Origin of the sequence: Streptomyces achromogenes subsp. achromogenes, assembly GCF_000720835.1 — a bacterium.
Classification (GTDB): Bacteria; Actinomycetota; Actinomycetes; order Streptomycetales; family Streptomycetaceae; genus Streptomyces; species Streptomyces achromogenes.
Genome location: NZ_JODT01000034.1, coordinates 56,608 through 114,278 on the forward strand (window position 1 = coordinate 56,608; position 57,671 = coordinate 114,278).

At 72.2% G+C, this 57,671-nt stretch carries 48 protein-coding genes and 1 pseudogene (2 of these 49 only partly in view); 29 read left to right on the top strand and 20 right to left on the bottom strand.

Going from position 1 to position 57,671, the window contains the following annotated elements:
- Positions 1-134 carry the beginning of a PA14 domain-containing protein gene (locus tag IH25_RS38695; protein ID WP_078844480.1) on the bottom strand. 2,134 nt of this gene lie to the left of the window's left edge, so the window shows 134 of its 2,268 coding nt (coding positions 1-134); the start codon lies at positions 132-134; its stop codon lies beyond the left edge, outside the window.
- A 368-nt stretch (positions 135-502) separates the two neighbouring features.
- Between IH25_RS38695 and IH25_RS0129305 the strand changes: the two genes are divergently transcribed.
- Complete coding sequence (locus IH25_RS0129305) at positions 503-1,438, top strand: Rossmann-fold NAD(P)-binding domain-containing protein (RefSeq protein ID WP_342447385.1); 936 nt, start codon at positions 503-505, stop codon at positions 1,436-1,438.
- 6 nt (positions 1,439-1,444) lie between these two features.
- On the opposite strand, the gene IH25_RS41965 is transcribed toward IH25_RS0129305, so the two are convergent.
- Complete coding sequence (locus IH25_RS41965; RefSeq protein WP_030617202.1) at positions 1,445-2,059, bottom strand: hypothetical protein; 615 nt, start codon at positions 2,057-2,059, stop codon at positions 1,445-1,447.
- Positions 2,060-2,647: 588 nt separating this feature from the next.
- On the opposite strand from IH25_RS41965, the gene IH25_RS0129315 reads away from it, so the two are divergent.
- From IH25_RS0129315 to IH25_RS0129335, 5 genes are all read left to right on the top strand, one after another.
- A complete protein-coding gene (locus tag IH25_RS0129315; protein WP_157847039.1) occupies positions 2,648-3,841 on the top strand; it encodes a right-handed parallel beta-helix repeat-containing protein in 1,194 nt (397 codons plus the stop codon).
- A 284-nt stretch (positions 3,842-4,125) separates the two neighbouring features.
- Positions 4,126-5,724 carry a GMC oxidoreductase gene (locus IH25_RS0129320; protein WP_030617210.1) on the top strand — a complete coding sequence of 533 codons (1,599 nt, stop codon included), beginning with the start codon at positions 4,126-4,128 and terminating at the stop codon, positions 5,722-5,724.
- A gap of 300 nt (positions 5,725-6,024) precedes the next feature.
- Positions 6,025-6,420: an SDR family oxidoreductase gene (locus IH25_RS37915; protein WP_245172910.1), complete on the top strand. Its 396-nt coding sequence runs from the start codon at positions 6,025-6,027 to the stop codon at positions 6,418-6,420.
- A gap of 161 nt (positions 6,421-6,581) precedes the next feature.
- A complete protein-coding gene (locus IH25_RS0129330; protein ID WP_030617212.1) occupies positions 6,582-7,496 on the top strand; it encodes an MBL fold metallo-hydrolase in 915 nt (304 codons plus the stop codon).
- A gap of 186 nt (positions 7,497-7,682) precedes the next feature.
- The gene (locus tag IH25_RS0129335; RefSeq protein ID WP_030617214.1) at positions 7,683-8,579 is read left to right on the top strand and encodes an RNA polymerase sigma-70 factor; all 897 of its coding nucleotides are present in this window, start codon (positions 7,683-7,685) and stop codon (positions 8,577-8,579) included.
- 465 nt (positions 8,580-9,044) lie between these two features.
- Here IH25_RS0129335 and IH25_RS37920 read toward each other — a convergent pair.
- Positions 9,045-9,454 (bottom strand): annotated as a pseudogene (locus IH25_RS37920) (DeoR family transcriptional regulator); the annotation flags it as partial.
- A gap of 312 nt (positions 9,455-9,766) precedes the next feature.
- Between IH25_RS37920 and IH25_RS0129350 the strand changes: the two are divergent.
- Entirely contained in the window at positions 9,767-10,906 is a 1,140-nt protein-coding gene (locus IH25_RS0129350; protein ID WP_245172911.1) for a serine hydrolase domain-containing protein, read from the top strand.
- Between the two features lie 41 nt (positions 10,907-10,947).
- Here IH25_RS0129350 and IH25_RS0129355 read toward each other — a convergent pair whose 3' ends face one another.
- Positions 10,948-12,447 (bottom strand): IucA/IucC family protein, encoded by a 1,500-nt coding sequence (locus tag IH25_RS0129355; protein ID WP_030617221.1) that lies wholly within the window; start codon positions 12,445-12,447, stop codon positions 10,948-10,950.
- A gap of 139 nt (positions 12,448-12,586) precedes the next feature.
- Between IH25_RS0129355 and IH25_RS0129360 the strand changes: the two genes are divergently transcribed.
- The 3 genes from IH25_RS0129360 (at position 12,587) to IH25_RS0129370 (ending at position 16,409) form a co-directional block, all read left to right on the top strand.
- Entirely contained in the window at positions 12,587-14,119 is a 1,533-nt protein-coding gene (locus IH25_RS0129360) for an IucA/IucC family protein (protein WP_030617224.1), read from the top strand.
- Positions 14,120-14,349: 230 nt separating this feature from the next.
- A complete protein-coding gene (locus tag IH25_RS0129365; RefSeq protein ID WP_030617228.1) occupies positions 14,350-15,612 on the top strand; it encodes a VWA domain-containing protein in 1,263 nt (420 codons plus the stop codon).
- A complete protein-coding gene (locus IH25_RS0129370) occupies positions 15,612-16,409 on the top strand; it encodes a hypothetical protein (protein WP_030617231.1) in 798 nt (265 codons plus the stop codon). The genes IH25_RS0129365 and IH25_RS0129370 overlap by 1 nt, the downstream gene beginning before the upstream one ends.
- An 82-nt stretch (positions 16,410-16,491) precedes the next feature.
- Here the strand turns inward: IH25_RS0129370 and IH25_RS0129375 are convergent, their stop codons facing one another.
- Positions 16,492-17,118 carry a winged helix-turn-helix transcriptional regulator gene (locus IH25_RS0129375; RefSeq protein WP_030617234.1) on the bottom strand — a complete coding sequence of 209 codons (627 nt, stop codon included), beginning with the start codon at positions 17,116-17,118 and terminating at the stop codon, positions 16,492-16,494.
- A gap of 81 nt (positions 17,119-17,199) precedes the next feature.
- Between IH25_RS0129375 and IH25_RS0129380 the strand changes: the two genes are divergently transcribed.
- From IH25_RS0129380 to IH25_RS0129410, 6 genes are all read left to right on the top strand, one after another.
- Entirely contained in the window at positions 17,200-18,408 is a 1,209-nt protein-coding gene (locus IH25_RS0129380; RefSeq protein WP_030617236.1) for a pyridoxal phosphate-dependent aminotransferase, read from the top strand.
- Positions 18,409-18,580: 172 nt separating this feature from the next.
- Positions 18,581-20,431 (top strand): trypsin-like serine peptidase, encoded by a 1,851-nt coding sequence (locus tag IH25_RS0129385; protein WP_245172912.1) that lies wholly within the window; start codon positions 18,581-18,583, stop codon positions 20,429-20,431.
- A gap of 28 nt (positions 20,432-20,459) precedes the next feature.
- The gene (locus IH25_RS0129390; RefSeq protein ID WP_030617241.1) at positions 20,460-21,071 is read left to right on the top strand and encodes a DUF4232 domain-containing protein; all 612 of its coding nucleotides are present in this window, start codon (positions 20,460-20,462) and stop codon (positions 21,069-21,071) included.
- Between the two features lie 78 nt (positions 21,072-21,149).
- Positions 21,150-21,749 carry a histidine phosphatase family protein gene (locus IH25_RS0129395; protein ID WP_030617245.1) on the top strand — a complete coding sequence of 200 codons (600 nt, stop codon included), beginning with the start codon at positions 21,150-21,152 and terminating at the stop codon, positions 21,747-21,749.
- A gap of 185 nt (positions 21,750-21,934) precedes the next feature.
- The gene (locus IH25_RS0129405) at positions 21,935-22,555 is read left to right on the top strand and encodes a hypothetical protein (protein WP_030617248.1); all 621 of its coding nucleotides are present in this window, start codon (positions 21,935-21,937) and stop codon (positions 22,553-22,555) included.
- A gap of 67 nt (positions 22,556-22,622) precedes the next feature.
- Positions 22,623-23,042 carry an acyl-CoA thioesterase gene (locus tag IH25_RS0129410; protein WP_030617251.1) on the top strand — a complete coding sequence of 140 codons (420 nt, stop codon included), beginning with the start codon at positions 22,623-22,625 and terminating at the stop codon, positions 23,040-23,042.
- A 78-nt stretch (positions 23,043-23,120) separates the two neighbouring features.
- Here IH25_RS0129410 and IH25_RS0129415 read toward each other — a convergent pair whose 3' ends face one another.
- The 8 genes from IH25_RS0129415 to IH25_RS0129450 form a co-directional block, all read right to left on the bottom strand.
- Positions 23,121-24,536 (bottom strand): nucleobase:cation symporter-2 family protein, encoded by a 1,416-nt coding sequence (locus IH25_RS0129415; RefSeq protein ID WP_245172913.1) that lies wholly within the window; start codon positions 24,534-24,536, stop codon positions 23,121-23,123.
- Between the two features lie 256 nt (positions 24,537-24,792).
- Positions 24,793-26,178, bottom strand: a complete 1,386-nt coding sequence (locus IH25_RS0129420; RefSeq protein ID WP_030617257.1) for an 8-oxoguanine deaminase — start codon at positions 26,176-26,178, stop codon at positions 24,793-24,795.
- A 67-nt stretch (positions 26,179-26,245) separates the two neighbouring features.
- Positions 26,246-27,658: a nucleobase:cation symporter-2 family protein gene (locus IH25_RS0129425; RefSeq protein ID WP_030617260.1), complete on the bottom strand. Its 1,413-nt coding sequence runs from the start codon at positions 27,656-27,658 to the stop codon at positions 26,246-26,248.
- Positions 27,659-27,722: 64 nt separating this feature from the next.
- Entirely contained in the window at positions 27,723-28,646 is a 924-nt protein-coding gene (gene pucL / locus IH25_RS0129430; RefSeq protein WP_030617263.1) for a factor-independent urate hydroxylase, read from the bottom strand.
- A 4-nt stretch (positions 28,647-28,650) separates the two neighbouring features.
- Positions 28,651-29,052 carry a hydroxyisourate hydrolase gene (gene uraH / locus IH25_RS0129435; RefSeq protein WP_030617265.1) on the bottom strand — a complete coding sequence of 134 codons (402 nt, stop codon included), beginning with the start codon at positions 29,050-29,052 and terminating at the stop codon, positions 28,651-28,653.
- 4 nt (positions 29,053-29,056) lie between these two features.
- Positions 29,057-29,569, bottom strand: coding sequence for a 2-oxo-4-hydroxy-4-carboxy-5-ureidoimidazoline decarboxylase (uraD, locus tag IH25_RS0129440; protein WP_030617267.1), 513 nt, complete (start codon positions 29,567-29,569; stop codon positions 29,057-29,059).
- 152 nt (positions 29,570-29,721) lie between these two features.
- Positions 29,722-30,033, bottom strand: a complete 312-nt coding sequence (locus IH25_RS0129445) for a helix-turn-helix domain-containing protein (RefSeq protein ID WP_220212459.1) — start codon at positions 30,031-30,033, stop codon at positions 29,722-29,724.
- A gap of 47 nt (positions 30,034-30,080) precedes the next feature.
- A complete protein-coding gene (locus IH25_RS0129450; RefSeq protein WP_037655829.1) occupies positions 30,081-30,344 on the bottom strand; it encodes a hypothetical protein in 264 nt (87 codons plus the stop codon).
- A 149-nt stretch (positions 30,345-30,493) separates the two neighbouring features.
- On the opposite strand from IH25_RS0129450, the gene IH25_RS0129455 reads away from it, so the two are divergent.
- The 3 genes from IH25_RS0129455 to IH25_RS0129465 all read left to right on the top strand — a co-directional run bounded on the left by IH25_RS0129455 (position 30,494) and on the right by IH25_RS0129465 (position 33,972).
- A complete protein-coding gene (locus IH25_RS0129455; RefSeq protein ID WP_030617275.1) occupies positions 30,494-31,351 on the top strand; it encodes a TIM barrel protein in 858 nt (285 codons plus the stop codon).
- 71 nt (positions 31,352-31,422) lie between these two features.
- Positions 31,423-32,337 carry a 2-hydroxy-3-oxopropionate reductase gene (locus IH25_RS0129460; protein WP_030617278.1) on the top strand — a complete coding sequence of 305 codons (915 nt, stop codon included), beginning with the start codon at positions 31,423-31,425 and terminating at the stop codon, positions 32,335-32,337.
- Between the two features lie 171 nt (positions 32,338-32,508).
- Positions 32,509-33,972 (top strand): catalase, encoded by a 1,464-nt coding sequence (locus tag IH25_RS0129465; RefSeq protein WP_030617280.1) that lies wholly within the window; start codon positions 32,509-32,511, stop codon positions 33,970-33,972.
- 325 nt (positions 33,973-34,297) lie between these two features.
- Here IH25_RS0129465 and IH25_RS42580 read toward each other — a convergent pair whose 3' ends face one another.
- On the bottom strand, positions 34,298-34,654 hold the full coding sequence (locus tag IH25_RS42580) for a hypothetical protein (RefSeq protein ID WP_030617283.1): 357 nt from the start codon (positions 34,652-34,654) through the stop codon (positions 34,298-34,300).
- Positions 34,655-34,677: 23 nt separating this feature from the next.
- Here IH25_RS42580 and IH25_RS0129475 point away from each other — a divergent pair, with 23 nt between their 5' ends.
- Positions 34,678-34,911 (top strand): hypothetical protein, encoded by a 234-nt coding sequence (locus IH25_RS0129475; RefSeq protein ID WP_030617287.1) that lies wholly within the window; start codon positions 34,678-34,680, stop codon positions 34,909-34,911.
- 226 nt (positions 34,912-35,137) lie between these two features.
- Here the strand turns inward: IH25_RS0129475 and gcl are convergent, their stop codons facing one another.
- Positions 35,138-36,925 carry a glyoxylate carboligase gene (gene gcl / locus IH25_RS0129480; RefSeq protein ID WP_030617290.1) on the bottom strand — a complete coding sequence of 596 codons (1,788 nt, stop codon included), beginning with the start codon at positions 36,923-36,925 and terminating at the stop codon, positions 35,138-35,140.
- Positions 36,926-37,152: 227 nt separating this feature from the next.
- Positions 37,153-38,331, bottom strand: coding sequence for a PucR family transcriptional regulator (locus tag IH25_RS0129485; RefSeq protein WP_030617292.1), 1,179 nt, complete (start codon positions 38,329-38,331; stop codon positions 37,153-37,155).
- Between the two features lie 252 nt (positions 38,332-38,583).
- Between IH25_RS0129485 and IH25_RS0129490 the strand changes: the two genes are divergently transcribed.
- From IH25_RS0129490 to IH25_RS0129520, 7 genes are all read left to right on the top strand, one after another.
- Positions 38,584-39,651, top strand: a complete 1,068-nt coding sequence (locus IH25_RS0129490) for a Glu/Leu/Phe/Val dehydrogenase family protein (protein WP_037655831.1) — start codon at positions 38,584-38,586, stop codon at positions 39,649-39,651.
- Positions 39,648-40,838, top strand: coding sequence for an MFS transporter (locus IH25_RS0129495; protein ID WP_051754185.1), 1,191 nt, complete (start codon positions 39,648-39,650; stop codon positions 40,836-40,838). The genes IH25_RS0129490 and IH25_RS0129495 overlap by 4 nt, the downstream gene beginning before the upstream one ends.
- Before the next feature lie 492 nt (positions 40,839-41,330).
- Positions 41,331-42,407 carry a 4-hydroxyphenylpyruvate dioxygenase gene (gene hppD, locus IH25_RS0129500; protein ID WP_030617302.1) on the top strand — a complete coding sequence of 359 codons (1,077 nt, stop codon included), beginning with the start codon at positions 41,331-41,333 and terminating at the stop codon, positions 42,405-42,407.
- A complete protein-coding gene (locus IH25_RS0129505) occupies positions 42,404-43,543 on the top strand; it encodes an alpha-hydroxy acid oxidase (RefSeq protein WP_051754187.1) in 1,140 nt (379 codons plus the stop codon). The genes hppD and IH25_RS0129505 overlap by 4 nt, the downstream gene beginning before the upstream one ends.
- Positions 43,537-44,082, top strand: coding sequence for a hypothetical protein (locus IH25_RS0129510; protein WP_051754188.1), 546 nt, complete (start codon positions 43,537-43,539; stop codon positions 44,080-44,082). Before IH25_RS0129505 ends, IH25_RS0129510 begins: the two co-directional genes overlap by 7 nt.
- Positions 44,069-46,216, top strand: a complete 2,148-nt coding sequence (locus tag IH25_RS0129515) for a malate synthase G (RefSeq protein ID WP_030617310.1) — start codon at positions 44,069-44,071, stop codon at positions 46,214-46,216. The genes IH25_RS0129510 and IH25_RS0129515 overlap by 14 nt, the downstream gene beginning before the upstream one ends.
- A 37-nt stretch (positions 46,217-46,253) precedes the next feature.
- Positions 46,254-47,216 carry a quinone oxidoreductase family protein gene (locus IH25_RS0129520; protein WP_030617313.1) on the top strand — a complete coding sequence of 321 codons (963 nt, stop codon included), beginning with the start codon at positions 46,254-46,256 and terminating at the stop codon, positions 47,214-47,216.
- Positions 47,217-47,328: 112 nt separating this feature from the next.
- Here IH25_RS0129520 and IH25_RS0129525 read toward each other — a convergent pair whose 3' ends face one another.
- The gene (locus IH25_RS0129525) at positions 47,329-48,999 is read right to left on the bottom strand and encodes an AMP-binding protein (protein WP_030617317.1); all 1,671 of its coding nucleotides are present in this window, start codon (positions 48,997-48,999) and stop codon (positions 47,329-47,331) included.
- A 717-nt stretch (positions 49,000-49,716) separates the two neighbouring features.
- On the opposite strand from IH25_RS0129525, the gene IH25_RS0129535 reads away from it, so the two are divergent.
- Together IH25_RS0129535 and IH25_RS0129540 are read left to right on the top strand one after the other, a co-directional pair.
- Positions 49,717-52,536 (top strand): ATP-binding protein, encoded by a 2,820-nt coding sequence (locus IH25_RS0129535; RefSeq protein WP_030617325.1) that lies wholly within the window; start codon positions 49,717-49,719, stop codon positions 52,534-52,536.
- 212 nt (positions 52,537-52,748) lie between these two features.
- Positions 52,749-53,540, top strand: coding sequence for a S1 family peptidase (locus IH25_RS0129540; protein ID WP_030617328.1), 792 nt, complete (start codon positions 52,749-52,751; stop codon positions 53,538-53,540).
- 116 nt (positions 53,541-53,656) lie between these two features.
- Here IH25_RS0129540 and IH25_RS0129545 read toward each other — a convergent pair whose 3' ends face one another.
- The 3 genes in view from IH25_RS0129545 to IH25_RS0129555 are tightly spaced (each overlapping or abutting the next) and all read right to left on the bottom strand, a layout consistent with a single transcriptional unit that may run on beyond the window.
- Positions 53,657-54,961 carry an ABC transporter substrate-binding protein gene (locus IH25_RS0129545; protein WP_030617331.1) on the bottom strand — a complete coding sequence of 435 codons (1,305 nt, stop codon included), beginning with the start codon at positions 54,959-54,961 and terminating at the stop codon, positions 53,657-53,659.
- Positions 54,958-56,040 carry a hypothetical protein gene (locus IH25_RS0129550; protein ID WP_245172914.1) on the bottom strand — a complete coding sequence of 361 codons (1,083 nt, stop codon included), beginning with the start codon at positions 56,038-56,040 and terminating at the stop codon, positions 54,958-54,960. Before IH25_RS0129550 ends, IH25_RS0129545 begins: the two co-directional genes overlap by 4 nt.
- Positions 56,037-57,671, bottom strand: partial view of a VWA domain-containing protein gene (locus IH25_RS0129555; RefSeq protein ID WP_030617336.1) — the 3' portion only. Its footprint extends 51 nt past the window's final position; the window shows 1,635 of its 1,686 coding nt (coding positions 52-1,686); the start codon falls outside the window, past its right edge — the gene reads right to left on this strand; it ends in the stop codon at positions 56,037-56,039. The genes IH25_RS0129550 and IH25_RS0129555 overlap by 4 nt, the downstream gene beginning before the upstream one ends.

Here is a 57,671-nt window from a genome sequence, read left to right on the forward strand (position 1 = left end):
GCCTTCCACACGCCGGGCGAGCAGTTCACGGCCGCATGCGCGGTCGCGGGGAAGGCGAGCCCGGCCAGGGCAGTGGCCAGGGAGAGCACGGCCGCTCCACCTGTACGGCGCGCCGCGCCGAGGGATATTCGCATCTACGGATGCTCACACTTCGATGAGGAGATGAGGACAAGGCGTGTATGCCGCCCCAAGAGTGCCATTTGAGAGATCACTTGCGATAGGTGGTTTGTGCGGCGAGGCCACCGACGGGAGGGCCGCACAGGTGACGAAACGCAGTCACCAGGGGTTGTCCCGTAACGGGTGCGGTGGTTAACGAACGCCAGGCCGCCGCCCTCGAACCAGAGGACCCACACACCGCCCACCAACTGGAGACGCGGACATCGGCAGCAAGACCGGCACGATCCGCACCGAGCACGGTGTGAACCGTTGGAGCGGCAGAGCCGTCATGCCGGCCCTCGACCGGCCGTCGCGGATGCCGCCGAACCCGAGGGAGTGCTGATCGATGTGGTCCAGCGTCGTGGCCGTGCTCGGCACCCTGGCCGGTGCCGCCCTGGCTCGGACTGCCAAGCGGCGCGGCGACCTGACCCAGACCCTCTACGAGGCCGTCCGCGAATCCGTCACGTTCCTGTTCAACGACTCCATCGCCACCCTCGACGACCGCCCCGACAGCATCGAAGTGACCTTCCGCAGCGGCCACCGCCGCACCTTCGACATCGTGATCGGGGCGGACGGAATCCACTCCCCCACCCGCCGGCTGGTCTTCGGCCCCGAGGAGCCCTTCCATCATCACCTCGGCGCCTGTTTCGCCGGTTTCACCCTGCCCAACCACCTCGGGCTCTCCCGCGAAGGCATGCTCTGGAACTCCCCCGGCCGGCGGGCCGCCCTCTACGCCGCCGGCTCCGGCGGGCAGGTGTTCGGACTGCTCTCCTTCAGGCGCCCCGACCTTCCCTTCGACGTCTTCCACGACCAGGAGGCGCAGCGCGCACTGGTCGCCGCCGCGTTTCCGGACGAGTGCTGGGAGATTCCCGGCATGGTCGCCCGGATGCGCGCCGCCGACGACCTGTTCTTCGACGCCATCAGCCAGATACGGATGCCGAACTGGTCCCGCGGCCGGGTCGCACTGGTCGGCGACGCGGCCTACGCCCCGTCGTTCCTGACGGGGCAAGGCACCAGCCTCGCCCTGGTCGGCGCCTATGTCCTGGCCGGAGAGCTGGCCACGCACACGGATCACGCCGAGGCATTCGATGCCTACGAGAAGGTGCTGCGGCCGTTCGTGACCCTCAACCAGGATCTAGCGAACGAGGGCGACACGGCCCTCTTCCCCGCCACCGAGGAGTCCCTCCGGAAGCGCAATGCGGCCCTCCGCGCACTCTCGGCACTCCCCGCCGAGCCCCCGCACGCCACATACAGCGCACTCACGCTGCCTGACTACGAGTGACCTCGCTCAGTAGCCCAGCTTCCAGTCCTGATAGTTCGAACTGCAGAAGTTCGGGGGGAGTTTCGGATCCGTGGTCACTCCTTCAAAGGACACGTAAGGGACCTTGCCGGTCGTGTCGGTCGGCTGGTTGGCGTCCAGACAGCGCTGGTTGATCCCGGGATTGTAGGCGAAACGCCACGCGGTCCAGTCGCTGTTGCCCGGGAAGAGCAACCAATTCTTGTCCGGGTCCCACGAGTCGTATGTCTTGACCCCCGGCTGCCAGCTGCCGCAGCTACCGCAAATGGCTCCGAGGAACCGGTGGGTCTTCACGTTCTGGATCTGCACCGTGGCCCACTCGTTTTCCGGATGCTCCATAATGGTGATCCACCACTGCTGATACTGACCCCCGTTGCACGGAATGGTGTAGACGTCACCATTGTCGTTGCTGTCCAGGCATCTTCCTTGTGCCCAACTGCGGATGATTCCGGTGTACCAGATGGCGCCGGGCCCATCGCCGGCCTGGGCGGGGGGTGCGACGACGCCGGCCGTGGCCACGATGGCGGCCAGGGTCGCCAGCGCGGCAGCCAGGCGGGCAACCACCCACTGACGCCAACTCGGCGTCATGCGCGTGCGCTTGAACATTGCTGCTCCTTGCGTGATCCGGTTGCGGCCCGAGCCGGACCGATGACGGCCGGCCGCCCCCAACCCGAAGCTGATCGATAGCAAGGAGCACGTTATCGAATTCGACTGTACAAGTAAGGCATAAATGCCTTGTATACAAACGGAGTTGGCCGGATTTCGAGGCACACGCCGCTCCTTGGCCGCTATCCTACGGCCGGTTTTCTTCTGCCGTGCCGGTCCCGTCGGTGAACGGGGAAGGCGGTGTCGACGATGTCCGGGGGCGGGGCACGGAAAAACCATGGCGTGCCCGCGAGCACCCTGCCACCGGAGACTGCTCCCCTGAGGAGGAACCGGGGAGTATCCGCGTCGCCGGGGAGCGCGCGGGGAGATTCGACCGCACAAGACGGCACGCCCGTGACATCGGCGTCATGCGCCGCGCCGCCGATGGGGGTCTGGCGAGGTCCTCGCCGCCGCTGCACATACTTTTTCGATCACGTGGGCGGCAGTGGATCGACTGTACGGCCGAACCTTACGTCGTGACCGAGTGACATGTGCTCGCGGCGCGCCTTCGTGGGCGCGTCCTACGGGATTGCTCCCTGTGTCTGAAACGTGACGGTGCTGCCCCTGGCTTCGGCGAGGCGGCCCGGCATCTCAAGGAGAGCAATGAGACGTACTCCGTACGGCGTGGCGGCTGCGATCACGGCTCTGGCCGTCACCGGCCTGCCCGCCGCACCGGCCGTTGCCACGACCCAGGCCACGGTGGGTTGCACCACCTCCGCGCTGATCAGCGCGATCGCACAGGCGACGGCCGGGGACACGCTGAACCTCGCCAGGCACTGCACCTACCACCTGACCGGCGCCTACGCGGGCGCTGACGGACTGCCGGTCATCCGCAAGCGACTCACCATCCACGGCCACGGCGCCACCATCGTCCGCGACTCGGTGACCGCCGGAGCGTTCCGGATCTTTCACGTCGCCTCCGGCGGCGATCTCCGCCTCGACGACGTCACGGTCCGGGGTGGCGACTCCCCGGGGGACGGCGGGGGCATCCTGGTCGAGGCGGGCGGCAAGCTGAACCTCGAGGATGTGACGCTTCTCGACAACACCGCGGCGGTCCGGGGTGGCGGGGTGGCCGTCCTGCAGGGTGCCACGGGCGTCATCACGCGCGGCTCGTTCAAGTTCAACAACGCGGACAGCGGCGGAGGTCTTCAGGCCGACGGCACGGTGCGTGCCGACGGTCCCGAGTTCACTCGCAACCACGCGAGGCGGTTCGGTGGCGCGATCGATCACGACTTCGGTGACTCCGTGTTCAAGCGGACCACCGCCACCGGCAACACCGCCGGCCTCGACGGGGGAGGCGTCGACATCGACCTCGGCACGATCGAGTTCGTCGACAGCAAGATCCGTGACAACACCAGCGCGGGAACCAGGGGCGGCGGCATCTTCAACGGCGCCACGCTGAAGCTCACGAGTACCGAGGTCAGCGGCAACGTCATCGGTGGCGTGGGCGGCCGGGGCGGCGGCATCTACAACGCGAGCGGGCCGTCCACGCTCGTGCTCAAGGGCAGCACCGTGGAGCGCAACAGCGCCAACGGTTCCGGGACGTCGCAAGGCGGCGGCATCTACAACAACGGCGGGTCCGTGACGCTTGATCACAGCACGGTCCGGGGCAACGCCTCCACAGTGGCTCCCGGCGGGGTGTTCACTGTCAACCAGTTCACGGTCATCCGGTCGACCATCAAGGACAACATCCCCACCAACTGCGCGGGCAGCCCGGTCATCGTGACGGGTTGCGTCGACTGATCCATGGCACGGCCCCGTCGGCTCGCGGTCGCGGCAGCTCCATGACGGAGCGGGCTGGACACCCGATGCCGGCTCCACGGCGTCCCGGCCCGGGCCGGGACGCCGTCCCCCTGCCCGAAGACGTGGCGCCGGCCCGGCACCCCGTACCCGTGCATGGGAAGCCTCGTAACTCTTTCGGGTGATTCGAGAGCAGCGATGTGACTCCCGGGTTTTCTGAGCAACTAGCGTCTCGGCCTCAATGGGTTTGCGCTTTCACGCGTCGGCAGTGAGGGAGAAGCGGCGGTATGTCCACGGGACGCCGGAGGTTTTTGAAGGGTGCTGCGATTGCCGCGCTGGCCGGTGCGGCCGGCCCGGGGCCGGTGGCCGTGGCGGCCGGGAGACGGCTGGGGCACATAGCGGAGGAGCGCCGGCGGGCCGTGGTGGTCGGTACCGGTTTCGGAGGCGCGATCACCGCGCTACGGCTGGCCCGTGCGGGCGTGGACGTACTGCTCCTCGAACGCGGCATCCGCTGGCCCGTCAGGCCGGGCGCCGACGTGTTCCCTCGCATGTTCCACCAGGACCGGCGTGCATCCTGGCTCACCCCGGGGCCCGTCTTCACCGGTTCCCCGCCGGCCGTGTGGCGGCCGTACACCGGTGTCATGGAACGGGTGCGGGGAATCGGCATGGACGTGATGTGCGGTGCCGGAGTCGGCGGCGGCTCACTCGTCTATCACGGCATGACCATTCAGCCGACCGAGGCCGCGTTCACGGCGTGCATGCCGGCGGCCCTGGACTACGCGGTCTTCGACGCCGACTACTACCGGCGGGTGGCAGCGGTCCTGCGTCCCGCGCCGATCCCCGACGACGTGCTGGCCCATAAGCGGTACCGGGCCGCCCGCCAGTTCACCAGGAAGGTGAAGGCCGCCGGATTCGCCCCGTACCGCGTGCCGCTCCCCCTCGACTGGGAGTGGGTACGCCGTGAACTGCGCGGCGGACTACCGCCCTCCTACTCCACCGGGGACGTCATTCTCGGCGCGAACAACGGAGGCAAGCGCACCGTCGACGTCACCTATGTCGCGGCCGCCGAGGCGACCGGCCGGGTCGAGACCGCGCCGCTGCACGTCGTACGGGACATCTCACGGGACGCGCGGGGCCGTTGGGTGGCGCACACCGACAGGATCGCCACCGACGGACGCGTCCTGGAGAGGAAGCGGATCGTGACCGACGCGCTCTTCCTCGCGGCCGGGTCCGCCGGCACGAGCCGGCTCCTCGTCAAGGCCAGAGCGAAGAACCTGGTACCGGGCCTGCCGGACGCCGTCGGCAGCCACTGGGGCAACAACGGCGACCGCATCTTCTCCTGGACGCCGCTCGGTGACTCCCCCGGTCCCCTCCAGGGAGGACCGGCCTGCGTGGGACTGCGTGACAACAGCACACCGGACGATCCGCTGACCCTGATCCACGGGCCGGTCCCGTTCCCCGTCGACCTGGGTACCACCAGCCTCATCGGTTTCGGTCTGGTCGAGCCCCGAGGGCGATTCGTCCACGATCCCCTCCGGGACGACGCGGTACTGCACTGGAGTCAGACCTACGACGCCGCCCTCACCCGGCGGATCGCCGCCCGGCTACGCCGGATCGTCGGCGGAAGTCTTGCCGAGGACCTGCGCAACCCCATGCTGGACACGACCCTCTTCGACACCACGACCTACCACCCCCTGGGCGGAGCCACCATCGGCACGGTGTGCGATGCCTACGGCAGGGTCCTCGGCCAGCGCGGTCTCTACGTCAATGACGGCGCCCTCATCCCGGGCTCGACCGGAGCCGCCAACCCCTCCATGACCATCGCCGCACTGGCCGAACGCAACATGGACGAGATCGTGAGGCGGGACGTCGGGACCGTCTTCTGACCGAGCGGGAGGCGCGCCGCTCGGTGACGTGACGCGAAGCCGACAGGGCGGCACCGGAGTCGCCGAGCAGGTGCGGCGTACGGGCCTGCGGCGGCGGCCCAGTCGCTCGCCTTCACCGAGCCCGGCGGTCAGGCGCCCGGTCGCTCACGGCGCTGGGCGGGTCACGCCCGCAACCCGTCCAGCGCCGTGTCGATCGCTGCCAGGGCCGCCGTCCGGTCGAGGCCCGCCCGCGATACGAGGGAGAGGCCCTGGACGATGTAGAGCAACAACTGGGTTTGGGCCTCCGGGGTGGAGGTGTCCGTGATCTCTCCGCTGCCGCTCTTCTCCCGGCAGTCCTCGGTCATCCTGGTCGGCTCGGTCTCCGCGTACATCGGACACGAGAACGCCACGGTGTACGGCGCGTCCAAGGCGGGTCTGCTCTCCTACACCCGCGGCCTGACCCATGAGCTGAAGGACCGGGGCATCGGCGTCAACGGACTGAGCCCGGGCCCGACGATCACCAACGCGTTCGCACACCTCGGTGCCGAGCGCCAAGCCGCCCTCCACGAGGAACTCCGGCAGACCGTGCCTCTCCACCGCCTGGGCAGCGCCACCGAGTTGGCGAAGGCGGCGGTCTACCTCGCCTCGGACGAATCCGCCTGCACCGCGGGGACCGTGCTGCGCGTCGACGGGGGGATCGGACAGCTCGCGTACTGAACCGGGGGCCGGAGCATGGCGAGCGTGGACTCCACCGTCCTGACCCGGTCGCCGAGCGCGGTTGTCACAAAGCGGCCCGCCGTCCGGTCGTACGGGATGACCGGACGGTGTGCCCATCGCGCCGTCGACGTCTTCGGTCACCGCTTCACGAGGAGGACGACATGAGCCGGGTCGACACCGTACGCACCGATGCGCCGAGGACCGAGGAATCGGTTCCGTCGCGCTACGCGCTGAAGGTCGGTGACATCGACGTGACGCTGATCAGCGACGGGGTGCTGCCGATTCCCCCCGCGACGCTGGCCACCAACGCCGCCACGGCCGAGCTGTCGGCCTGGCTCAGCGACATGTTCCTGTCCCCGGAGCTGATCGACTGGCCGTTGAACGTGGCCGTGGTGCGCAGCGGTGGCCGGACCGTCCTCGTCGATTCCGGGCTGGGGACGGAGTTCCCGGGGTTCCCGCGGGCCGGACAGCTGGCCATGCGTCTGGACGCCGCCGGGATCGATCCCGCGTCCGTGACCGACGTGGTGCTCACCCACTTGCACATGGACCACATCGGCGGGCTGCTCGTCGACGGTCTGAGGGGCCGGCTGCGCCCGGACCTGCGGGTCCATCTGGCGTCCGCCGAGGCGGAGTTCTGGGCGGCGCCCGACTTCTCCCGCACCGACATGCCGGCCCCGGTGCCGGACGTGCTCCGGACGACCGCCGCACGCTTCCTGGACGTGTACCGCGGCCAATTGCGGCCGTTCGAGAAGGAGTGCGAGGTGGCGCCGGGCGTGAGGATCCACCGCACCGGCGGTCACACCCCCGGCCACAGCATCGTCCGCCTGGAGTCCGGCGGCGACCGGCTGACGTTCGCGGGTGATGCCGTGTTCCAGTGCGGGTTCGACAAACCCGAGTGGCACAACGGCTTCGACCACGACCCCGAGGAATCGGCCCGCGTCCGGATCCGCCTCCTGAAGGAGCTGGCGGCGAGCGGCGAGCAACTGGTGGCCACCCACCTGTCGTTCCCCTCCGTCTGCCACGTGGCGGTGGCGGGGAACGCCTTCCGTTTCGTGCCGGCCGTCTGGGACCACTGACCGCGCCTCGGGCGGGCCGGCGCGTGCGTGGCCGGCCCTGATCCGCGGCCCCGGCCGCCGGGCAGGCAGGGGGGACGGCGCCATTCCCCCCCTGCTTTCCGCCTTCCGCGGTCGTACGGCCATCCACCCCGAGTCCGTGCACAGCCGCTTGTAGCATGGGGCGCCCGAAGCCAGAAGGGATGACCCATGCGCGCTGGCGGCCCGCCCGGCACCCTCGACCAGGCCACGAAGGACTTCCTCTCGGCGCGGCCGCAGCTCTTCGGCATCGCGTACCGCGTGCTGGGCAGTGCGGTGGAGGCCGAGGACGTCCTGCAGGAGACCTGGGTGCGGTGGCAGAACACCGACCGTGCGAAGGTCCGCGAACCGGCGGCCTTCCTGACCACGGTCGCCACCAGGCTGGCGATCAACCTGGCCCAGTCCGCGCGGGTACGCCGGGAGTCCTACGTCGGGCCCTGGCTTCCCGAGCCCGTCGACACCACGCAGGATCCGCAGCTGGGCGCGGAGCGGGCCGAGGCCCTGGAGATGGCGGTTCTGCTGCTGCTGGAAAAGCTGAATCCCGTCGAGCGCACCGCCTACGTGCTCCGGGAGGCGTTCGACTACCCCTACGCGCGGGTCGCCGAGATCCTGGAGACCACCGAGGCCAACGCCCGGCAACTGGTGAGCCGTGGCCGCAGGCACCTGGCCGCCGAGCGCAAGGAGACCGTCAGCCCCGCGGCCCACCGGCGGCTGCTGGAGGTCTTCCTCTCCGCGGCGCGGACGGGCGACCTCTCGGTACTGGAGGACGTGCTCACCGCCGACGTCGTCAGCTACTCGGACGGTAACGGAATCCGCGGTGCGTCCAGGATCCCGGTCATCGGACGGCCGCACGTCTCGCGGTACCTCGTGGCCTTCGCCCCGCGCTTCTGGCCGCAGGCGGAGACCCGATGGGTCGAGGCGAACGGCCGGTCGGCCGTGCTGGTCGCGTCCGGCGAGCAGGCGGTCGCCCTGCTGACCGCCGACATCTCCACGGACGGCATCGACCGGCTCATGTGGGTGATGAACCCGGCCAAGCTGGCGCCGTACGTGGCCTCGCTGAGCGACTGATCCGCTGTCGGGTGTCTTGGGCCGGCACGGACAGGGTGGCATCACCGCGGGTCCGCGTCCGTGACCGGCCGGCTGGACGAGTCCACCGCGCGGGACATCGCCGCGCGGTGTGAGCCGTGGGGGGCAGAATCGCCCTGCCGGCCCCGACCGGCCGTCGCGGATGCCGCCGAACCCGAGGGAGTGCTGATCGATGTGGTCCAGCGTCGTGGCCGTGCTCGGCACCCTGGCCGGTGCCGCCCTGGCCCGCGTGGCGGACGGCGGTGGACCTGCACGACATAGTCCTGGGCCCGGTGACCGGCGGCCGGTTCGCGCCCGAGGTGGAGCCGGCGTTGGAGGCGGCCCGGGACCGGTGCCGCGACGCCCACACCGCCCTCCGCAGGGCCGGATCCGCGTACATACACGCTCGTTGAGGAAGTACGACTGTCGCGCCCCTGGATGACCCGGCGTCGCAGGACCGGCCGCCTCGTCGACGCCGTTCGCCATGAGCCGCTCGACCACCGGGTCCCGCGGGACCGCGTCCGTGATCAGTCCGCCGACCTGGAAGCGGTGCCGGTCTTCTCGGCGGAGCCGAGGACGCAGATGTCCGCGGCCCGTGCCACGAGGGCACGTTCCCTCGCGGCGTCCTCGGCGTCGCCGGTGGTCGGTCCCGCCTCGGGGCGCACGCCGGTGACGCCGAGGAGGAAGAAACCGGCGGAGACGTTCCGCGCGGCGGCGATCGTCGGGCTGTGGGTGATCACGGTGCAGGCCAGGTCCTTCGGCAGCGCGTGGCCGACGGCCAGGGCGGTGGTGCCTCCGCCGAGGATCACCACGCCGCCGGGCCGCACCTGCCCGACGGCCATTGAGGCGACCTCGCGGTTGCCGTCCGGAGCCCCGGCCGCACAGCAGCCCCGGACGGCATCGCCGTCCGCCGAGCATGCCGAGGGACAGCAGGCAGTCGCTCGACGAAGGTGACCGAGGAGGAAACCGGCCGGCGCACCGGGGGACAGCCCTACCCGCAAGCGGGTGGCTGGCGGTATCCCGGGCCCGTACCTCGACCGAAAATACTGGGCCCGGTTCAGTCGTCACCCACCGACCGGGAGTCTTCCGTGTACGAGCAGACGTGTGCAGCAGGCGGGGCAGGTGCGTCCGAGCGGCGTGGCCGCAGGCACGGTGGGCGAGGGCTGCGGGTCGCTGCCGTGGGGGCGCTCGTGACAGCGGCGATCACCGCGGGTCTCGCCCTGCCGGCGTCGGCCGCCGGCACCGAGGAGGCGTCGGGCGGGCGCGGCCGACACGGGGCCACCCAGGCGGCGTTGGACTCGGTGGTGCGGGAAGGGCCGCCCGGGGGCATCGCCCTCGCCGAGCTGGGGCGCACCGCCTGGGCGGGGCGTGCCGGCACCGCGGATCTGGCGACCGGCCGGAAGCCGCGCACCGACGACCGCTTCCGGATCGGCTCGATCACCAAGACGTTCGTGGCCACGGTGATGCTCCAGCTGGAGGCCGAGGGAGAACTGAGCCTGGACGACACCGTGGACGACTGGCTGCCGGGTCTGGTGGCGGGAAACGGCCACGACGGCAGCAAGATCACGCTCTTGCGGCTCCTCAACCACACCAGCGGCATCTACAGCTACACCGACGACGAGACCTTCAAGAGGAAGGAGTTCGGCACCGACTTCCTCCAGCACCGCTACGAGACCTGGACCCCCCGGCAGATCGTCCGGCTCGCCATGTCACACCGGCCCGTCTTCGCCCCCGGTGACGGCTGGAGCTACTCCGACACCAACTACGTCATCGCCTCCATGGTGATCCAGAAGGCCACCGGCCACACCTACGCCCACGAGATCGAGCACCGTGTCCTGCGCCCCCTGCGCCTGGACTCCACCAGTGTGCCGGGTACCAGCGCCCGCCTTCCCGGGCCGAGCGGGCGGGCCTACTCGAAGCTGACCGGCGAACTCGCCGGACCCGGCGCGCCGGGCAGCGCCACCTACGACGTCACCGAACTCAACCCCTCCTTCGCCGGCGCCGCCGGAGAGATGATCTCCGACAGCCGCGACCTCAACCGGTTCTACCGGGCCCTGTTCTCCGGCCGGCTCCTTCACAGGCCGCAGCTGGAGAAGATGATGACGACCGTGCCGATCGAGGGCGTGCCCGACTTCTCCTACGGTCTGGGGCTGATGAAGATGACGCTGTCGTGCGGCACCGAGGTGTGGGGGCACAACGGCGGCATCCAGGGCTCCATCTCGGAGACCATGACGACGGCGGACGGTGGTCACGTGCTGTCGCTGAACTTCAACGGCGACTGGAACGTCCACGAACAGCGGGTCGTCGACGCCGAGTTCTGCGGCTCGTGAGGGACCGTCCCGACGGACACCGAACCCGCCGCCGGAGCCGTTCAGTCGACCAGCAATGGGTTGGGCAGCGGTAGGTAGCGGGCGTCCGCGCCGTCCGCCGCCGTCCAGCGCAGCAGGAGGTTGGTCTTGCCGGGCAGGGTCGGCGCGGTGAGCAGCGCGGGGATCTCGGGCAGGTCGTGCCGGGCGAGTTCGCGGCGGACTGCGGGCCACGGGTCGTAACCGGGACGGTGGTCGGCGAGGGCGCCCGCGATCTCGGTGAGGTGGTTGACGACCAGGCAGTACACCAGCCGTTCCCAGCCGGCCGCCCGGCTCACGTCCGGCAGCAGTTTGGCGCCCTCGGCGTCCCGGAACAGGGCCTGCACGGGTGTGCCGGCCGCGTCCACGGCGACCAGGGTGTTCTGCAGGTGGGCCTCCAGGACCACCCCGTGGGTGCCGAACGCGGTCAGGGCGGGCGGCACGACCTGCCGCAGATACGCCTCCCACCAGCCGGCCGGGTCGTCCGTGGCGGCCAGCGGGCTGCCCTCGAAGCCCTCGGCGAGGCCCGCCGCGAGCAACGGGGTCGCGCCCGGCAGGAGGTGGCCGCGCAGCCCGTCGCGGACCAGGACGGCCAGTTCCTCGAAGGCGAAGGCGGCGGTGCGGTAGCCGCGGTCGCTCAGCCAGGCCGCGGGCGGGCCCATCGCCGCGAAGGCACGCCCGGCGGCGGTGTCGGTACGGCGCAGCCGGCGCAGGTCGTGGCGCCACAGCCGGCGGATGTCGTTGGTGATGCGTACGTCCAGGCTGAACTTCAGGAACAGGTCGCGGCGGGGCTCGTACACCGTGCGGACGGCGGCCGTCGGCCAGACCGGGAACGCGGTGGTGCCGAGCCGCAGCAGCCGGCCGTCGGCGAAGGCGGGGGCGAGCTCGCGGGCGGCCAGGTCGAGCTGCCAGGGGTGGGCGGGCAGCAGCCGGTAGCCGGGCGGGGCGGTGCCGAGGGCGTCCAGGGCGCCGGTGTCGCCCTCCTCCGCCACCTGGTCCTCGCGGACGCCGAGCAGTGCCAGCGGGAAACGGGCGTGTGCCTCGGGGGCGTACGGCAGCCAGGACACGACCGGGCCGCCGCCGCGCGCCTTGGGGGCCGGGTGGTAGGGGTGACCGGTGAGCAGGGACTGCTCGGAGCGCAGATACGGGTCCCCGGGGGGCGTGGCCCGGGCTCGGGCGGTGAGCAGGGCGGCGACCGCGTCCCGGCTGTCGATCATCTCGGCGGGCAGGTCGCCGCCGGGCAGCCCGGTGTGCCGGCGCAGCACCTCCGCGACCAGTTTGACCAGTTCCGGATGGCCGATCCGGTGCCAGGCGCCGGCCGTGTACAGCTCGGGGTCGGCGGGCCGGCGCCCGGCGCGCACCCGCAGCAGCCGGCCGCCCGGCAGCCGGTACGCCCGGCGGTCACCGGCGTCCGGGAGCGGCTCGGCCACCTCCCGCAGCAGGCAGTTGAGCAGGGGCGCTGCCGCGTACGCGTCGGCCAGGCGGCCCGCGTCGCCGGTGGGGGGTGTGAGGTCCACGCGTTCCATTCGTCCGTCGTCCAGGGGCCCACAGCCGCCCCCGGCGCACGCGGAGCGCGTCGGGGGCGGCCGGGGACGATCAGTATGGCTGCCGTACCCGGCGGTCCCCGACAATCGTGCCGTGCCCCGCCTATCTCAGGAGCCGACCGTGCACCCTGCTCCCGCCACCGAGTCCGTGATCGCCGAGGAACTGGCCGCCGTCCGGCCCGGACTGCTGCCCGGTTACGCGGCGGAGCTGCCCGGCGCGCGGGCCGCCGTGCTGACCCGGCTGTGGCGGGCGCTGGCGTACGAGCCGCTGCCGTTCGTCACCGGCCGGGAGTCCGGGGCGTACGGGCTCGCGGTGCGCCTGTCCGACGGGCGGCGGCTGCACGGGCCGCACGCCGACCCGTACGCCACCGCCGCGTACGTGACCGCCGTACACCTGGACCGGGAGCGGTACGACGATCCGGCGCGGCTGATGGGTGCGCTCGGGGGGCCGGGCGCGGCCGGGTTCGTGGCGGAGCTGGCGCACAGCGTGGCCTCGCTGGCACTGTCCCGGGCCGGGGCGCGGCGGCGGGGGCGGGAGGAGTGGCCGGAGGGAATTCCCCCGGCCGGGGGACGGGGGCGGGACTGGGAGTGGGAGCGGCGGGGGACCGACGGGCACCCGTTCCACCCGGGCTGCCGGTCCCGGCCCGGTTTCTCGGTGGCGGAGCAGCTGGCGTACGGCCCGGAGCACGCTCCGGTGGTGGAGCTGGGCACGGTACCGGTGCCGGCGGACGACTGCCTGGTGTCCGGGCAATGGCCCGCGGAACTCCGGGACGGCGGGCGGCTGTTGCTGCCGGTGCACCCCTGGCAGGCCGCGCATGTGCTCAAGCGGTCGTACGACGGATGGCGCCCGGCCCGGCCGCTGATGTCACTGCGTACGCTGGCGCTGTCCGGCGGCCCGCATGTGAAGACGGCGCTGAGCGCCCGGCTGACGTCGTCGGTGCGGGACATCTCCGCCTACTCGGTGCGGGCGGCGGCGCCGCTGTCCGCCTTCGCCGAGGAGCTGGTGGCGCGCTCCGGCGGACTGCTGCACCTGACCCGCACGCTCGGGGCGGTCACCGCGCACTCCCCCGACCTGGCCGCGCTGCTGCGTGAGCCGCCGGAGGTGTACGCGGGGCCGGGTGAGCGGGTGGTGCCGGTGGCCGCGCTCACCACCACGTCGCTGCCCGGCCGTCCCGGCTGGTTGGCGGAGCTCGCCCGGCTGGCGCTCACGGTGGGCCTGCGACTGCTGGAGCTGGGCGTGGCGCTGGAGGCCCACGGGCAGAACCTCCTGGTCGTGCTGGCGGCGGACGGCACTCCGCTGCGGCTGGTCTACCGCGATCTGGCCGACATCCGCATCAGCCCCGCCCGGCTGTCCCGGCACGGCGTCACCCCGCCCGCCCTCACGGGCCGCCTGATCACCGACGACCCCACCGCCCTGCGCCGCAAGCTCTTCGGCTCCCTGGTGTCCGGTGCCCTGGCCGGCACGGCAGGCTCCGCCCAGGCCCTGGCCACGGCCCTGGAGGCGGCCCTCCCCGACCTCCCGCCCACGCCGGACCTGCCCGCCCTGCGCGAGGCCCCCCTTCCCGCGAAGGCCCTGACCCTGATGCGCCTGTCCCCCACCGGCACGGGGGACCTCTGGACGGGGCTGCCGCAACCGCGGTCGGTGCCCCGCTGAGCGGGCGTCGGGCCGCCGGCCGGGCCGCCGGTGCGGCCTGCTGCCGGTGCGGCCTGTTGCGGCCGGCCCGGGGCGCCGCCCCGCCGGGTGCCTCCCACGCGACCGCCTCGGGCACGACGACCTGGTACCGGCCGGCCCGGGTTCCGCCCGCTCCCGTCGTCTCGCGCGCCCACCGCCCGCCCCCACCCCGCGTTTTGGAGTCCGGCCTGTCCGATCAATAAGATCCGGCGATGATCAGAAGACAACGGCTGGCGGTGGGGGTCTGCGCTCTGTTCGCCGCCCTGACCGCCGGGATCGCGTTCCCCTCGGGTGCGGTCGCCGACGAGACGGAGCAGACGGCTCCGAAGGTCGAACTCGTGCTGGACGTCAGTGGTTCCATGCGGACCCGGGACATCGACGGCGGCACCCGGATGGCCGCGGCGAAGCAGGCGTTCAACGAGGTGCTGGACGCGACGCCCGAGGAGGTCGAGCTCGGTATCCGTACGCTCGGCGCCAACTACCGCGGCGACGACCGCAAGGAGGGCTGCAAGGACACCGCGCAGCTGTACCCGGTGGGGCCGCTGAACCGGACCGACGCGAAGACGGCCGTGGCCACGCTGTCGCCCACCGGCTGGACCCCGATCGGGCCCGCGCTGCTGAAGGCGGCGGACGATCTGAACGGCGGGAACGGCACCCGCCGTATCGTGCTGATCAGTGACGGCGAGGACACCTGCCAGCCGCTCGACCCGTGCGAGGTGGCCCGGGAGATAGCGGCCAAGGGCATCGGCCTGACCATCGACACCCTCGGCCTGGTGCCCGACGCCAAGACCCGCGCCCAGCTCAGCTGCATCGCGGACGCCACCGGCGGTACCTACACCGACGTCCGGCACAAGGAGGAACTGAGCGACCGGGTCGGCCAGTTGGTGGACCGGGCGGCGGATCCGGTGGTGACCCCGGTCGCCACCGAGGGCGCCGACCGGTGCGAGAAGGCGCCCGCCCTGAAGTCCGGTCTCTACACCGACCGCGAGGAGTTCGGGCAGCAGCGCTGGTACAAGGTGGACGTGGAGCCCGGCCAGGAGCTGCGCGCCTCGGTGAGCGTGGCGGACGACCGGGCAGTGAACCCCCACTACGGGGTGCTGCTGCGGGCGGTGACCGTGCACGGCCGGGAGATCGTGCGCGGTGAGGCCGCGGGCACCGGCCGTACGGATGTCGTCTCCACCGGTCTGCGGTACCCGAAGCAGGACAGCGACGACGACTCGGCGCCCGCGGAGACGGTGTGCCTCCAGGTCACCCAGTCCTTCTCGGCGGCCTCGGGCGTGAAGACCACGCCGGGTCTGCCGCTGGAGCTGACCGTCGACGTGGTGGACGGCCCCTCGGGCCACCGCGACGTGGCCGCCTTCGGGCTCGGCCGTGGCTGGTGGCTGCTCGGCGCCCTGGTGCTGGCCGGCTTCCTCGCGGGTCTGCTGTGGGGCTGGCTGTCGCGCTGGCGGGTCTCGGTCTGGAGGACGAACTGATGCGGATCACACGAGTGCTGGGCGCCGCGCTGCTGGCGCTGGGGCTGGCCGCCGGACCGGCCGCCGCGGACTCCTCGCCCTCGCCGAGCGCCTCGGCCGACGACGACGCGCCCACCCAGGCGGGCACCTCGTTCCGTACGGCGGCGGAGATCGAGCAGGGCGAGCGGGCCACCGCCTCCGGCTCCACCGGCGACTACCTGTACTGGTCCTTCCCGGCGGACACCGGGCAGCGCCCCACCGTCAAGGCGACGGTGAAGCTCCCGGCCAGGCACGGCGCCGAGACCTGGCAGCTCGACGTGTACGACGGGCTGCGGCGCCGCCAGGCCTGCCAGTACGGTGCCCAGTCGCGCACCGCCGCGCCGGACGCCGGCTCCGTCGAACTGGCCTGTGTGCTGCGTACGGTGCGCGGCTGGTCGGAGCCGTGGGCCAACGACCCGCTGCCGGGCACGTACTACATCCGGCTGACGGTGGTGGACCTCGCCGCCTTTGACCTCGGCCAGCCGGTCGGCGCCGAAGTCCGCGTCGACTCCAAGGACATCGGCGGTGCCGCCGCGGTCGACGGCTCGCTGGGCAAGCCGCTCGTCCCGGGCATCGCCGTCAAGTCCGCGCAGGAGAAGGAGGGTTCGAAGGAGGCCGTGCTGTCCAGCTTCGGCCGCGACGGCTGGTCGTCCGGCTGGTGGTCGGACCGCTGGGTGTGGACCGGGATCGGCGGTGTGCTGGCCGCGCTCGCCGGCATCGGCGGCTACGCGCTGACGCGCGGGTCGGGCCGGCCGTCCCGGGTGCCGCCGGGCGCCTGAGCCGTACGACCCCCGAGATGATGTGAAGGCCCGCCGCCCCGGCGGGCCTTCGCCTTTGTCACAGCCGCCGCCGCACCCCGCGTCACGCCTCGCGCAGTGCCTTGGCGAGGGTGCCCTCCCCGGTCACCGTCACCCGCCCGTCCCGTACCGCGTCCGGCAGGGCCAGCTCGCCGCGGGCGACGGCCTCGCAGGTCGCCGCGTCCATCACCAGGCGGGCGTCGGCCGGGCCGGGGGCGGGTCCGTCACCGTAGACCGGCCCCTCCTCGGCGCCGACGTGAAGGTGGAACTCGCCTTCCTCCAGCTGTACTTCGAGGACGCCTTCGCCCTCCAGCGCGCGCAGCAGCGGGAGGGCGAACCAGTGGGCCCGCACGGCGTCGGTGGGCCTGCGCTCGCCCAGCTCCCGCGCGCCCCAGGTGCCGAGCGCCTGGAGGACCGGCAGCAACTCGCGGCCGCGAGGGGTGAGTTCGTACACGTACGCGGCGCCAGGCGGGGGCAGCCGGCGCCGGGTGGCCAGGCCGTCGCGCTCCATCTCCTTCAGCCGTGAGGCGAGTACGTCCGTGCTCACGCCGGGCAGGTCCGCGTGCAGGTCCGTGTAGCGGCGGGGACCGGCGAGCAGCTCCCGGACGATCAGCAGGGTCCAGCGGTCGCCGACCAGATCGAGGGCACGGGCCGCGGAACAGTACTGGTCGTAGCTTCGGCGAGGTGACATGCGACGCAGTGTAGACGCGTTGTTGGACTTTCCAAGCTCTCACTTGGTAAAACCAAGCAACACAAGTTTCCGGAGGGGCCCATGGAGTTCCGGCAGTCCAACAAGCTCAGCGAGGTGTGCTACGAGATCCGCGGCCCGGTGATCGAGCACGCCAACGCGCTGGAGGAGGCGGGGCACAGCGTGCTGCGCCTGAACACCGGCAACCCCGCGGCCTTCGGCTTCGAGGCGCCGGAGGAGATCCTCCAGGACATGATCCGGATGCTGCCGCGGGCGCACGGCTACACCGACTCCCGGGGCGTCCTCTCCGCCCGCCGCGCGGTCGCCCAGCGCTACCAGACCCTGGGCCTGGAGGTCGACGTGGACGACGTCTTCCTGGGCAACGGCGTCTCGGAACTGGTCTCCATGGCCGTGCAGGCGCTGGTGGAGGACGGCGACGAGATCCTCATCCCCGCGCCGGACTTCCCGCTGTGGACGGCCGCCACCACGCTGGCCGGCGGCAAGGCCGTGCACTACCTGTGCGACGAACAGGCCGACTGGAACCCCGACCTGGCCGACATGGCGGCGAAGATCACCGACCGCACCAAGGCCGTGGTCATCATCAACCCCAACAACCCGACGGGCGCGGTCTATCCGAAGGAGATCGTCGAGGGCATCCTCGATCTCGCCCGCCGGCACGGGCTGATGGTGTTCGCCGACGAGATCTACGACCAGATCCTGTACGACGACGCCGTGCACCACTCGGCCGCCGCGCTCGCCCCCGACCTGGTCGTGCTCACCTTCTGCGGGCTGTCCAAGACCTACCGGGTGGCGGGCTTCCGCTCCGGCTGGCTGGTGGTCACCGGCCCCAAGCAGCACGCCAAGGACTACCTGGAGGGCCTGACCATGCTGGCCTCCATGCGGCTGTGCGCCAACGCGCCCGCGCAGTACGCCATCCAGGCCGCGCTCGGCGGACGCCAGTCCATCCGCGAACTGACCCGGCCCGGCGGCCGGCTGCACGAGCAGCGGACCGTGGCCTGGGAGAAGCTCAACGAGATCCCCGGTGTGTCCTGCGTCAAGCCCAAGGGCGCGCTGTACGCCTTCCCGCGCATCGACCCCAAGGTGCACCCGATCCACGACGACGAGAAGTTCGTCCTGGACCTGCTGCTGCGGGAGAAGATCCAGGTGGTGCAGGGCACCGGCTTCAACTGGCCCGCGCCCGACCACTTCCGCATCCTGACCCTGCCGTACGCGGAGGACCTGGAGGCGGCCATCGGCCGGATCGGCAGGTTCCTCGCCGGGTACCGGCAGTAGCAGCCGGCCGGGGCTTGCGGGTTGGCCCGTTTCGCTCGCTTGTGCGAAGATCACCGCGCATGATCGGGGGACTTCCGCGACGAGCCCTCGGTGCGCGCCCGACCAGCGCCGCACCGCCGCGCACCGCACCGCCGCGCCCCCGGTCCGCTTCAACGACCAGGGGGAAACAGCAGTGTTCTCGTACCGGAACCCGGACTCCTACGCACATCCGGACTCGCCCGGAAGACCCGCCGCGCGCGGCGGGCGCGGGGCGGTCGTCGCCCTGCTCTGCGCGGCGCTGACCGCCCTCGCCGTACCGGCCGCGCGTGCCGGGACGCCCGCGCCGCCCGCCGGGCAGGAGGCGCGGCAGGCGGCACGCTTCTGGACCGCCGAGCGCATGGCCGCCGCCCAGCCGCTCGACGCGCCGCGGCACGCGGGGACGACGCCGTCGTCCGCGGCGGCCGCGGCGGCCCGGCCGAAGGGCACCCTGTTCCAGGGCACCCGGCTGGTCGGCACGTTCTTCGGCTCCGACGGGCCGCGCGGCACCACCTGGCACTGCACCGGCAGCGTCATCGACACCAAGGCCCGCAATATCGTGCTCACCGCGGCCCACTGCGCGCGAAGCATGACGGGCGACTACATCTTCGTCCCGAAGTTCGTGAAGGGCGCGGCCCCGGACCGGCAGCCGTACGGCATCTTCCACATCAAGCGGATCTTCACCGACCCGCGCTACGTGCCCGACCGGGGCTCGTCCACCACCAAGAAGGCCGCCTCCGACCTGGACACCGCGTTCGCCCGGGTCTCGGCCAACCAGTGGGGCAAGTCCCTCCAGGACGCGGTGGGCGGCGGACTGACCTTCACCCGGCCCGCCGGCTACACCCACCGGGGCGTCACCGTCGTCGGCTACCCCTCCCACCGGCACAACAGCGCCGGACGCGCGGTCAAGTGCACCGTTCCCACCACCCAGTTGCGCGGCTACCGGCAGCTGTCGATGACCTGCGGCGGCTACTACGGCGGGGTGTCCGGCAGCCCGTGGATCACCGACTACAAGGACGACGCCCGCACCGGCCACGTCATCGGCAACCTCGGCGGCTACAACGGCGGCGGCAACGACGCCAACGTGGACTACATCAGCTACGCCACCGCGTTCGGCGCCGACGCCGCGAACCTCCTCGCCCGCGCCGTCGCCGATCAGGCCCCGCCCGCCGACCTGCCCCCGTACCGGGGCCTGAGCGGCAGCCTGCCGGGCGGCGCCGGGCGCTGGCGCAAGGCCGCGCTCACGGCGTCGGGCGAGTACACCGGTGACCGGCACGGCGATCTGCTGGTGGTGTGGTCCGACGGCGGGGTCACCCTGTACCCGGGCGACGGCAAGGGCGGTTTCGGGGCCGAGAAGCGGCTGCGGGCGGCCAACTCGACCTGGACGCACGCCCGTACGGTGACCGGCGGCACCTTCGCCGCCGGTGGGCGGGCGGGGCTGCTGGTGCGCTGGTCCGACGGCGAGGTCACCCTCTACCCGCAGCCCGGCCCCACGGGCCTCGGCCGGGAGATCCGGATGGCGGCGCCGGGCTCGGTGTGGAAGAACGCCGCCCAGTTCACCGCCGGGGCGTTCGGCGACGACGGGGGCACCGGCCTGCTGGTCCGCTGGGCCGACGGCGGGCTCTCCCTGTACCCGCGGGTGGGCACCGGCGGCCTCGGCACCGGCACCCGGCTGCTGCCCGCGGGCGGCGCCTGGACCAAGGCGGCCCTGCTGACCGGCGGCGACTTCGGCGGTACGGCCGCCGGGGACCTGCTGGTGCGCTGGGCGGACGGCGCGCTCGACACCTACACCGGCACCTCGGCCGCGGGAATCGGCACCAAGACCCGGGTGCGCGGCCCGAACAGCCTGTGGCAGCGGGCCCGGGTGCTGAGCGCCGGCGCCTTCCGCCACGACGGCCCGGCCGACGACCTCGTCGTGTGCTGGTCCGACGGGGAGGTCACGCTGTACGCCGACACCGGCGCCAAGGCCCTCGGCACCGAGTACACGCTGGTCCACCCCGGCACCTGACCACACCACGGCACTTCCAGGGGGAACGATGCCCGCCACCACCCGACCGGCCGGCGGCCTCGCCGCGCTCACGGCCGGCCTCACGCTCATGACCGGCCTGACGCTGACGGCCTGCGACACCACCACGACCGCCACACCGGACGCCACCGCGACCGCCACCACGACCGCTCCCCCGGAGGCCACCGCACCGCCCTGCCGGACCGCCGCGCTGACCTGGACGCTGTCACTGCTGGACGGCGACGGCGACGGTGCCGGTGCCGGACAGGGAGACGGCCGGTCCGGGGCGCGCCTCACCGCCGTCAACAAGGGCTCCGGGGCCTGCCTGTTCGCGGGTTACCCGGGCCTGGCGATCCACCACGGCAAGGCGGACGGCATCGAGGGCGCCGGTTCCGGACGTCCGGCGGCCCTCGCCCTGCCCGGCCGCGCCGCCGTCACCGTGGACCTGCGCTACACCCGTCGCGGCACACCGGGCGCCGGCACCTGGTGCGTACGGCAGCACGAGGCCGCCGTCACGGCGCCGCACGACACCGCGGGCACGGTCGTCCCGGTCACGGACGCGCACGGGAAGCCGGCCGTACTCGACGCCTGCGGGGAGACCATCGCCATGGCCCCGCCACGCCGTGCGGGGGCCGGGACCTGACGGCGGCGGGGCACCGGGGAACGCCGTCTGGCGCAGTCCGTCCTGCGGGCGGCGGCGGCCCTGTGACACCGTGCCGTCATGGGTGACCTCTTTCTCGTGCGGCACGGGGAGACCGAGTGGTCGCGGTCCGGGCGGCACACCGGCCGGACCGACGTGCCGCTCACCGAGCGCGGGCGGGACGAGGCGCGCCGGCTGGTCCCGCTGATCCGCTCGCACCGGATCGGGGCGGCCTTCGTCAGCCCCCTGCAGCGGGCGCGCGAGACCGCCGAGCTGATCGGGATCCCGGACGCGCGGGTCGACGCCGACCTGTGCGAGTGGGACTACGGCGGGTACGAGGGCGTGACCACGCCGGAGATCCAGCGGAGCCGGCCGGGCTGGTTCCTGTTCACCGACGGGGTCGCACCCGGTCCCCCGGGCCGTCCGGGCGAGTCTCCCGAGCAGGTCGGGGAGCGCGCCGACCGGATGCTGGCCAAGGCCGACGCCGCGTTCGCCAATACCGAGGGGGTCGTCGTGCTGATCGCGCACGGCCACTTCCTCCGCGTCCTCACCGCCCGCCGCCTGGGCCTGTCACCCCGGCACGGCGCCCTCTTCCAGCTCGCGACGGGAGCACTGTGCCGCCTCGGCACGGAACACGGCCGGCCCGTGGTCGCGGGCTGGAACATCCGGCCCGCGCAGTAGCGGCGGGCGTACGGACAAGGGGCACGCCCCCGGGAAACGTCCGCACCGACTACCGGCGACGCTCCACCGCGCACCGGCCGTTGTCAGACCCCGGCCGTACTCTTCGACTGGGGCCGCACGACGGGCCCGGCGGCCGTCCGTGGGGGCGGGGCCGCCCAGTCGGCGGTGCCGGAGAGGAGCAGCCCGTGACCCGACCGCCGACCGCCGCGCAGCGGCGGGTGATCGAGGCCGCCGATCCGGTCACCGGCCGGCTGCGCGGTACGCCGGCCCAGCTCGCGGCGCTGGTGAAGCGGGGCCTGGCCTTCCGGCATCCCCGGCCGCCGCACGACCACTTCCTCACCCCGGCCGGGCATCGCGTCCGGGAGGCGATACCCGAGCCGCGGGCGGAGGCCCGGCCGGACACGGGGGTGTTCACGGCCCGGGTCGGCGGTGAGGAGGAGCCGCCGGTGTCCGGCCCGGCCCGGCTCCGCGAGGTGCACAGTGCCTGGCAGGGGTTGCTGGAGCTGCGCAGGATGACGAATCCGGACGGCGCCGTGGACCGGCCGTGCGGCTGGGAGCGGACGCATCTGGTGCGGGCCGCGGCGCTGGCGCTGGAGGCGGCCGGGCACCGTCCGGCGGGCGGGGACACGGACGGGTACCGGGTCCGGGCGACCCCGCAGCCGGAGGCGGTCGCGGTGTACGCGCCGGACGGAGCGACGCTGGCGGCCTGCGCGGCGACGCTCCGGGAGGCCGGCTGGCAGGCGGGCGAGTACACCGAGCCCAGGACGAGGGCCCGTTTCCTGCTGGCCTCGCCGCGCCGGGTGTGACCGGCGTGTCAGGATCGGCCGACCGCGGAGACGAACGACGCGGCACCGAACACGAGAAGGGCACGCAGTGGAACCGTTTTCCGTCCGGGTGACCGTCCGCGGCTACGAGACCGACACCCAGGGGCATCTCAACCAGGCCGTCTACCTCAACTACGCCGAGCATGCCCGCTGGTCGATGCTCCAGGCGGCCGGGATCAGCCAGGCCGGACTGGTGGGCCAGGGCGTGGGACCGGTGGCGCTGGAGACGACGATCAGCTTCCGGCGGGAGCTGCTCGCCGGTGACGAGGTCGATGTGACGTGCGCCTTCGAGTGGGGCGAGGGCAAGACGTTCCGGATCCGGCAGGAGATACGCAAGACCGACGGCACGCTCGCGGCCGAGATCACCGCGGTGGGCGGCATCATGAACCTCACCGAGCGCAAGCTGGTCGCCGACCCGCGCGCGGTGTTCAAGGAACTGGCGGCGGATCCGGGCCTGTTCGGCCTGTAGGCCCCGGGCGCGCCAAAGGGCCGGGGGTGACGGTGTCCCACGTCGTCTCCCCCGGCCGGGCCGGTGCGGCGGGCGGTGTCAGCGGACGGCGGCGATCTCCTCTCCCGCCTCCATGGGATGGGTGACGTCCTGGGCCTCGCGGCCCTTGCCGAGGTGGTTGAAGAGGAGGTTGAGCACCACGGCCGTGACGCAGCCGGTGGAGATGCCGGAGTCCAGGACGATCTTCGCGGTCTCCGGGAAGGAGTGGTAGAACTCCGGCGCGGTGATCGGGATGATGCCGACCGCCAGGGACACGGCCACGATCAGCACGTTGTTGTCCTTGTCCAGGCCGGCCCGGACCAGGGTCTGGATGCCGCTCGCGGCGACCGAGCCGAACAGCACGATGCCGGCGCCGCCGAGGACCGGCCGGGGCACGACCGCGATGAGCGAGGCGGCCATCGGGCACAGGCCCATCAGGACCAGGAAGCCGCCGCCGGTCGCGACGACGTACCGGCTGCGGATCCGGGTCATCGCGACCAGCCCGATGTTCTGGGCGAAGGCGCTGCACATGAAGCCGTTGAACAGCGGGCTGAGCGCGGAGCCGAGGGTGTCGGCGCGCAGGCCGGCCGCGATGATCTTCTCGTCGGCGGGCCGTTCGACGATCTCACCGAGGGCCAGCATGTCGGCGGTCGACTCGGTCATCGAGACCACCATGACCACGCACAGGGAGAGGATCGCGGCGAGCTGGAACTGGGGGGCGCCGAAGTGGAACGGGGTGGGGAAGCCGACCACGTCGGCGTCGGCGACCGGGCCGAAGTCCGTGGCGCCGAACGGGATCGCGATGAGCGTGCCGACGACCAGGCCGATCAGCACGGCGATCTGCTTGACGAAGCCCCGGGTGAAGCGGCGCAGCAGCAGGACGATCAGCAGGGTGACGCCGGCCAAGGTGAGGTAGGTGGTCGAACCGTAGTCGTCGGCCTGGGGATTGGGCCCCTGGGCCCAGCCGAAGGCGACGGGGAGCAGGGAGACGCCGATCAGGGTGATGACGGAGCCGGTGACGACCGGCGGGAAGAAGCGGATCGCCTTGCTGAAGAAGGGGGCGGCGACGAAGCCGAGCAGGCCGGCGACGATGACCGCGCCGAAGATGATCGGCAGGGCGTCGGACTTGTCGTCGGTGGCGGCGACGACCGCGGTCATCGGAGCGACACCGGCGAAGGTGACGCCGTTGACGAAGGGCAGCCGGGCGCCGATCTTCCAGAAGCCGAGCGTCTGGAGGAAGGTGGCGAGGCCGGCGGTGAACAGGCAGGCGCCGGTGAGGAAGGTCAGCTCGGTCGCGCTGAGGCCGATGGCCGCGCCGACGATGAGCGGTGGTGCGACGACACCGGCGTACATGGCGGCCACGTGCTGCAGTCCGCTGGTCGCCATTTTCAGGGCGGGGAGTTTCTCGTCTACGGGATGGGCGGCCACGGCGGCTCCTCCGGGCGGGTGACACGTCGGCGTCGACGTGGATTTCATGGAGGTGGTGCGAGGTCGTGCGGGACCTTCGCAGGGGGGTGGCGAAACGAGCGGTGACGAGTCTGTGGGGGTGTGGGGCGGTGTGGGGCGGTGTGGGGGTGGGTCGAGCGTGACGGGAGTGGTGGGGGTGGACCGTCTCCGGGGGCGTGCGTCCACACGCGCCCCGGAGACGGCATAGCCGTGGATCCCGCTCGGATCCACGGGTCCCGGCCGGGAGCCGTCCCTCCCGGCCGGAGTCTTGGGGGTGGGCCGCCGCTCAGTCCTGAGCGGCGATCCGGGCCAGGCGCCGGGCCTCGTCGCGGGTGCTGACGGCGATGGCGTCCTCGTCGGCGGTCAGCAGACGGCCGTCCGCCACGATCTGCCGGCCGTCGACGAACGACGCGGTGACCGGGGCCGGCGCGCCGAAGACCAGCGCGGTCACCGGGTCGGTGATGGAGGCGTGGGCGAGGGTGTCCATCTTCCACAGCACCACGTCGGCCAGCTTGCCGGGCTCCAGCGAGCCGATCTGCGCGGCCCGGCCGAGTACCTGGGCGCCGCCGTAGGTGCCGAGGCGCAGCGCCTGACGGGCGTTCAGCGCGGCCTCGCGGTGCGCGCCGAGCCGGTTGATCAGCAGGGCGTTGCGCAGCTCGGTGTGGAGTTCGCCGGACTCGTTGGAGGCGGTGCCGTCGACGCCCAGGCCGACCGGGACGCCGGCCTTCAGCAGGTCGGGGACGCGGGCGATGCCGGCGGCGAGGCGGGCGTTGGACGAGGGGCAGTGGGCGACACCGGTCTTCGTCCGGGCGAAGGCCTGGATGTCGGAGTCGTTCATGTGGACGCAGTGCGCCATCCACACGTCCTCACCGAGCCAGCCGGTGGACTCGAAGTAGTCGGTGGGGCCCATGCCGAACAGCTCGTGGCAGAACTTCTCCTCCTCCACCGTCTCCGAGCCGTGGGTGTGCAGCCGCACCCCCAGCCGGCGCGCCAACTCCGCTCCCTCGCGCATCAGCTGCGTGGAGACCGAGAACGGGGAGCAGGGCGCGACCGCCACCTGGGTCATGGCGTCGAAGGAGGCGTCGTGGTGTTCCCCGACGGTCTCCTCGGTCGCCCGCAGCGCGTCCTCGATCGTCTCCACGGCGAAGTCCGGGGGCAGCCCGCCGTCCTGCCGGCCGCGGTCCATCGAGCCGCGGGCCAGCGTGAAGCGCACCCCCATCTCGGCGGCGGCCCGGATGATCGAGCCGGACAGGTCGCCGGAGCCGCGCGGGTGGACGTAGTGGTGGTCCATGGCGGTGGTGACACCGCCCCGGGCCATCATGGCGAGGGACCCCTGGGCCGCCGCGTACGTCATCCGCTCGTCGATCCGTGCCCAGACCGGGTAGAGCGCGACCAGCCAGTCGAACAGGTTGTGGTCGGTGGCCAGGCCCCGGGTGATCCACTGGTAGAAGTGGTGGTGGGTGTTGACCAGACCGGGGGTGGCCAGGTGGCCGCGCCCGTCGATCCGGCGCACCACGTTCTCCAGTCCCCGGGGAGCGTCGCCCGCGCCGACCGCCTCGATGCGGTTGCCGGCGAGGACGAGGTGTCCGCAGGCGTACTCCGTGTCACCCGCGTCCACGGTGGCGATCGCACAGTTCTCGATGACGACGCGCTGGGCTGCCGATGGTGCCATCTGCTTCCTTGTCTTTCGGTGGCGGCCCGTGGCCCAGGGGGATCCACGGGGTGGGCACGGCAGGACCCTAGGAGGATTCGAGTGCCGGGGCCGCCTGTCGGCTCCGGGTGCCGAGATGGTGGAAGAACAGGTTCAGCAGGACGGCGACGAGCGCGCCGGCGCTGATGCCGGAGCCGAGCACGGTCTGCGCCCACGCCGGGAAGTCGGCGTAGAAGGTCGGCGCGGCCAGCGGGATGATGCCGGCGCCGAGCGCCACGGCCACCAGGATGATGTTGGAGCTGTCGTCCAGGCCCGCCTCGGAGAGCGTGCGGATGCCGCTGACGGCGATGGAGCCGAAGAGGACGATGCCCGCGCCGCCGAGGACCGGCATGGGGACGAGGGAGACGACCGCGCCGAGGACCGGGAAGGCGCCGAGGACGATCAGGCTGCCGCCGGCGACGGCGACGACGTACCGGCTGCGCACCCGGGTGAGCGAGACGACACCGACGTTCTGGGCGAAGGCGGAGGTGGGGAAGCCGCCGAAGACCGGCCCGATCAGGGTGGCGAGGCCGTCGGTGCGCAGGCCCCGGGTGATGGTCTTCGCGTCGGCGCGGCGGTCGCAGATCTCGCCGAGGGCGAGCATGCCGGCGCTGGACTCGGTCATCAGCACCAGCATCACGATGCACAGCGAGAGGATCGCGGCGGGCTGGAACTCGGGGGCGCCGAAGGCGAACGGGGTGGGCAGCGCGGCCACGGGCGCGGACTTGATGCCGCTGAAGTCGGCCATGCCGAAGGGGATCGCGGCCAGGGTGCCGATGAGCAGCCCGAACAGCAGGGCGACCTGTTTGACGAAGCCCTGGCCGAAGCGCTGGATCAGCAGGATGACGGCGAGGGTGAACCCGGCGAGCGCCAGATAGCGCATGTCGCCGAAGTCGGCGGCGGTCTTGTCGCCGCCTTGGGCCCAGCCCACCGGGACGGGCATCAGCGTGACGCCGATCAGGGTGATGACCACGCCGGTGACCAGGGGCGGGAAGAAGCGCAGCAGCCGGCCGAAGAAGGGGCCGAGGGCCAGGCAGAAGGCGCCGGCCACCATCACCGCGCCGTAGATCGCGGGGAGTTGGTGTCCTTTGCCGTTGGTCTCGGCGATCGCGAGGATGGGGGCGATGCCGGCGGAGGAGGCGGCATTGACGAAGGGCAGCCGGTTGCCGACGAAGCCCTTGACGCCGATGGTCTGGAGGATGGTCGCGACGCCCGCGATGAGCAGGCTCGCGGCGATGAGCCGGGTACGGGCCCCGATGTCGAGCCCGCAGGCCTGACCGATGATGAGCGGAGGAGTGACAACGCCTGCGTACATCGCGGCGATGTGCTGGAGCGCGGCGGGGACGAGCCGCGTGGGGTGGAGCTTCTCGTCCACCGGGTGCACGGACGTGACGGCGTCCTCTATGTGCACCGGCGGGGTGGAACACGGGGCTTTCGCCGGCCCCTTTGCAGGCTGTGCCATTTTGTTCCCTCCGGTGTAGCGCGCCCCCGGCCCGTCAGGCCGGGCCGGGGGCGGGCGTCCCGCGTCAGAGGTTGGTCATGTCGACCGGGATACGGGCCTCACAGCCGTCCCGCAGGATGGTGGCCTCGATGAGGCCGTAGGGACGGTCGGCGGCGAAGTAGACCTCGTTGTCGTTCTTGAGTCCGAACGGCTCCAGGTCCACGAGGAAGTGGTGCTTGTTGGGCAGCGAGAAGCGGACCTCGTCGATCTCGCTGCGGTTGTTGATGATGCGCGAGCCCATCTGGTACATCGTCTGCTGGAGCGAGAGCGAGTAGGTCTCGGCGAAGGCGTGGAGCATGTGCTTCTTGACCTGCTCGTAGGACTTCTCCCAGTTGGGCATCTTCTGCGCGTCGTCGGTCCAGTTGAACCGCCAGCGGCCGGCGACCTGGGTGGCGAGGATACGGTCGTACGCCTCCTGGAGGGTGGTGTACTTGTCCTTGACGTAGCCCCAGAACTCGGAGTTGGTCGAGTTCATCACGACCAGGTCCTTCAGACCGGAGATGACCTCCCACTTCTCACCGTCGTAGGTGATCTGGGTGAGGCGGATCTCCTGGCCCTTGCGGACGAAGGAGTGCTTGACGTCGTCCGCGCCGATGAACTTGCTGTTGGCGTCCGAGGTCTCGATCCGCTCCCAGGCGTACTCCTCGATGCGGATGCGCGCCCGGTGGATCGGCTCCTGGCTGGTGACGAAGTGCCGGGCGAGGTGGATGCCGAACTGCTCGGCGGACTCGATGCCGTATTCCTTGGCGAACGCGAACACCGTGTTCTTGGTGGTGTCGGTCGGCAGGACGTTGGCGTTGGAGCCGGAGTAGTGGACCTCCTCCATGTCGCCGCTCAGCGCGATGGAGACGTTGAGGTCCTTGATGTGATGGGTGGCGCCGTCCCGCGTGATCTTGACGACTCGGTTCTCGGCCTTGCCGTACTGGTTCTGTCCCAGGATGGTCGGCATGTAGCTAGCTCCCTCGGTAAACGGAGTAGCCGAACGGGTTGAGCAGCAGCGGTACGTGGTAGTGCTCCCCGGGCACCACGGCGAAGGTGATCGCCACCTCGGGGAAGAACGCGGCACCGCTGTCCCGATTCGCGGGGGCGTCCTGCTGCGCATCGGCTTGCTTCTTCGCAGATTCTTCGAAGTACGGCTCGACGGCGAAGTCCAGCCGCACATGGGTGGTCCCTTCCGGCAGGGCCGGCAGGTCCTTGCACCGGCCGTCGGCGTCGGTCGCCGAGCCGCCGAGCGCCTGCCAGTCCGCCTCGCGCCCCAAGCGGGCGGAGAGCTGGACGGCGACGCCCTCGGCGGGGCGGCCGATCGATGTGTCCAGGATGTGCGTGGACACGGAGGCGGTGGTGCTGGTGCTCATGGTGTCAGGCGTCCTCTTCGACGAGTCGGGCCAGTCGGATGCGGTTGATCTTGCCCAGTTCGGTGCGGACGATCTCCCGCTCCCGCTCGGGCGAGTTGCCGATCCGCTCCTTGACCGCGTCGCGCATCTGCTCGCCGGTCCGGCCGGTGGCGCAGATGAGGAAGACATGCCCGAACTTCTCCTGGTAGGCCAGGTTCAGGTCGAGCATCTCCGCCTTGAGCTCCTCGGAGGCACCGGCCATGCCCCGCTGTTCGCGGGCGGAGGTCGGGTCGCCGGGCTTGGGCCGCCCGATCGGCGGGTGTCCGGCCATCGCCTCCGCCAGGTCCGCGGGGGTCAGCTCGGCCATGGCGGCGTCGCTGGCGGTGTAGAGGTCCTCCGGGGTGGCGTACGGGCGGGCGGCGAGCAGTCGCCGGGCCCACTCGGTGGAGGCGCACGCCTCGTGGAGGGCCGCGAGGGCCTCGCGCTCCTCCAGATCGTTGAACCGGGACAGGCCCGGGGGCGTGGAAGTGGTAGTCACGGGAGCCTCCGTGGCCGCTTCGGGCCGTTGTGCTGAACGGGCTGCGGATAGCTAACGCCCTCGGAAACACCACGTCAACACTTTGTTGAAAATTCCGCGTAACAAGCCGGGTTGGGGGCCGAACGGCCCTTGCGCCCCCACTCCCGCCCCGGTCAGAGACCCTTCTCGCGGTTGAGGTAGTTGTAGACCGTGAAGCGGCTGACGCCCAGCGCGCCCGCCACGGTCTCCACCCCGTGCCGCACGGCGAACGCGCCGCGCGCCTCCAGGATCCGTACGACCTCCTGCTTGGCCTTGCGGTCCAGGTCGGCCAGCGGCCGGCCCTCCTTGCGCTCCATGGCGGCCAGGATGTGGTCGAGGGAGTCGGCGAGCTGGGGCAGGCGTACGGCGACGACGTCGGCGCCCTCCCAGGCGAGGACGACGTCCTCGGGGCCGGCCTCGTCGGGCGGGAGCATCGTCCCGCCCATGGCGTCGACCAGCGGCTTCACCGCCGCGATGAAGGGCTCGTCCCCGGTCACCTATCACCCTCCCCGGCCTCGTCACCGATCACGTTGACCTGGAGCGAGACCCGGGTGGCGCCGGCCTGGAGGGCCTTGCGCAGCAGCGCGTCCACCGCGCCGAGCACACGGTCGGCGCCGCCCTCGGCGGTGTTGCCGAAGGGCCCGACGTCCACGGCGTCCAGCTCGGCGGTCTCGATGACCTCGCGCGCCACCAGGGCGTGCGCGGGCGCTTCCTCCAGGTCGAAGGGCTCGGTCGTGAACTCCACTCGCAATCGCACGCGCCCAACCTAACGCGCGAGGGGGCCGCGGGGGGCGGCTCTTGCGGACCCCCCTTGACAAGCGGCGACACCCGACGGCAATCTTCCGTTACGCAGAAACGAACTTCCGTAATACGGAATCTCGACCAACGGAAGGGAGCGCGGCCCGAATGCCAGGTTTCGAGTGGAGCACCGCCGCAGACCAGCGCTTCAACGTCAACCTGTCGATCCTCTTCACGGAACTCCCGCTCCTGGAGCGCCCCGCGGCCGCCGCCGCGGCGGGCTTCACCGCGGTCGAGCTGTGGTGGCCCTGGATCGACTCCCCCACTCCGGCCCGGTCCGAGCTGGACGCCCTGAAGAAGGCGATCGAGGACGCGGGGGTCCGCCTGACGGGCCTGAACTTCTACGCCGGGCAGCTGCCGGGTCCGGACCGCGGCGCCCTGTCGCTGCCGGGCGAGGAGTCGGAGAAGTTCCGCGCCAACATCGACGTGGCCGCCGGCTTCGCGGCCTCCCTGGGCTGCACGGCGCTCAACGCGCTGTACGGCAACCGCGTCGAGGGCGTGGACCCGGCCGAGCAGGACGCGCTCGCCCTGGAGAACCTCGCCCTCGCGGCCCGGGCGGCCGACCGGATCGGCGCCGTCCTGCTGATCGAGGCGCTGAACAAGCCCGAGTCGCCGCTGTACCCGCTGGTGTCGGCGCCGGCCGCGGTGGAGGTCGTCGACCAGGTGAACGCGACGACGGGCCTCGGGAACGCCAAGTTCCTGATGGACCTGTACCACCTGTCCATGAACGGCGAGGACCTGCCCGCGGTCATCGACGCCTACGCGGCGAAGACCGGGCACGTGCAGATCGCCGACAACCCCGGCCGCGGCGCCCCCGGCACCGGCTCGCTCCCGCTCCAGGAGCTGCTCGGCCGGCTGCGGAAGGCCGGTTACGACGGCTGGGTCGGCCTGGAGTACAAGCCGGGCGACCGCCCGAGCGCCGAGGCGTTCGACTGGCTCCCGCGCGAGGCCCGCGCGGCCCGCTGAGCCGCCGGCCTCTGCACACCAGCCGCCCTTCACAGACGTACTTGCCGCAGTAAGAGAGGCACCCCCAAATCATGAGCAACCTCGCAGCTTCCTCCCACCCGACCCGCCCTGCGATCGCCTGGATCGGCCTCGGCATCATGGGCTCCCCCATGTCCGAGAACCTGATCAAGGCGGGCTACCAGGTCACCGGTTACACCCTGGAGAAGGAGAAGCTGGACCGCCTGGCCGCCGCCGGCGGCACCGCGGCCGGCTCCATCGCCGAGGCCGTCCGCGACGCCGACGTGGTCATCACGATGGTGCCCGCCTCCCCGCAGGTCGAGGCCATCGCCTACGGCCCGGACGGCATCCTGGAGAACGCCAAGTCCGGCGCGCTGCTGATCGACATGTCCTCGATCACCCCGCAGACCTCCGTGGACCTCGCCAAGGCCGCCAAGGACAAGGGCATCCGGGTGCTGGACGCCCCGGTGTCCGGCGGTGAGGCCGGCGCCATCGAAGCGGTGCTGTCGATCATGGTCGGCGGCGAGCAGGCCGACTTCGACCAGGCCAAGCCGATCTTCGAGGCGCTCGGCAAGACCATCGTGCTGTGCGGTCCGCACGGCTCCGGCCAGACGGTGAAGGCCGCCAACCAGCTGATCGTCGCCGTGAACATCCAGGCGTGCGCCGAGGCCGTGGTCTTCCTGGAGAAGTCGGGCGTGAACCTCCAGGCCGCCCTGGACGTCCTCAACGGCGGCCTGGCCGGCTCCACCGTGCTGACGCGCAAGAAGGACAACTTCCTCAACCGCGACTTCAAGCCCGGCTTCCGTATCGACCTGCACCACAAGGACATGGGCATCGTCACCGACGCCGCTCGCAACGTCGGCGCGGCCCTCCCGGTCGGCGCCGTGGTCGCCCAGCTGGTCGCCAGCCTGCGCGCCCAGGGCGACGGCGGCCTGGACCACTCGGCCCTGCTGCGGGCCGTCGAGCGCCTGTCCGGCGCCCAGGTCTGACGACCCCTCGCACTTCCGGACCGCGGCGTCGCTGACACCTGTCCTGTCGCGCCCAGGCGGCGCCGCGGTCCGGAATCGGCTTCAACAAAGTGTTGACGCTCAGATCGCCCCACTTCTAGGCTCCACAAAGCGGAAACAGTTTTCCGCTGACACCCGCACGGAAGGTCCACGATGTCGAAGCGCGTGCTCACGACAGAGTCCGGCGCACCGGTCGCCGACAACCAGAATTCCGCCTCCGCCGGCGTCGGCGGCCCGCTCCTGATCCAGGACCAGCACCTCCTGGAGAAGCTCGCGCGCTTCAACCGCGAGCGGATCCCGGAGCGTGTCGTGCATGCCCGCGGTTCCGGCGCGTACGGCCACTTCGAGGTGACCGACGACGTCACCGGCTACACCCACGCCGACTTCCTCGGCGAGATCGGCAAGCGCACCGAGGTCTTCGTGCGCTTCTCCACGGTCGCCGACTCCCTCGGCGGTGCCGACGCGGTCCGCGACCCCCGCGGCTTCGCGGTGAAGTTCTACACCGAAGAGGGCAACTACGACCTCGTCGGCAACAACACCCCGGTGTTCTTCATCAAGGACCCGCTGAAGTTCCCCGACTTCATCCACTCGCAGAAGCGCGACCCGTTCACCGGCAAGCAGGAGCCCGACAACGTCTGGGACTTCTGGGCGCACGCCCCCGAGGCCACGCACCAGGTGACCTGGCTCATGGGTGACCGCGGCATCCCGGCGTCGTACCGCCACATGAACGGGTACGGCTCGCACACCTACCAGTGGACGAACGCCAAGGGCGAGGGCTTCTTCGTCAAGTACCACTTCAAGACGAACCAGGGCATCCGCTCGCTGTCCACCGAGCAGGCGCAGGAGCTCGCGGGCAAGGACCCCAACTCGCACCAGACCGACCTGCTCCAGGCGATCGAGCGCGGCGTGCACCCGTCCTGGACGCTGTACGTCCAGATCATGCCGGCGGCCGAGGCGGCGGACTACCGCTTCAACCCGTTCGACCTGACCAAGGTCTGGCCGCACAAGGACTACCCGCTCCAGCGCGTGGGCCGCCTGGTCCTCGACCGCAACCCGGACAACGTGTTCGCCGAGGTCGAGCAGGCCGCGTTCTCCCCGAACAACTTCGTGCCCGGCATCGGTCCGTCCCCGGACAAGATGCTCCAGGGCCGGCTGTTCGCCTACGCCGACGCCCACCGCTACCGCCTCGGTGTCAACCACACCCTGCTCGCGGTGAACGCCCCGAAGGCGGTCCCGGGCGGCGCCCGGAACTACGGCCGCGACGGGTTCATGGCGGTCAACGGCCAGGGCCGTCACGCCAAGAACTACGAGCCGAACTCCTACGACGGCCCGGTGGAGACCGGCCGCCCGCTGTCCGCCCCGCTCGCGGTGACCGGCCACACCGGCAACCACGCCGCCCCGGCGCACACCAAGGACGACGACTTCTTCCAGGCGGGCGAGCTGTACCGGCTGATGTCGCAGGACGAGAAGTCCCGTCTGGTCGCGAACATCGCCGGCGGCCTGTCGCAGGTCTCCCGCGACGACGTGATCGAGAAGAACCTGGCCCACTTCCACGCCGCCGACCCCGAGTACGGCAAGCGCGTGGAGGAGGCGGTCCGCGCCCTGCGCGAGGACTGAGTCCCAAGGCTGCGTCCGGGACGTGACGGGGAGGTCGTGCCCCGGACGCGAAGGCCCCGCCGCCCCAGGTGATCCGGATGAGGGGTGATCACCGGGTACGGCGGGCAGGGCGAGGACCGCGGTGGCGTGCGAGCCAGTGCGGTGGTGAAGGAGCCCCGGACCCCCTTCTCGACCAGAGGGAAGGGACGTCCGCCTCCGTCGTGGCCACCGCGGTCCCAGCCCCCGCCTCCGGCAGCACCGGAGGCACACCGGCCCCGTCCGGCGGCGCGAACGATCTGTCGCGCCCAGCCTCGCGCCGTCGGACGGCTACCACCTGCAACGCTCCCTACGCCGACTCGATGTCCGCGGCGAGGGAGCGTTCGGCGTTGTCCGGCAGTTCCTTGCAGGTGAGCACCTCGACCCGCGTGACATGCGGACTGAAGGTCCGCAGCGCCTCGTCGACCTCGTTCTCCGGTACGTCGGGGTGCAGACCGGGATGACCGAGGAGCACCAGCGCGCCGGCCCGCCGGCTCTCGATGCCGAACTCGTCACGGCACGTCCACCTCGTCCGCGCCGCGGCCCGGAAGTGGTCCGGCGCTTCCTCCGCGCCCGCCGCCGTCGCCCGCGCGACCTCCAGCAGGCGTACCAGCTCCCCGCCCTCCCGGCGTCTGGTCCGACCATCCGGGCCGACGTGCGGGAACACCTCGTCCGCAGCACGCTGAAGGCATGGGCAATCCGATACGGCACCCGCACATCGTGGTCCACTCCCCCGCCCTGGACGGCTCCCGGCGGGTCACCGAGGGGGACGTGACGCTGGGGATCGCCTCGCACCTGGACGACGTCGTGGAGATCCTCCGGCTGGCCGACCTGGACCGGATCGAGGTGGAGGAGAGCGACCTGGTCGAATGGCAGGGCGGCGGCCCGGACGACTGGCCCGGACTGGGCGAGTACGACATCTGACGGCGGCGCCTGCGGCACGGGGCGTAGCCCGGCTACGCAATCCTCAAATCAAGCTCTGAACAGCGCCGACGAGGCTTCGGCGAGCCCTTTCGGCGGGCACAGTACTGGCACGCGGGGCCCGCCTGCACGGGGGCGGCGGGCCCCGTACGGGGGTGTTCGGCCAAGGGCATGGCAAAGGGGCGGCCCCTCCCCCCGGGCGGGCCGCCCCTGGCTTGTGCCGGGTCCGTCAGACCTTCAGCGGCTTGATCGAGGTCGGCGCGTGGCCGGGCTCGGTGGCCAGGTCCTCGAACTCGGAGATGTCGCTGATGTCCATGGTGCGGCTCATCGAGATGTTGGTGATCCGCTCCAGGATCGCCTCCACGACCACCGGCACCCGGTACTCGGCGGCGAGCTTCTTGGCCTGCTCGAAGGCGGCGCCCAGCTGGTCGGGCTCGGTGACCCGGATGGCCTTGCAGCCGAGCCCCTCGGCGACCTTGACGTGGTCCACGCCGTAGACGCCGAGCTCCGGAGTGTTGATGTTCTCAAACTCCAGGTTGACCTGGAAGTTGATGTCCAGGCCGATCTGCGCCTGCCGGATCAGGCCCAGGTAGGCGTTGTTCACCAGGACGTGGACGTAGGGGATCTTGTGCTGGGCGGCGACCGCCAGTTCCTCGATCAGGAACTGGAAGTCGTAGTCGCCGGAGAGCGCGACGACCGGGGAGTCCGGGTCGGCCTTGGCGACGCCGATCGCGGCCGGGATGGTCCAGCCGAGCGGGCCGGCCTGGCCGCAGTTGATCCAGTGCCGCGGCTTGTAGACGTGCAGCATCTGCGCGCCGGCGATCTGGGACAGGCCGATGGTGGTGACGTACCGGGTGTCCGGCCCGAAGGCCTTGTTCATCTCCTCGTACACGCGCTGCGGCTTCATCGGCACGTTGTCGAAGTGCGTACGGCGCAGCAGGGTGGCCTTGCGCTCCTGCGTGGAGGCCACCCAGGCGCCGCGGTCGGGCAGCCCGCCGGCCGCCTTCAGCTCCTTGGCGACCTCGATGAACAGCTCCAGGGCGGCCTTGGCGTCGGAGACGACGCCGTAGTCCGGCGGGAAGATCTTGCCGATCTGGGTGGGCTCGATGTCGACGTGGACGAACTTGCGCTCGCCCCGGTAGACGTCCAGCTTGTAACCGGTGTGGCGGTTGGCCCAGCGGTTGCCGATGCCGAGGACGAAGTCGGATTCCAGGAAGTTGGCGTTGCCGTAGCGGTGCGAGGTCTGCACGCCGACCATGCCGGCGTTCAGCTCGTGGTCGTCGGGCAGCGCGCCCCAGCCCATGAGGGTGGGGACGACCGGGGTCTGGGTCAGCTCGGCGAACTCCACCAGGAGGTCGGCGGCGTCGGCGCCGATGATGCCGCCGCCGGCCACGATGACCGGGCGCTGCGACTCCAGGAGGAAGGTGAGGGCCTTCTCGATCTGGGCGCGGGTGGCGGTGGGCTTGTAGACCGGCAGCGGCTCGTAGGTCTCCGGGTCGAACTCGATCTCGGTGAGCTGCACGTCGATCGGCAGGTCGATCAGGACCGGGCCCGGACGGCCGGAGCGCATCAGGTGGAAGGCCTGCTGGAAGACGCCGGGGACCTGCGCGGCCTCCAGGACGGTCACCGCCATCTTGGTGACCGGCTTGGCGATCGAGGCGATGTCGACGGCCTGGAAGTCCTCCTTGTGGATGACGTTCGTCGGCGCCTGGCCCGTGATGCACAGGATCGGGATGGAGTCGCCGATGGCGGAGTACAGGCCGGTGATCATGTCGGTGCCGGCCGGACCGGAGGTGCCGATGCACACGCCGATGTTGCCCGGCTTGGTACGGGTGTAGCCCTCGGCCATGTGCGAGGCGCCCTCGACGTGGCGGGCGAGGGTGTGGTGGATGCCGCCGCCCTCCTTGAGGGCCTTGTAGAACGGGTTGATCGCCGCGCCCGGCACACCGAAGGCGTCGGTGACGCCCTCGCGCTTGAGGATCTCAACTGCCGCGCGGGCAGCGGTCATACGAGCCATCGAGTACTCCTGCTTCGGCCTCTCGGATGCGTACTCCCGTCGCGCCCCGCGGTGAGCACGGTCTCCCGATTGTCAATCTCCGCAAACTTTCCGTATTGCGGAATGTAACTTCTACTATCTGGAAGCAATGTAAGCGGGTGGACGAAGGTCGTCAAGAGCGGTCCAGACCCCGGAAAACGCGAAAGGGCCGCCCGTACGACACGGGCGGCCCTGGCCTGACGGGCGTCTCAGAGGGTCGGCAGACCGAGCGCGATGATCGTGGACGACAGCCCCTGCCAGGTGCGTACGTCCCAGTCGGTGAGTTGCCGCCAGCGCTGGAGGCGGTACTTCACGGTGTTCGGATGGACGTGCAGGACGCGGGCGGTCGAGGAGAGCGAGAAGCCGTTCTCGGCGAACCTGAGCACGGTCTCCGCCAGCTCGGGGTGCTGTCGCGCGACCTCTCGGCGCGGCTCCAGCAGCACCGCGAAGCGCTGCGCGGTGGGCGCCAGGGTGGCGAGCAGCCAGTGGTCGGCGAAGTACCTCACCTGTCCCGGATCCGCCAGGGGCAGCGCCGCTCTGGCGTCCGCCATGCTCATCGCGGCGCCGGGGAGCCCGGTCCGCGGCAGGCCGATGCCGAAGCTCGCATCGGGGTTGTGCCGCCGGGCCGCTTCGACCACGGCGTGCGGCGGGATGTCCTGGACCAGGGTGATCATGAGGTTGCCGCGCGTCGCGCAGCGCAGCGTGCCCGGCCACCGCTGGTGCCGCAGCTCCATCATGCGCTCGTCGGGCCAGTCCTCGGCCGGTGAGCACAGCGCCTGGAACTCACCGGCCGGGTCGAAGGTGAGGGCGGCGGCCAGTTGCTCCAGGTCGACGCCCGCGGGCGCGGCGGTGACGAGGCCGTCGAGGAACTGGTGGGTCAGCCTCAGGAGCGTGGCGTCGGCGGCGCGGACGGCGGCGCCGTACGCCTCGGCTGCCGCGCTGCTGGAATGCTGCACCCACGTCCAGAACATCCCGACGATCGAGACGAGCTGCGCGCCGGCCCGGGGGTCGTGCGACTGGGCTCGGGCGAGCAGCACGTTCCACATCTCGCGATAGCCGACGTGGTAGGCCTCGACGAGGGCGTACAGCGGCAGGCCGGTGGCGGCGCGTTCGGCCCCGAGCGCGTGCGCGGCGTCGACCTCCTCCCGGGTGGGCAGGCGGCGTGCGGCCACACCGGTCAGCAGTCCCTGGTAGTGGCGGGTGACGTCGCGTTCCTGCTGCTCGCGGTCCACGATCTGGTAGCTGGGTATCTCCAGCCGTATGCGGTCGACGATCTTCGGGATCACCGTGGGCAGTTCCCCGGCGAGCGCTTCGCAGAGTTCGACGACGGGCTGCCACGCCGCGGGGGTGTCGGCCTGCGCGGCTCCCTCGGTCACGGGCTCCACCATGGCCCCTCCCGATGTGGATTTCGTAGTGATCCTCTTCGCGAACGCAGGGCAGCTTCGCTGCGACCATGCATCGACGATAAGCGATCAAGAACGCGCTTGCCGCTTCTTTGTGGACTCCGCAAAGACAACGGCTGGAAGTTCTCGGATTCGGTTCTGGTCCCGTGGATCAGCCGTCGGCAGGCTGGACAGCGGACGCCGCCGGGGGCCCGGTCCCCGGCGATGGTCGAAAGCATCCGGTGCACGGGAGGACGCGTGGAGACTCCGCTGGAGTTCAGTCATGAATCGGTCGTGGTGCGACGCGGGCGGCGCAGCCGGCTGCCGATCGTCGTCGCAGTGCACTCCACCGCTCTCGGCCGTGCGGTCGGCGGCTGCCGGATGTGGGCGTACCACAGCTGGGAGGACGGCCTGCGCGACGCGCTGCGCCTGTCGGAGGGCATGACGCGCAAGTGCGCCGCCGCCGGACTGCCGAACGGCGGCGGCAAGTCGGTCGTGGTCCTTCCGGCCGGGCGGAGCCTGACCCCGGACGAACGCCGCGCGGCCCTGCACGATCTCGGCGACATCGTGGCGGAGCTCGGCGGCACCTACGTGACCGGCCCCGACGCGGGCACCGGGCCGGCCGACATGGCGGTCATCGGCGAACGGACCGAGCACGTGTTCTGCCGGCCGGAGGCCGCCGGCGGGAGCGGTGACCCCTCGCCGTTCACGGCCCTGGGCGTCGTCGCCGCGCTGCGCTCGACCTGTCTGGCGCTGTTCGGCTCGCCGGGCCTGGCGGGCCGGAGATTCGCGGTGATCGGCCTCGGACACGTCGGGGAGCAGATCGCCCGGCAGTTGGCGGCGGCGGGCGCCGACCTGGTCCTCAGCGATGTCGACCCGGTAAAGCGCTCGCTCGGCGCGGAACTGGGCGCGGTGTTCACCGAACCCGACGCGGCGGCCACCGCCGAGGTGGACGTGCTCGTCCCCGCCGCGCTCGGCGGCTTGCTGACCCGGGATCTGGTGGGGCGGCTGCGCTGCCGCGCGGTCGCGGGCGCGGCCAACAATCAGCTGGCCGACCCGGGCGTGGCGGAGTCGCTGCGGGAGCGCGGGATCCTCTGGGCCCCCGACTACATCGCCAACGCGGGCGGTGTCGTCAACTCGGTCTCGCGGGAAGTCCTCGGCGACGACGCGGAGAAGGCGGTCAGGCGCATCGAGTCGATCGCCGACACCCTGACCGGCCTGTTCGAGACGGCCGCGCGCGAGGGGATCACGACGGCGCGGGCCGCCGACGACCTCGCCCGCCGGCGGCTGTCCGCGTCGGTGCCCACCGCGCCGGGGCCGGCATGAACCCCCGGGTCTACGTGCTGGCGCTGGCCACCTTCACCGTCGGCACCGAGGGCTATGTCATCGCCGGCGTGCTGCCGGCGGTCGCGCGCTCCATGCACGTGTCCGTATCGGTGTGCGGACAGCTGGTCACGGTCTTCGCGCTGGTCTACGCCCTGGCCGGGCCGCCGCTGATCGGCGCGTTCCGGCGGGTGCCGCCGAAGTCGGTGCTGATCGGGGCCATGCTGGCGTTCGCGCTCGGCAACGCCCTCGCGGCGGGCGCGCCCGACTACGCGGTGCTCGCCCTGGCGCGCGTACTGGCCGCGGCGAGCGCGGCCCTGCTGGTCGCGCCGGCGGCCGCGGCGGCGGCCGCGCTGTGCCGGCCGCAGGACATGCCCAAGGCGATCGCGGTCACCGCCACCGGCAACGCGCTGGCGCTCACTCTGGGGGCGCCGATCGGCACCCTGATCGGGGGGCTGCTCGGCTGGCGGGGCACGTTCCTGTTCGTCACGGCCCTGGCGCTCGTGACCGCGCTGATGCTGGCGGTCCTGCTGCCGACGGTGCCGGTGGCTCCCGCCGGCACCGGCCGGGCCGAACTGCTGCGCAGCCCGGCCGTCCGGTGGAGTCTGCTGACCACCTTCGGGGTCTTCCTCGCCGCGTACTGCACCTACACGTATCTCGCGCCGATCGTCGAGCGGGCGACCGGGATGGGAAGCCAGGGGGTGGCGGCGCTGATGATCGTCTTCGGCGCGGGCGCATTCCTGGCCGGGCGCCTGATCGGCCGGACCCTGGTCAAGGTGCCCGTGGCGCGGGTGCTGCGCGTGGCTCTCACGCTGATGACGCTGCTCCTCGCGACCATCGCCGTCGGCACCGCCTGGCATCCGCGCGCCGCCGCGGAGATCGCCGCGTTCCCGGTGCTGTTCTGCCTGGGTGCCTTCTGGTGCTGCGGTGGCGTCTCCCAGCAGACACGGATCGCCGCCCTGGCACCCGCGCAGCGGTCCCAGGCGCTGGGGCTGCACTTCTCCGTGCAGTTCCTGGGCGTCGCCGTCGGCGGCGCCGTCGGCGGGCTCGCCCTGTCGACGGGGGGACCGGTGGCCGTTCCGGCCCTGTCCGCGCTGATCGCGTGCGTGTCGCTGCTCTCCGTGCGGCGGACCGTTCCGGAAACGGCCGACTCGCCGGATCGCGTGGCACCCGCGCCGGTCCCGCGCTGACGTTTTCCTGACAGAGCCCCTTGTCCGTCCCGGTGGTGATCCCCTCAGCACCGGGCGGACGGAGGGGCTCTGTCGCTGTGCGCGGGGTGTGACGTCGCCGCCCTGCACACCCTGTCAATAGGCGACTGTTCAGGATAAAAGCGACTCACTCCACTTTCACGCATTTCGCGCCGCCAAGACGCGGTCCCGGAAAAGTTCGTGGAATCCGCAGAACGCCGAGCGCCAGATTTGCAAGAATGACAATCGGCGCATCCGTATTGCCTGTTCAGCGCGCACCGGATGCGTCATGAAACATAGATTCAATCTTGCACTTTCGTGGCACCGCCGAATGCGACCGTTGCCGAGCCGCCCGAGGGGCCTGTAAGTTCGAGTCGAGCGAGCCGCACTTGCCATTGGAGTGTGTCAGCCGCAGGTCAGAGCGTTCTGGGGGGATCTCTTCTGCGCAGTCCCCCGTCTGATTTCGGTCGACTTCAAAGCGTTTGGAGAGCTGCCATGCCTGTGTTGCGTGATGCTCGGCTGGATCACGTCGAGTTCTATGTCGAAGACGCTGACGCGACCGCCACGGATCTCGTGTCCAAATACGCCTTCCAGATAGCGGGAACGTCGAGCGCGAACATCGGGTCCCACCGATCGATAGCGTTGGCGCAAGGGGGCATCGTGCTCCTGCTCACCCAGGGGCTGACCGAGAGTTCCCCGGTGACCACGTGGGTCCGCGCCCATGGCGACGGCGTGGCCAATATCTGCCTGCGCACGCCGTCGGTCCGTGCGGCCTTCGCGGAGGCCGTGGCCAACGGTGCCGAGGCCGTACTCGAGCCCGTCGAGCGCGACGGTGCGCTGGTCGCCGGTTTCGGCGCGTTCGGCGATGTCCAGCACGGCCTGGTCGAGCGCCCGGACGATGCCGGACCCGGACAACTGCCGCCGGGCATCGTACCGGCACAGGGGTACGCGCCGCAGGCGCCCGTGGAGTTCGTCGTGCTCGACCACTTCGCCTACCTCGTCGGGGCCGGCGACCTCAGCAACGCGGTGAAGTTCTACGAATCCGTCCTGGGCTTTTCGGTGATCTTCGAGGACCGGACCATGGTCGGCGGTCAGGGCATGGATTCCAAGGTCGTGCGCAATGCCGCGGGCGACATCACGTTCACCATCGTGGAGTCCGCCGCGAAGCCGGGGCAGGCCATGGATTTCATCGCGGAGTTCGTGCAGAAGAACGCCGGGCCCGGAATCGAGCACATCGCGTTCGGCTGCCCGGACATCGTCACGGCCGTGCAGAAACTGCGCGGGCGCGGGGTGGCCTTTCTCGACACTCCGGGCGCCTACTACGACCAACTGCCCGGCCGCCTCGGCGCTCTGGCGCGCCACGATGTCGAGCAGATGCGCGGACTGGGCATCCTCGCCGACCGGGACCACGGCGGCGAGCTGTTCCAGATCTTCACGTACTCCACGCATCCGCGGAAGACCTTCTTCTTCGAGGTGATCGAGCGGTTCGGTGCCGAAACCTTCGGCAAAGGCAACGTCAAGGCGTTGTTCGAGGCCAGGAAGGCGGAACGGGACCAGCGGGAGGAGGGGTGACGGAGGTGGTGGAGGCCGGGCAGCCGAACCCGCCGCATTCCGTGGCCGAGTTCGCCGACGCGGCCCGCGCCGTGATCCCGCCCGCCGCCTGGGACTTCGTCTCCGGAGGCAGCGGTGCCGAGCTGAGCGTGGCGGCGAACCGGCGCGCCTTCGACACCCTGTATGTGGCGCCGCGGATGCTGCGGGACGTGTCGCACGTGTCGACCGCGGCCCGCCTGGTCGGCACCGAAGCGAGCCTGCCGGTGGCCATCGCGCCGATGGCCTACCACGGGCTGGCCCATCCGCAGGGCGAGGCGGCCACCGCACGCGCGGCGAAGACGGCGGGCGTGCCGTTCACCGTGGCGATGCTCAGCGGGACACCGGTGGAGCGCATCGCCGAGTCGGGCGCCGACCTGTGGTTCCAGCTGTACTGGCTGCGGGACCGGGGCGCCACGGCGGACCTGGTGAGCCGGGCCGAGGCCGCGGGCTGCCGGGCGCTCATGCTGACCGTCGACGTGCCCCGGCTGGGCCGCCGTCTCAAGGACCACCACAACGGTTTCGCGCTGCCGTCCGACGTCTACGCCGCCCACTTCCGCGGCGAGGCCGCGACCGGGGCGCAACGGACCTCGGCCACGGGCTCGGCCGTCGCCACGCACACCACCGAGATGTTCGACCCGTCCCTGGCGTGGAGCGACCTCGCATGGCTGCGGGAGCGCACCCGGCTGCCGCTCGTCGTCAAGGGCATCCTGACCCGCGAGGACGCCCTCCAGGCGGCACGCTCGGGCGTGGACGCGCTGGTGGTCTCCAATCACGGCGGACGTCAGCTCGACGGAGCCGTGCCCGCGCTCACGGTGCTGCCGGAGATCCGGGACGCGGTCGGGGACACGGTGGACGTCCTCGTCGACGGCGGCGTCCGCTCGGGCACGGACGTACTGAAAGCCCTGGCTCGCGGCGCCGACGGCGTCCTGCTGGGCCGGCCGGTCCTCTACGGGCTCGCCGTCGGCGGCGAGTCGGGCGTCGAGGCCGTGCTGTCACTGCTGCGCGAGGAACTGGAGACGGACCTCGCCCTGTCCGGCTGCCGTACCGCCGGCGAAGCCGCCGGCCTGACAACCTACGAAATCAACGCTTCCAGCAGTACGAGGACTGCATCATGGTGAAGCAGGACGTCATCAAGACACTCGGTCCGTCGGGGACCGACGCCCACGCGGAGGCCGTCCGCATCGGGGGCGAGAACATCGAGCTCTTCCCCTCCTTCCGTGCCGCCATCGACAATTGCGAGACACACGGCGGCAAGGCGCTGGTCGCCGCCGGATACCTGGACATGCGCAACGGAGCGGTGGTCGACTCCTGGGTCGACCTCCATTTCAGCAAGCTGAGATCGATGACGATGGTCGGGGTCTGGGAGTCGCCGACCAAGCCCATGTGCGTCGCGGTGCATTCGGAGTTCTCCGGCGGGCTGGCGGACATCCGCACGGCGGCGTCCCATCCGGCCACCCTGCAGTTCGTGCGCGAGCACATGCCGGCCGGCGTGGAGATCTCCACGGTGCGGGCGAAGCCGGAGGCCGCACGGCTGGTGAGCGAGCGGGTGGTCGATGCCTGCATCGGATCGGTGGACGTCGTCGAGTCCATCGAGAACCTGAAGATCCTGAAGAAACTGGAGGCGACGATGGTGTGGTGCCTGTATGAGCATCGCTGACGTCGCCGCGGACGCGTGGGTCCGGATCGGGTCCTTGCGGGTCGCGCGCGCGTTCCGGGATTTCGTGGAACGGGAGGCCATCCCCGGCACCGGCGTGGCCGCCGGGGAGTTCTGGGCGGGGTTCGAGCGGCTGATAGCCGACCTCGCGCCGCGTGATCGCGCATTGCTGGCCCGCCGCCGCGCACTGCAGGAGCGCGTGGACGCCTGGCACACCGAGCACCGCGGCGAGGACTTCGACGCGGACGCCTACCGCCGGTACCTGACCGAGATCGGCTATCTGGCCGCGGCACCGGAGCCGTTCACCGTGGACACCGCCGGCACGGACGCGGAGATCAGCCGGATCAACGGTCCGCAGCTGCTGGTGCCGGTGGCCGACGAGGACTTCGCGCTGGAAGGGGTCAACGCCCGGTGGGGGTCGCTGTATCGCGCCCTGTACGACACCGACGTGATCCCTCCGGGCGACGCCGCCGGACGCCGCGAGGCGGTCATCGCCTTCGCGCGGGACCTCCTCGACGTGATGGCGCCGCTCGACAAGGGCACACACGCGGACGCGACGGGCTATCACGTCACCGACGGCGCCCTGCGCGTGCGGTTGTCCGACGGCACGGCCGCCGCACTGGACCCCACGGCGCGGCTGGCCGGGTTCACCGGTGATCCCGCCCGGCCGTCGGCCGTGCTGATCGAGCATCACCATCTGCACGTCGAGGTCCGGTTCGATCCGGACGGCGAGTTCGGCCGCCTGGACACGGCCGGCGTCCAGGACGTGGTCGTGGAGTCCGGGATCAGCACGATCATGGACTTCGAGGACTGCGTCGCCGCCGTGGACGTCGCGGACAAGATCGAGGTCCACCGTGCCTGGCTGCGTCTGATGCGCGGCGACTACACCGCGCGGCACGGCGGCGGCATGCGTCCCGATCGCCGGTACACCGCCCCGGACGGCGGCCTGATATCGCTGCCCGGGCGGGCACTGCTGTTCGCCCGGATCGTCGGGCCGCTGATGACCACGGACGCGGTCCTCGACCGCGAGGGCGCCGAGGTGCCCGAAGTCATCGTCGACGCCGTGATCACCACCCTCTCGGCGCTGCACGACCTGCGGGGTGACACCTCCCGCGTGAACTCCCGGGCCGGCGCGGTGTATCTGGCGGTACCGAAACTGCACGGTCCGGAGGAATTCGCCTTCGTGGACGAGCTGTTCGGCCGCGTCGAGCGCTTGCTCGGACTGCCGGAACACACGGTGAAGCTCGGGCTGCTGGACGAGGAGCGGCGCACCACCGTCAACCTGGCGGCGTGCCTGCAGGCGGTCCGGCACCGCGTCGTCTCCACCAACAACGGCCTGCTCGACCGGAGCGGCGACGAGATCCACACCTCGATGGCGGCCGGGCCCATGGTGCGCAAGGCCGACATGAGGACCCAGCCGTGGCAGCTGGCCTACGAGCGGTGGCACGTCGACACCTGCCTGGCCCACGGCCTTCCGGGCCGGGCACTGATCGGGCTGGGCATGTGGCCCACGCCCGACCGGATGCGCGACCTGTTCGAGACCAAGGTCGGCCAGCTGTCCCTGGGCGCGGGGATGACCTGGGTGCCGACCGCCGTCGCCGCGACCCTGCACGCCGTGCACTACCACCAGGTGGACATCGCCGAGGTGCAGCGCGAGATCGCGGCGGCCGGACCGCGCCGTTCTCTCGACGAACTCCTGCGCCCGCCCGTCGCCGACACCGGCACCGTCACCGATCTGCGGACGGAGCTGGACGCCCACTGCTACACCGTCCTCGGCTACGCGGTGCGCTGGATCGAGCGCGCCGTCGCCAGTTCCCCGATGCCCGCTCTCGACGGTGTCGTGGTGCTCGAAGACCGGGCCACCTTGCGGATGTCGACCCAGCTGCTGGCGAACTGGCTGCACCACGAAGTGATCACCGCGCGGGACGTGGACGACGGGCTGCGCCGGATGGCGGCCGTCCTCGACGACCGGCTCCGCGACGAACCGGGTCACCGGCCGCTGCTGGCCGCGGGGGAGAACTCGCTGCCGTGGCAGGCGGCCCGCGAACTGATCACGCGGGGCACGACGGCGCCGAACGGCTACACCGAGCCGGTGCTGTACCGGTTCCGCCGCGAGCACAAGGCCCGGACGGCGTGATGCGGCCGAACCGACGAGACCGACCAAGGGAGACCTCGTGCACGCGATAGTGGTGACCGAGCCCGGCGGACCGGACGCCCTCCGTTACCGCCGGATGCCGGACCCGGTCCCCGGGCCGGGCGAGGTGCTGGTGCGGACCCGGGCGATCGGCGTGAACTACCGGGACGTGTACGTGCGCAGGGGGGAGTATCCCGCCGAACTCCCCGTTCCGGGCCTGGAGGGAGCGGGCGAGGTCGTGGCGGCGGGCGAGGGGGCCGAGGTCGCCGTCGGGGACCGGGTTGCCTGGGGGTACGGCCGGGCCGGCTATGCCGAACTCGTGGCCGTGCCGGCCGACCAGTGCGTGCCGGTGCCCGACGGGATCGACTGGCAGGTCGCCGGTGGCGCGCTGTTGCAGGGAATGACCGCGCACTACCTCCTGGAGTCGGTGTACCGGCCGACACCCGAGGACGCGGTCCTGATCCACGCGGGTGCCGGCGGTATGGGCCAGCTTCTGGTGCAGTGGGCCGCGGCGCGCGGCGCCAGGGTGATCACCACCGTGTCCACCGACGAGAAGGAGAAGCTCGCCCGGGAGGCCGGGGCCTGGCAGGTGCTGCGTTACGGTGACGATCTCGCCGAGCACGTCCGGGAACTGACGGGCGGTGAAGGTGTCTCCGCCGTCTACGACGGCGTCGGCGCGGCCACCTTCGAGGCGAGCCTCGCCTCGCTCCGGCCGCGCGGCACCCTCGCGTTGTTCGGATCCGCGAGCGGCCGCGTGCCCCCGTTCGACCTCCAGCGCCTGGCCGAACTGGGTTCGCTGCTGGTGACCCGGCCGGTGCTGCCGCACTTCCTCCGCACCCGTGCCGAGGTGCGGTGGCGCGCGGACGAGGTCTTCGGCGCGATAGCCGACAACACCCTGCGCATACGGTTCGGCGTTACCTACGCCTTGTCCGAGGCGGCGCAGGCCCACCGGGCGATCGAGTCCCGCGCCACGACCGGTTCCCTCGTGCTGCTGCCGGACTGACGCTCGCACGGGGCCGCCGTGTTCGTACCGCGCGGGCCCCGCGCACACGCTCAACGCCCCCCGTACACGGCGGCCTTGGTCACCTCGGCCGCCGGGTGCGGGGGCCGCGTGGTCAGCGGAAGTCCTCCTCGCGGTACTCGTCGGCTGAGCCCTCGGCCGTGGCCTCGCGCAGCTCGATCCGGCGGATCTTGCCGGAGACGGTCTTGGGCAGGGTGCCGAACTCCAGCCGGCGGATGCGCTTGTAGGGGGCGAGGACCTCACGGGAGTGCTCGAAGAGGACCTTCGCGGTGCCGGGCCCGGGCTCCCAGCCCGCGGCGAGCACGACGTACGCCTTGGGCACGGCGAGCCGCAGCTCGTCCGGGGCGGGCACCACGGCGGCCTCGGCCACCGCCTCGTGCTCCAGCAGCGCGCTCTCCAGCTCGAACGGACTCACCTTGTAGTCGGAGGACTTGAACACGTCGTCGCTGCGCCCGACGTAGGTGAGGTAGCCCTCCTCGTCCCGGGTCGCGATGTCCCCGGTGCGGTAGTAGCCGCCCGCCATGGCCTCGGCCGTGCGGTCCGGGTCGCCGTGGTAGCCGGTCATCAGGCCGGCCGGGCGTTCGGCCAGGTCGAGGGCGATCTCCCCCTCCGTGACACCGGGTTCGCCGGAGACCGGGTCCAGCAGGAGCACCCGGAAGCCGGGGCTGGGCCGGCCCATGGAACCGGTCTTCAGCGGCTGGCCGGGGGTGTTGGCGACCTGCACGGCGGTCTCGGTCTGGCCGAAGCCGTCCCGGATGGTCACCCCCCAGGCGCGCCGGACCTGTTCGATGACCTCGGGGTTGAGCGGTTCACCCGCCGCCACGGCCTCGCGGGGCGGGTGCGCCAGCCGGGTGAGGTCGGCCTGGATGAGCATCCGCCACACCGTCGGCGGGGCGCAGAAGGTGGTGACGCCGACGCGGTCCATCTCGGCCATCAGCCGGGTGGCGTCGAAGCGGGTGTAGTTGACGACGAAGACGGTCGCCTCCGCGTTCCATGGGGCGAACAGGCTGGACCAGGCGTGCTTGGCCCAGCCGGGCGAGGAGATGTTCAGGTGGACGTCGCCGGGCTTGAGCCCGATCCAGTACATGGTGGACAGATGGCCGATCGGGTACGAGGTGTGGGTGTGCTCGACCAGCTTGGGGCGGGCGGTCGTGCCCGAGGTGAAGTAGAGCAGCAGCGGGTCGTCGGCCAGGGTCGGGCCGTCCGGGACGAGGTCGGCGGGGGCCGCGTAGGCGTCCTCGTACGGCTCCCAGCCCTCCTCGGGCAGTCCGCCGACGCTGATCCTGGTGTAGCCGCCGGGCACCCCGTCGAACTTGGCGGTGTCCTCCGCGCGGACGATGACGTGCCGCACCCGGCCCCGCTCCACCCGGTCGCGCAGATCGGCCGGGCCGAGCAACGGGGTGGCCGGGATGACGACCGCGCGCAGCTTCATCGCGGCCAGCGCGGTCTCCCACAGCTCGGCCTGGTTGCCGAGCATGACGAGGATCCGGTCCTCCGGGGCGACCCCGCGCTCGCGCAGCCACCGGGCGACCCGGTTGGAGCGCTCGGACAGCTCGGCGAAGGACAGCCGGGTCTCGCCGCCGTCCTCCTCGACGATGTGCAGCGCCGTGCGGTCGTTGCCCTCGGCGATGACGTCGAACCAGTCCAGGGCCCAGTTGAAGTGTCCGGGCCGGGGCCAGCGGAAGCCCTCGTAGGCGGTGGCGTAGTCCTCGCGGTGCGCCAGCAGGAAGTCCCTGGCTTTGCGGAACGTCTCGGTCGCCGTCATCCACGTCCTCCTCGGTACCGGACCATTGCCGGGTGGCTCCCCGGCATCGTCTAATCCGTGATGCGGGTCTCACTACCCCCGAACGGGGTGGCCCGCACCGAAGGAGCGTTCAAGGGTGGCAGCCAAGGCCGTGGCGGCGGGGATGCGCGGCGTGCCGGCCCGGGCGTACGCGGTGCCGGTGATGGTACGGCGCCCTGTGCGCGGGGCCCCCTGCGGCGCGCCACACCCGAACCGGTCACTCGACCACCGGCCGCTCGGCCACCGGCCGCCGCGCCCGGCGCTGCCTGCCGTGGCCCGGCCGGAGTCCGGGTGGGGTGGCCGGGGTGCCGCCCGGGAAGGGGCGCGCGCGGCGCTGCGGGCGCCGGGGTTCCGGGGCGCCGGACCGCTCGCCGGGTGCGGGCCGCCGGCCGCGCCGCCACGAGCCGGGGGCGTGACCCTGGCGCCACCCGAACCGCACCTGCTGTCCTGGGTGGCAGCCATCCGCGTTCGGCGCCGCGCGAGCCGGGCGCCCGCACACGAGGGGAGGCGATGAGCGCGGCCCGGGGGACGGGACCGCCGCCGTGGCCCGAAGACGGCGGGGAAACCTGCCCATTCATCCGGCGTCGCTTTGAATTTCCCTCTGCTTGGCCGTTTGTTATTTCCCTCACCACGGCTTCCGTCCGAATTTCAGGGATCGTTGCCTAGAATTTGGCCCGGACACGACACAGGAGGGGAGCGGTGACCGTGCGACGGGACTTCCAGGAGTCTGCCAGGTGCCGCTCCGACCTGGTCATCGGCCGCGAGGAGTTGTTCGCCGGCGCCCGTGGGCAACTCTCCTCGGGGGGCAGTGTGCTGCTCCACGGCCCCGCCGGAATAGGGAAATCCACCGTCCTGCGGGCATTGGCCGAGGAATACGGCGCGACCGCGCGCACGGTCTTGCGGTGCTCGGCGACGGAGTCCGAATCCCATCTGCCGTTCCTCGCCCTCGCCGATCTGCTCGGCCTGGTCCTGGACGAGGTCTCCCCCCGGCTGCCCGCCGCCCAGCGCACCGCCCTGGAGTCGGCGCTCACCGGCCGCGGCGAGTCCAGCCTCCAGCGCGACGGCCTCGCGCTGCGCCTGGCGGTGCTCTCCGCGCTGCGCGCGCTCGCCGCCGACGGCCCGGTGCTGGTCGTCGCCGACGACCTGCAGTGGCTGGACCCGGCCAGCGCCGAACTCCTCGGCTTCGCCGCCCGGCGCCTGGAGGGCACCCCGGTGCAACTGCTGTGCGCGGTGCGCACGGAGGGCCAGGAGAGCCAGGAGTACGACCGTCAGCTGCGCGCCTGCCCGCCGGGCACCCTCGCCGTCCGGCTGGGCCCGCTCACCCGCGCCCAGGTCGCCCAGTTGCTCGACCACCGCGGCCACGGCGGCCTGCCCCGCTCCACGGTCCGCGAGATCCACCGCACCAGCGGCGGCAACCCGCTGTTCGCGCTGGAACTCGGCCGCGCCCTCGCCGACAGCCCCACCCCGCCCCGGCCCGGCGAGCCGCTGCCCGTGCCGACCTCGCTGCGCGCCCTGGTGCTCAGCCGCCTGGACATGCTCTCGGTGGAGGCCCGCCGCACCCTGCTGGTGGCCAGCGCCGGCGCCCGCCCCACCCCGGCGCTGCTGCACGCGGCCGGCCGGGAGAACGCCGAGGCCGAGTGCGCCCAGGCCGCCGAACTCGGGCTGCTGGCCACCGGGCCCGACGCCCCCGCCGTACGGTTCGCGCACCCGCTGATCTCCGCCGCGCTGTACGCGGAGGCGCCCGCGCACGAGCGGCGGGCGGCGCACGCGGCGCTGTCCACGGCCGCCTCCGACCCGATAGAGCGGGCCCGGCACCTGGCCCTGGCCACCACCGGCACGGACCCGGAGGTGGCCGCCCGGCTCGCCGAGGCCGCCGCCCTCGCCCGGGACCGCGGGGCGCCCTCGGTCGCCGCCCAGCTCGGGCTGCTCGCCGCCCGGCACACCCCCGCCGACGGCGGCCCCGGCCCCGAGGAACGCCGGCTGGCCGCCGCCGAGGACGCGATCACCGCCGGGGAGGTCGACCTGGCCCGGGACATCGCCCGGGAGGTGCTCACCCGGGCGAGTGTGCCCGCCCACCGGGTACGGGCCTGGATCATTGTCATCGACACCGCCGGCCACACCATGGCCGAGGTCGACGCCGTCTTCCCGCAGGCCCTCGCCGACGCCGGGGACGACCCCCGGCTGCTGGCCCTGGTCCACTACCAGCTGGCCTGGCGGGCGCTCATCGTGGAGGGCGACTTCACCGAGGCCCGGCAGGCCGCCGCGCACGCCGCCGAGCTGGCCGCGCGCGGCCAGGACCGGCGCACCGAGCTGCTCGCCCTCGCCTTCCAGGCACAGACCGAGACCCTGATGGGCCATCCGGAGGCGCCCCGCACCATCAAACGGGCCCTGCGGGAGCCGCAGGACCCCCGGGTGGCCTGCCATCACAACGGCGCGGGCAGCGCCCGGTTCCGCTGGCTGGTGATGGGCGACCAGCTGGCCGAGGCCCGGACCACCGTCACCGCGCTGCTGCGCGAGGTCCGCCGGCGCGGCTCGGTGGAGAGCGAGGTGCACTTCCTGCGCGGCCTCGCCGAGACCGAGCTGCGCGCCGGGCACTGCGGGCGCGCCCTGGACCTGGCCCGCGACAGCCTGCGGCTGGCCCGGGACTCGGGCATCGGCGAGACCGCCTCGGCGATGCTCACCTCGCTCGCGGAGGCCTCCGGCGGCGACGTCGACCGGGCGCTGGCCCTCGCCCGGGAGGCGGTGCAGCACGCCGAGGAGGACGGCGACCAGATGTACCTCTCCCGGGCGCTGGGCGCGCTCGGGTACGCCCAGCTGGTGGCCGGGGACCCGGCGGGCACGGTGCGCTCGCTGCGCCGGGTGCGCAGCCTGGAACTGGGGCTCGGCATCACCGACCCGGCCCGGGGCCGCTGGCAGGGGGATCTGGCCGAGGCGCTGGTCCGCACCGGTGAGGTGGCCGAGGCGCAGGACGTCATCGACGTGAGCCGGGAGCACGCGCTGCGGCTCGGCCGGGAGAGCGTGCTCGCCGTGCTGGACCGGTCCGAGGCGCTGGTGCGTGCCGCCCGCGGCGACCGGGAGGCCGCCGTCGCCCAGCTGACGTCCGCTCAGGACCGGCTCGGCAAGCTCGGCTACGGCCTGGAGGAGGCGCGGGCCGCGTTCGCGCTGGCCCGGCTGCGCGGCCGGGGCCCCGGCGCGGCGGCCTTCGACGAGGCCGCCCGGATGTTCCGGCGGTGCCGGGCGCTGCCCTGGCTGCGCCAGGTGGAGGACGCGCTCGCCGCCCCCGGGCCGGAGCCGGTGCCGGACCGGCCGGAGGCACCGGCCGCGCTGGAGGTGCTGGCCGCGATGGAGCGTCAGGTCGCCGCGCTGGTCATGGAGGGGGCCACCAACCGGGAGATCGCGGCCCGGCTGTTCATCAGCGTGAAGACGGTGGAGGCGACCCTGACCCGGGTCTACCGCAAACTGGGGATCCGGTCGCGGGTCGACATCGTCCGATTGGCGGCGGCTCGACGGGCGCGGTGAGCGCGCCCCTAGTTAACTGAACCGGACCGAGGGTTTTCCCTCACCCAGCCCCTTAGGGGGTTCCCTCATTGGGGGCCGTGGGTTCCGGGTCCTAGCGTAAAGGGCGTGCCGCTCGCCCGGGCACACGGGGTCGGTCCTGCGACCTCCCCGTGCACACCGCCCACCGACACCCGCGCGAACCCCCACCGGTGCAACCCCCACTGAGGAGACTCATGTTCGGGCCCAGACGTGTGAGAAAGACCGCCGCGACCCTGGTGGCCACCGCCGCCGCCGCGGCGACCGCGCTGCTCGCCTCCCCCACCGCGAGCGCCGCACCCCAGCCGATCGTCGGCGGTACGACCACCACGACGACCGCGTACCCGTTCATGATGCAGATCACGGACGCGTCCCAGAACCAGTTCTGCGGCGGCACCCTGGTGTCACCCACCAAGGTGGTCACCGCCGCGCACTGCATGGTCGGCGAGACCACGAGCAGCGTCCGCGTGGTCGGGGGCCGGACCTACCTCAACGGCACCAACGGCACGGTGAGCCGGGTCAGCAGGATCTGGATCAACCCGGACTACACGGACGCCACCAACGGCGACGACGTGGCCGTGCTGACCTTGTCGACGTCGATGCCGTACACCACGGCCAAGTACGTCACCTCCTCGCAGACGAGCGTCTACGCGGCCGGCACCTCGGCGCGCATCCTCGGCTGGGGGACCACCTCGGAGAACGGCAGCTCCTCCAACCAGCTGCGGACCGCGACCGTGCCGATCGTGTCCGACTCCAGCTGCCGTACCTCCTACGGCTCGGACTTCGTCCAGTCCGACATGGTGTGCGCCGGATACTCCTCCGGCGGCGTGGACACCTGCCAGGGCGACAGCGGCGGTCCCCTGCTCATCGGGGGCGTCCTGGCAGGGATCACTTCCTGGGGCGAGGGGTGCGCGGAGGCCGGTTACCCGGGTGTCTACACCCGGCTGACCACCTTCTCGAACCTGGTGACCGCGCAGGTCAACTCGTAACCCAGGAGACTTCCCGAGTATCCCTCGGGGATGTGCCGGGGGGCGTTGCGGGCCACCACGAGCGGCCCGCAACGCCCCCTTTCCAATGCCCGGCACCCCTGCCGCGCGGGGGCCCGCTAGGTCCGGTCGCACACCGATGGCAGCCAGGTCAGGCCCGGGGTGCGGCTGAGGGTGTCCAGGGAGCCGAGCAGGCGGTCCAAGCGGTCGGGGTGGGCGAGGAATTCGATGGCCGCCTCGGCGAACGCGTCGCGCACCGCGGGCGGCATGGCGTCGGAGGCGTCGAAGCAGTGCGCCGCCTTCCCGTCGCGCAGGACGAGGGCGAGGGAGCGGTGCCAGGCGGAACGGGAACCGTCGGCGGCGGGCGGCAGACCGGTGTGCACGGAGAAGCCGGACTCCCCCTCGTTCCAAGCGCGTTGGGCGTCGGCCGAGGCCAGGTAGCGGATCAGCTTCCGGGCCTGCGGGGTGTCGTGCAGCAGGGCGACGAGGTCCCCGGAGACCTCCCAGCCGCGCGGGGCGGCCCCGTGGAGCAGCTCGGCGGAGGAGATGTAGCGGCCGTCGGTCTGCCGCCAGGCGGGCCGGCCGCGGATGAACGACGCCTGGTGCTCCAGCGTGCAGCCGCGCGGGCGGGCGGCAACCGGATCCGACGCCGACTGGTACGGGGTCTGCAGGGCCCGCCGGACCAGGTCCGGGTCGCCGCCGGCGCCGACCAGGTCGCGCCAGGCCGTCCAGGCCGACCTCACCTGCGGGGACCGCCAGGACAGATCGCCGCCCGCCCAGCGTTCGTAGACGGCGGGGCCATGGCGCTGGAGCAGGATGTCCTCGATCCAGTCGGTGCCGGGCCAGCCGCTCGTGGCGCCGGAGCCCATGCCGAGGCACCACGCGGCCGGCCGGCGCACGGCCTGCCTCAACTCCCGTTCACCGAGGCCCGACGGGTACCAGACGATGCTCTTCAGGTCGGCCTTCAGCGGGAACCAGTACACGTGCCCGTCGGTCAGCCGGGTGGCCCAGGGCGGGCCGAACTCCGCGTGCCGCACGAGGTCGTCGAGCGGTACGAGGTGCTTCTGCCGGGCGTACTCGGCGAGTTCGCCGGGCCCGGTGAGCACCACCACGTCGGGCGGTGTGCCGGCCTCGACATCGGCGCCGAGCACCTGGCTCTCGGCATTGCTGCCCTGGTAGTCGACGCGGATGTGGTACTTCCGCTGGAACGGCTCGATGACCGCCTCGCGGAAGTGGCGCTCGTCGCCGCCGGTCCAGTTGGCCAGCAGGGTGACGGCCGGCTCGTGCCCGAGGGCGCGTACGCCCATCACGGCGGCCGCCGCCAGGACGGCCAGGCAGCTCGCCACCACGGTGACGGTGCGGACCGCACGGCGGGACCGGGGAGCGGGGGCGGCCGTCACCGGGCCGCCGGGGTGCGCGCTCACCGGGGCCTGAACCGGTAGTCGTCGATGTGCCGCCGCAGGCCCGTCTCGGCCAGTGCCATCAGCAAGGCGCCTCCTATCAGGATCCACACCGCCGCCGCCGCGCGGAAGCCGGTGCCGGCCAGGAGCGAGGCGGTGTCCCGCCCCGCGCCGGGGATGAACCGCCCGGGCAGCGGGCGGTCGAGCAGGGTACGGGTGTGGTTCATCCCCGCTTGCGTCCACACGGTGAACAGCACGGTGACGGCGACACCGGCGAGCAACAGCAGCCCGGCGGCGAGGAGTTGCCGGTTGTAGCGGCGCCGAAAGCGGTGGCGCAGGAAGCGCTGGGTCTCCAGCAGCGCCGCGGCCAGGGCGAGGGCGAGCAGCAGGGTGAGGCTCCAGGCGAGCCGGAGCAGCGGGCCGAAGGAGGTCTGCCGGTGCACGGCGGCCCGCTGCTGCCGTTGCAGGGCCTTCAGCCGGTCCTGTATGCCGGAGCCCTTCTCCGCCAGGACGCCGGTGGCGTAGCTGAGGTACGCCTCGCGCAGGAGGCTGCCTTGAGGCTGGAGTTGGGACCGCTGGACTTTGTCGGCGTAGACGGTGATCAGACCGGCCAGCGTCTGCAGGGCCTGCCGTCCCCCCGGCCCGCCGAGGTCGTCGTCGGCCGCGGCGGCGGCGAGGCTCTGCACGGCGACCGAGATCTGCTTCTGGAAGTCGCTCGTCGGGACCGGCTGGGCGGCGTCCCGCTGGGCCTCGCCGAGCGCGTACAGCGCGGTGTCCAGGGACAGCACGGCCGGGGCGGTGGAGGTGCGCAGCGGGTCGGCGTCGTCGTGCACACCCTGGTACGACACGAACAGCGACAGGGTGAGCAGGGCCGACAGGGCGAGCAGCAGGCGGTGGCGGAGGGCCAGGTCGCGCGCGGTGGTGCTGCCGCCGTCGGAGGGCCGGGTGCCCGTTCTGGTGACCCACGAGACCGGCCGGGAGAGGAGCCGGGCGAGGCCGTGGACCGATCGGCCGGGCGTACGGCGGCCGGCGGGTGAGCCGGCGCCCGCACCCGCGGGCATGCCCTGGCCCGCACCGGGGGTCCCCGCGTTTCCCGGGTTCATGCCGGTGCCCCTCTCAGCAGCCGCCCGCAGTCGCCTCCGCAGTAGACGGAGTCGGCCGGTCCGAGCCAGCGGCAGTCCGGGCACTCGATCAGTCCGTCCGGGCGGACGGGCAGGGTGCCTCCCGGATGCCGGCCGCCGGGGTCCGCGCCGGCAGGACCCGCACCCCCCGAACCCGCCTCGCCCGGACCCGTACCGCCCGCACCGGCGTCGGCCCGTGCCGCACCGCCGTCGTCACGGCTCCCCGGAACACCGGCTCCCGCCGGCCCTCCGGCACCCCCACGCCCCGTACCCACGCCCACGTCCGCACCCGAAGACGCCCCGGAAGGCGGCTCCGGAGGGGTCGTCAGGGCGCTGGAGAGGATGAGGTGCTGCCAGTCGACGTCCTTCAGGCCGGGGCGGATGCGGCCGATGCCCGGTGCGGACTCGATGAGGCGGAGCGCGCCGAGCAGTTGGGCGTCGCCCAGCTCGGCGGCCAGGGCGAGGGCGCGGGTGAGGGCGCGGTCCGCCGCCTCCCGGCCGTCCGCGCCGCGCAGCCAGGCCCGGTAGGCCTGGGCGACGGCGGCGCTCGCCCGCTGGTACAGCTCGTGCCGCCGGACCCCGGGGTGCTGCCGGGAGGCGTCGAGCGGATCGTCGGTCCAGCGCACCAGGATGGGCCGGGGCGGCGGCAGCCGCAGCGGACGTCCGACGCCGGGTACGACGACCTCCACGGCGGCCAGCTGGAGTTCCTCGCCGCTCTCCCGGCCGGTGGGGTCGGCGGTCAGGACGACCTGGAAGTGCCGTACCTCGTCGCCCCAGGCCCGGGTGACGTACTCCGCGGCACGTCCGCCGGGGCCGGCCGGGACGGGTTGCAGCTCCTGTTCGTTCGGCACCACCTGCTTGACCTGGCGGATCACCGTGCCGGGGGTGGTGGGGGTGAGCCGGATGCGCAGTTCGGGCACCGCCGTGCCGAGCAGCCCGGCGACCAGTTCCTCGTAGGCGGCGGTGAGTTCGGACTCCCGGCGGACGGCCCGGGCGCGGCCGTGCAGCCGCCGGGTGATGGTGAGCAGCAGTTCGGCGTCCCAGTCGTCGCCGATGCCCCAGGCGTCGCAGACGAACTGGCCCGCGCAGGCGTCGAGCACGGTCTCCAGCGGCCGGCGGGAGCGGTGGTCGTGCTCGTTGCGGCCGTCGGTGAGCAGCAGGACGTGTTTGACGGGCGCGGGCTGGTCCTTGAGCAGCCGCCGGGCGAGGTCGAGCCAGGCGCCGATCGCGGTGCCGCCGTCGGCGTCCAGGAGGCGGACCGCGCGTTCGGCGGCCTCGCGTTCGCCGGGCCGGGCGACGGCGAGCACCTGGCGGCCGGGACCGGGGTGCACCACGGTGGCCTCGAACCGTCCGGCGAGGACGGCGAAGGCGGTGCCGAAGGGCAGCATCCGGACGGCGGCGGCGGTGGCGTCCTTGGCCGCGTGGAGTTTGGCCGGCGGGTGGAGCATCGAGCGGGAGGTGTCGACGATCAGCACCTCGGCGAGGGCGGGTCCGGTGCCGGGCGCGGGTGTGGCGTGCGGCGCGCCGGCCGGGCCGCGGACCCCGATCTCCAGGATGGCGTGCATCTCGCGTTCGCGGTGGTGCCCGGCCGGGTCGGGCAGGGCGGGCAGTTC

Excerpts from the sequence above, each read along its gene's own strand:
- IH25_RS0129445 (WP_220212459.1), bottom strand. The coding sequence starts at position 30,033 with ATGGGCGGGACGATGCTCCCGCCCGACGAGGCCGGCCCCGAGGACGTC.
- IH25_RS0129475 (WP_030617287.1), top strand. The coding sequence starts at position 34,678 with ATGGGCAATCCGATACGGCACCCGCACATCGTGGTCCACTCCCCCGCC.
- IH25_RS0129390 (WP_030617241.1), top strand. The coding sequence starts at position 20,460 with ATGCCCGCCACCACCCGACCGGCCGGCGGCCTCGCCGCGCTCACGGCC.
- gcl (WP_030617290.1), bottom strand. The coding sequence starts at position 36,925 with ATGGCTCGTATGACCGCTGCCCGCGCGGCAGTTGAGATCCTCAAGCGC.
- IH25_RS0129305 (WP_342447385.1), top strand. The coding sequence starts at position 503 with ATGTGGTCCAGCGTCGTGGCCGTGCTCGGCACCCTGGCCGGTGCCGCC.
- IH25_RS0129485 (WP_030617292.1), bottom strand. The coding sequence starts at position 38,331 with ATGGTGGAGCCCGTGACCGAGGGAGCCGCGCAGGCCGACACCCCCGCG.
- IH25_RS0129455 (WP_030617275.1), top strand. The coding sequence starts at position 30,494 with ATGCCAGGTTTCGAGTGGAGCACCGCCGCAGACCAGCGCTTCAACGTC.
- IH25_RS0129330 (WP_030617212.1), top strand. The coding sequence starts at position 6,582 with ATGAGCCGGGTCGACACCGTACGCACCGATGCGCCGAGGACCGAGGAA.
- uraH (WP_030617265.1), bottom strand. The coding sequence starts at position 29,052 with ATGAGCACCAGCACCACCGCCTCCGTGTCCACGCACATCCTGGACACA.
- IH25_RS0129510 (WP_051754188.1), top strand. The coding sequence starts at position 43,537 with ATGGTGAAGCAGGACGTCATCAAGACACTCGGTCCGTCGGGGACCGAC.
- IH25_RS0129375 (WP_030617234.1), bottom strand. The coding sequence starts at position 17,118 with ATGTCACCTCGCCGAAGCTACGACCAGTACTGTTCCGCGGCCCGTGCC.
- hppD (WP_030617302.1), top strand. The coding sequence starts at position 41,331 with ATGCCTGTGTTGCGTGATGCTCGGCTGGATCACGTCGAGTTCTATGTC.
- IH25_RS0129460 (WP_030617278.1), top strand. The coding sequence starts at position 31,423 with ATGAGCAACCTCGCAGCTTCCTCCCACCCGACCCGCCCTGCGATCGCC.
- IH25_RS0129370 (WP_030617231.1), top strand. The coding sequence starts at position 15,612 with ATGCGGATCACACGAGTGCTGGGCGCCGCGCTGCTGGCGCTGGGGCTG.
- IH25_RS0129355 (WP_030617221.1), bottom strand. The coding sequence starts at position 12,447 with ATGGAACGCGTGGACCTCACACCCCCCACCGGCGACGCGGGCCGCCTG.
- IH25_RS0129380 (WP_030617236.1), top strand. The coding sequence starts at position 17,200 with ATGGAGTTCCGGCAGTCCAACAAGCTCAGCGAGGTGTGCTACGAGATC.
- IH25_RS41965 (WP_030617202.1), bottom strand. The coding sequence starts at position 2,059 with ATGTTCAAGCGCACGCGCATGACGCCGAGTTGGCGTCAGTGGGTGGTT.
- IH25_RS0129540 (WP_030617328.1), top strand. The coding sequence starts at position 52,749 with ATGTTCGGGCCCAGACGTGTGAGAAAGACCGCCGCGACCCTGGTGGCC.
- IH25_RS0129415 (WP_245172913.1), bottom strand. The coding sequence starts at position 24,536 with ATGAAATCCACGTCGACGCCGACGTGTCACCCGCCCGGAGGAGCCGCC.
- IH25_RS0129395 (WP_030617245.1), top strand. The coding sequence starts at position 21,150 with ATGGGTGACCTCTTTCTCGTGCGGCACGGGGAGACCGAGTGGTCGCGG.
- IH25_RS0129465 (WP_030617280.1), top strand. The coding sequence starts at position 32,509 with ATGTCGAAGCGCGTGCTCACGACAGAGTCCGGCGCACCGGTCGCCGAC.
- IH25_RS0129320 (WP_030617210.1), top strand. The coding sequence starts at position 4,126 with ATGTCCACGGGACGCCGGAGGTTTTTGAAGGGTGCTGCGATTGCCGCG.
- IH25_RS0129335 (WP_030617214.1), top strand. The coding sequence starts at position 7,683 with ATGCGCGCTGGCGGCCCGCCCGGCACCCTCGACCAGGCCACGAAGGAC.
- IH25_RS0129425 (WP_030617260.1), bottom strand. The coding sequence starts at position 27,658 with ATGGCACAGCCTGCAAAGGGGCCGGCGAAAGCCCCGTGTTCCACCCCG.
- IH25_RS0129550 (WP_245172914.1), bottom strand. The coding sequence starts at position 56,040 with ATGAACCCGGGAAACGCGGGGACCCCCGGTGCGGGCCAGGGCATGCCC.
- IH25_RS0129525 (WP_030617317.1), bottom strand. The coding sequence starts at position 48,999 with ATGACGGCGACCGAGACGTTCCGCAAAGCCAGGGACTTCCTGCTGGCG.
- IH25_RS0129420 (WP_030617257.1), bottom strand. The coding sequence starts at position 26,178 with ATGGCACCATCGGCAGCCCAGCGCGTCGTCATCGAGAACTGTGCGATC.
- IH25_RS0129515 (WP_030617310.1), top strand. The coding sequence starts at position 44,069 with ATGAGCATCGCTGACGTCGCCGCGGACGCGTGGGTCCGGATCGGGTCC.
- IH25_RS0129495 (WP_051754185.1), top strand. The coding sequence starts at position 39,648 with ATGAACCCCCGGGTCTACGTGCTGGCGCTGGCCACCTTCACCGTCGGC.
- pucL (WP_030617263.1), bottom strand. The coding sequence starts at position 28,646 with ATGCCGACCATCCTGGGACAGAACCAGTACGGCAAGGCCGAGAACCGA.
- IH25_RS0129365 (WP_030617228.1), top strand. The coding sequence starts at position 14,350 with ATGATCAGAAGACAACGGCTGGCGGTGGGGGTCTGCGCTCTGTTCGCC.